The following is a 56,003-nucleotide window of genomic DNA, read 5'->3' on the forward strand; positions in this document are numbered from 1 at the left end:
GTCGCGGACAACGAGGCCGCGCTCTTCGCCGGGCCGTTGCGGGAGGTGGTCGGCGGGGCCCGGGACCGGGACGAGGAGGCCGTGGGACGGGCCGTCGAGGCCGCCGCAGCCAAGGACGTCGTGCGCGGGGCGCCCGGCGGGCTCGACGCGTGGATCGAGGCGGAGGGCCGCAACCTCTCCGGCGGTCAGCGCCAGCGCGTCCGGCTGGTCCGGGCCCTGCTGGCCGACCCCGAGGTACTGCTGGCGGTCGAACCGACCTCGGCGCTCGACGCCCATACGGAGGCGGCCGTCGCCGACCGGCTGCGGACCGCGCGCAGGGGCCGCACCACGCTCGTCACCAGCACGTCGCCGCTGCTCCTGGAACGGGCGGACACCGTGCACTACCTGGTCGACGGTGTCGTGGCGGCGACCGGGAGCCACCGCGAGCTCCTCGCCGCCGAGCCCGGCTACCGCGCGCTGGTGGCCCGGGGAGGCACCGGCGACACACCCGGCGGCTCCGGGCCCGAATCCGTTCCGCCGTCGAGGGAGACCGTGCGATGACGGCGTACCGGAAGGCGGCGGAGCCCGGTGTGTCCGACGCTCACGCGCTGCCGGTCGCCGGCCCCGCGCGGATCCGCCGGGCCGCCCTGCGGCTGATCCGGCTGGACGCGCGCGCCTTCACCGGCATGCTCGTCCTCAACGCGCTCGCCGCCGCTGCCGGTCTGGTCGGCCCGTGGCTGCTCGGCCGGATCGTCGACGAGGTCGCGTCCGGCGGCACGGTCGCCGCGGTGGACCGCCTCGCGCTCCTCATCCTGGTCCTCGCCGTCGTGCAGCTGCTGCTGGCGCGGTACGCCGGATACGTCGGGCACCGCTTCGGCGAACGGACCCTGGCGCGCATCCGGGAGGAGTTCGCCGAACGGGCCCTCGCGCTGCCCGCTTCGGTCGTCGAGCGGGCCGGGACGGGGGATCTGATGGCCCGGGGCACCGCCGACGTGGCGTCGGTCGGCACCACGCTGCGGGACGCCGGGCCGGACCTCCTCATCGCCGCCGTCCAGGCGCTGTTCATCCTGGGCGCGGTGTTCGTCGTCGATCCGCTGCTGGGTGTGTGCGGGGTGCTGGGGCTGCTCGGGATCCGGTTCGCCGCGCGCTGGTACCTGCGCCGGGCCCTCGGGGCGTACCTCGACGAGGGCGCGGCGAACTCGGCGCTCGCGGAGCAGCTCGCGGCGACCGCCGTCGGGGCCCGCACGGTGGAGGCGCTGGGGCTCCAGGAGCGCCGGATCGCGGCCTGCGAGCGGGCGATCGGTCGGGCCGGGGCCACGCGGAACCGGACGCTCTTCCTGCGCAGCGTGCTCTTCCCCGCGGTCGACGTCTCCTATGCCGTCCCGGTGGTGGCCGTGCTGCTGATCGGCGGTGCGCTGCACGAGCGCGGTGCGGTCGGCCTGGGGGCCGTCGTCGCCTGCGCGCTGTACCTTCGGCAGCTGTCCCAGCCGTTGGACAGGATCCTCCAGCGCATGGAGCAACTGCAGAGCAGCGGTGCGGCCTTCGCCCGGGTCGAGGGCCTGGCGGAGACCGCACCGGCCCCGCGCGAGGACACGGCCGCGCCCGACGGCGATCTGATCGAGGTGACGGGGGTGCGGTACGCGTACGACGGCGGGGACGACGTCCTGCACGGGGTCGATCTGACCGTCCGCCCCGGCGAGCGGCTGGTGATCGTCGGTCCCTCGGGAGCGGGGAAGACGACGCTCGGCCGGCTGCTCGCGGGCATCGACGCGCCGCACACGGGCTCGGTGACGGTGGGCGGCGTCCCGGTCTCGGGGCTGGGCCCGGACCGGCTGGGGCGGCACGTCGTCCTCGTCACCCAGGAGCACCACGTCTTCCACGGCACGGTCCGGGACAATCTGCGGATCGCGTCGGAGTCGGCCGGCGACGTCGAACTCCGCGCCGCTCTGGCGGCCGTCGGCGCCTCCTGGGTGGACGAGCTGCCGAACGGGCTGGACACGGATCTGGGTCCCGGGGGCCACCGCCCCGACGGCGCCGCGGCCCAGCAGCTCGCCCTGGCCCGTGTGGTCCTCGCCGATCCGCACACCCTGATCCTCGACGAGGCCACCGCCCTCCTCGACCCGGCGACCGCCCGGCGCACCGAACGGGCCCTGGCCGCCGTCCTGGAGGGCCGCACCGTGGTGGCCGTGGCCCACCGCCTCCAGACGGCCCACGACGCGGACCGGGTCGCGGTGATGGAGGACGGCCGGATCACCGAACTCGGCAGCCATGACGCGCTCGTGGCGGCGGACGGGTCGTACGCGGCGCTGTGGCGGTCCTGGCAGGGGGAGCGCGGACGGGATGAGTGAGTACTCACCCACCCGACGCGGGGTGGGGTGAGCACTCACTCACCCCACCCCGCCCCGTCAGATGTACCCCATCGCGGCCGCGCCGCCCACTCCCCCGAGCACCATGAACGCCGGCATGAGGACCTTGATCTCCACCCAGCTGCCGGCCGTGAAACGCATGGCCTTCGGCGGGCCGAGCGGGTACCAGCGCTTGCGGCCCACGGGGATCGGCCACAGGATCGGGCAGCCGGAGACGGTCAGCGCGTCACCGATGTCGTGGACGAGGGCGCCCAGGACGATCGGCAGACCGAGCCACAGGTACTCCTGCCCGGGGGCGTCGAAGAGCCAGTCCGAGCCGTTGCCGGGCTTGTCGAGGACCCCGGCGAGGATCCACGCGCTGGTGGCCCCGAGGAGCCACACCAGGACGTCGCTGGACATCCGGGCGGCCCGCCAGAGCAGCCCTTCGACGGCGAGGACCAGGTGGACGAAGAGGATCCCGAGGACGGCCCAGCGCCCGCCGGTGTACGCGGCAGCGGAGGCGCCCGCGCCGATCAGGACCGCCCAGAGCCAGGTGTGCGTCAGGGTCCGGTGGCCGCCGTTGCGCCGCGAGTCCCCCCGCATCCGGGTGGCCTTGTAGACGGCGTGGGAGAGCTTGTCGACGATCTCGCACAGGCCCCGGGATACCGGCCCGAAGGCGCGTGAGATGGTCGCGGACTTGTGGTCGAGGTCCGGAGCGAGGGCCGCCCCCGCGCTGATCAGCGCCCCGACGACCAGGACGGGCCAGGGCATCGCGTGGTCCGCCGCGGCGGCCGCCGCGCCCACCCCCAGCCAGGCCGCCGCCCCGGACAGAGAGTGTGCCGGTCCCATCATGGCTGTTTCCGCCCCCGTAGGTGTGCCGGGTGCGGCCGCCGCCGCCCCCCGTGTGCGTTTCCGGCCACCGCCGTTGCGGTGCCGTCGAGTTGAGAGGGCAGCGTATCGTCCGTGATCTTCGCACGGTCGTCCGGTTCCCTCATCCGGGCGGAAGGCAGGCAAGATGGGGGCGTGACCCTTATCGATCAGCTGCCCCCGACCGACGACCCCGACGCCCTCTTCGAGGCCTTCTCGGCCTGGACCGAGACGCAGGGGATCACCCTCTACCCCGCTCAGGAGGAGGCGCTGATCGAGGTGGTCTCCGGGGCCAACGTGATCCTTTCCACCCCCACCGGGTCCGGAAAGAGCCTGGTCGCCGCCGGTGCGCACTTCACGGCACTGGCCCAGGACAAGGTCACCTTCTACACCGCTCCGATCAAGGCGCTGGTCTCGGAGAAGTTCTTCGACCTGTGCAAGCTGTTCGGCACGGAGAACGTCGGGATGCTCACCGGCGACGCCTCGGTCAACGCCGACGCCCCGGTGATCTGCTGCACGGCCGAGGTGCTGGCCTCCATCGCGCTGCGTGACGGGAAGTACGCGGACATCGGCCAGGTCGTCATGGACGAGTTCCACTTCTACGCCGAGCCGGACCGGGGCTGGGCCTGGCAGATCCCGCTCCTGGAACTGCCGCAGGCGCAGTTCGTCCTGATGTCGGCCACCCTCGGCGACGTCCGGATGTTCGAGGAGGACCTGACGCGTCGCACGGGCCGGCCCACCTCCGTGATCCGTTCGGCGACGCGTCCGGTGCCGCTCAGCTACGAGTACCGGCTGACCCCGATCACCGAGACGCTCACCGAATTGCTGGAGACCCGGCAGTCACCGGTCTACATCGTGCACTTCACGCAGGCCGCGGCCGTGGAACGGGCGCAGTCGCTGATGAGCATCAACATGTGCTCCAAGGAGGAGAAGGAGAAGATCGCCGATCTCATCGGCAACTTCCGCTTCACCACCAAGTTCGGCCAGAACCTCTCGCGGTACGTGCGGCACGGCATCGGGGTGCACCACGCGGGGATGCTCCCGAAGTACCGCCGTCTGGTGGAGAAGCTGGCGCAGGCGGGTCTGCTGAAGGTGATCTGCGGGACGGACACGCTGGGCGTCGGGGTCAACGTACCGATCCGCACGGTGCTGTTCACCGCCCTCACCAAGTACGACGGCACCCGGGTGCGCACGCTGCGGGCCCGTGAGTTCCACCAGATCGCGGGACGGGCCGGGCGGGCCGGGTTCGACACGGCCGGCTTCGTCGTGGCACAGGCCCCCGAGCACGTCATCGAGAACGAGAAGGCGGTCAAGAAGGCCGGCGACGACCCCAAGAAGAAGCGCAAGGTCGTCCGCAAGAAGGCGCCCGAGGGCTTCGTCGCCTGGTCGGAGACCACGTTCGACAAGCTGATCCAGTCCGACCCCGAGCCGCTGACCTCCCGTTTCCGGGTCACGCACACCATGCTGCTGTCCGTCATCGCCCGTCCGGGCAACGCCTTCGAGGCGATGCGGCACCTGCTGGAGGACAACCACGAGCCGCGACGCGCCCAGCTGCGCCACATCCGGCGCGCGATCGCGATCTACCGCTCGCTGCTGGACGGCGGGGTGGTGGAGCAGCTGGACACCCCGGACGCGGAGGGCCGCATCGTCCGGCTCACCGTCGATCTGCAGCAGGACTTCGCGCTGAACCAGCCGCTGTCCACGTTCGCGCTCGCGGCGTTCGACCTGCTGGACCCGGACTCGCCGTCGTACGCGCTGGACATGGTCTCCGTCGTGGAGTCGACGCTCGACGACCCGCGTCAGATCCTCGCCGCGCAGCAGAACAAGGCGCGCGGCGAGGCGGTCGGGCAGATGAAGGCCGACGGCATCGAGTACGAGGAGCGGATGGAACTGCTCCAGGAGGTCACGTACCCGAAGCCGTTGAGCGAGCTGCTGTGGCACGCGTACGACGTCTACCGGCGCAGCCACCCGTGGGTGGGCGACCACCCGGTGTCGCCGAAGTCGGTGATCCGGGACATGTACGAACGGGCGATGACGTTCACCGAGTTCACGTCGAACTACGAGCTGGCGCGTACCGAGGGCATCGTGCTGCGGTATCTGGCGAGCGCGTACAAGGCGCTGGAGCACACCATCCCGGACGATCTGAAGTCCGAGGACCTGGAGGATCTGATCGCCTGGCTGGGCGAGATGGTGCGTCAGGTCGACTCCAGTCTGCTGGACGAGTGGGAGCAGCTCGCCAACCCCGAGGTGGAGACGGCCGAGCAGGCCCAGGAGCGGGCGGACGAGGTCAAGCCGGTCACGGCGAACGCCCGTGCCTTCCGGGTGCTGGTGCGCAACGCGATGTTCCGCCGGGTGGAGCTGGCCGCGCTGGACCGGGTCCGGGACCTGGGCGAGCTGGACGGCGAGTCGGGCTGGGACGAGGACGCGTGGGCCGAGGCGATGGACGCGTACTGGGACGAGTACGAGGAGCTGGGCACCGGTCCGGACGCGCGCGGGCCGAAGCTGCTGAAGATCGACGAGGACAAGGAGCACGGGGTGTGGCGGGTCCGGCAGACCTTCGCCGACCCGAACGGCGACCACGACTGGGGCATCAGCGCCGAGGTCGATCTGGCCGCGTCCGACGAGGAGGGCCGGGCGGTCGTCCGGGTCACCTCCGTGGGCCAGTTGTGAGCGCGACCGTACCGACGGCGCCGCTGCGAGAGTGGAGAAGAACCGTATGACGAACCCCGCCGAGCGCCTGGTCGATCTGCTCGACCTGGAGCGGATCGAGGTCAACATCTTCCGCGGCCGGAGCCCCGAGGAGTCCCTCCAGCGGGTCTTCGGCGGGCAGGTGGCGGGCCAGGCGCTGGTGGCGGCGGGCCGGACCACGGACGGGGAGCGGCCGGTGCACTCGCTGCACGCCTACTTCCTGCGTCCCGGCCGCCCCGGTGTGCCCATCGTCTACGAGGTCGAGCGGGTCAGGGACGGCCGCTCGTTCACCACCCGCCGGGTGACGGCGGTCCAGCAGGGCCGGACGATCTTCAACCTGACGGCGTCGTTCCACCGCCCCGAGGAGGCCGGTTTCGAGCACCAGCTGCCGCCGGCCCGGGAGGTGCCCGATCCGGAGACGCTGCCGACGGTCGCCGACGAGGTGCGGGAGCATCTGGGCGGGCTGCCGGAGGCGCTGGAGCGGATGGCGCGGCGCCAGCCCTTCGACATCCGGTACGCCGACCGGCTGCGCTGGACGCGCGAGGAGGTCGAGGGCGCCGATCCGCGCAGTGCCGTGTGGATGCGCGCGGTGGGTCCGCTCGGTGACGATCCGCTGGTGCACACCTGCGCGTTGACGTACGCGAGCGACATGACGCTGCTGGACGCGGTGCGCATTCCGGTGGAGCCGCTGTGGGGACCGCGCGGGTTCGACATGGCCTCCCTGGATCACGCGATGTGGTTCCACCGGCCGTTCCGGGCCGACGAGTGGTTCCTGTACGACCAGGAGTCGCCGGTGGCGACGGGCGGGCGGGGACTGGCACGCGGCCGGATCTACGACCGCGAGGGGCGTCTGCTGGTGTCCGTGGTGCAGGAGGGGCTGTTCAGGAAGCTGGATCCGCGGGCTTCCTGAGAGGGCGTCCGGCACGGTTCAGACGCCCGGCAGCGGGTCCTGTTCGACCTCGTGGCGGCGGGTGCGGATATCGGGCGGCGAGGGGTGCAGTTTGGCGTCGCAGGACGGCCCGAGGCCGGTGCGGCGGGAGGTGGTGCCGGTGAGCGGGCGGCCGCAGAGGCGGCAGCGCACGGTGCGGCGGCCGGACACGGTGGCCGTTCCGGGCAGCCGCCCGCTCTCGGCGGCGTCCTGGAGGACGGGTTCGGGGGACTCCACGCGCCGATCCTTCCAGGCCACGCCTTAGGATGCGACCTCCCGAACCCGCACGACCGAGGAGCCTTCGTGGCGCACACCCTGAAAGTGATGGTCCTGCCCCGGCCCGCCAAGCGGCGGCCCGAGGTGCTGCCCGGGGTGGCCGAGGGTTTCGTCCACGTCGTGGTCGACCCGTCCCAGGGCCTCTCCCACGTGGTCGCGTACCTGGAACGCGAACTGCCCGCCGACGGCATACCGGGGTATCTGAAGGCGCGCAAGGAGGGTGCCCGTTCCTTCGTGCTGTGGGCGGAGCCGGAGCGGCGCACCCGGCTGGCCACGGTCGTGACCACGGCCGCGCGGGGCGGGGTGGCGGAGTATCAGGTGTGGGGCGGGCAGGGCGAACTGCTCGGCACCGTCGTCCGGGAGAAGGCGCTCTCCGGCAAGGGGCTGCGCACGCGCTGGACGGTCACCGGGGCCGGCTGCCCGGAGGCGGTCGGGTACAAGGGGCGGATCTTCTGGTGGTGGATGTGGTGGCCGCTGTTCCCGCTGTGGGTGCTCATCGCGGTGGGGAGCCTGTTCAACGGCGGCGGTGACGTGCCGCGCGGGCCGCGGCGCATCATCTGGCGGGCGGGCGGCGGGACGCCGCTGGAGTACCACTCGGACGACACGGTGGTCGTCCACTCCCCCGCGGTCGACCGGCGGCTCGCGGCGGCGCTCTCGGCCCTGGTCCGGTCCTTCGACAGCTGGCTGGGCACGCCCTGGGACGACAAGAAGGAGTGACGCCGCGCCCTCCCTCGCCGTGGCGCCGCCCGCCCCGCCGTTAGCCCATGGGAGGGATACCGCGGTCCGCGGTCCCCGGTGGGCGCGTGCCTGACCGGCGTCGCCGTGCGCCGCCGCGGAAGGTGGTCCCGCGCGGTGATCCGGGGGCCGCGACCCCGCCCCCGGCGCCGGAGGACCATCGGCGAAGGAGGCACGGTCATGACGGCCGATCAGATGCTCGTGGGGCTGGGGCTGATCGTGGTGCTCGCGGTCGGCTCGCAGGTGCTGGCGAACCGGTTGCGCGTTCCGGCGCTGCTCGTGCTGCTGCCGGTCGGTTTCGCCGCCGGGGCGCTCACCGACACCGTGGACCCGGACCGGCTGCTCGGCGGCGCGTTCTCCCCGCTGGTCTCCCTGGCGGTGGCGGTGATCCTCTACGACGCCGGGCTCGGTCTGGACCTGGAGCGGCTGAAGGGGCACACCCGCCGCGTCGTGATCCGGCTGCTGTGGATCGGGACGGTGCTCACCATGGTCTCGGCCGCGCTGGCGGCCGCACCGCTCCTGGACATGTCGCCGGGGGCCGCGGTGATGCTCGCGACGATCCTGGTGGTGTCCGGACCGACCGTCGTGGGACCGCTGCTCGGCTTCGTCCGTCCCACCGAACGGCTCCAGCGCGTCCTGATCTGGGAGGGCTCGCTGATCGACCCGGTGGGCGGCATCCTGGGGGCGCTGGTCTTCCACGGCGTCCTGGCGGGCGAGCGGCCGGGGTTCGGGCGCCAGATCGGCGAGTTCGCAGCGAGTACGGCGGTGGGCGCGGCCGGCGGGGCGGTCGGCGCCGCCGTGCTGTGGCTGATGCTGCGCCGCGTCCGGCTGAGCGAGGAGCTGGCCACGTCCCTGCAGTTCGCCGCGGTGATCGGCATGGCGACGCTCTGCGACGCGCTGCGCGACGACACGGGGCTGATCTCCGCCGTCGTGATGGGGGTCGCCATGGCCAATCTGCCGGGGCTGGACCTCCCCGCGCGGCGGCCGTTCTTCGACACCCTGGTCTCGCTGATCATCGGGTTGCTGTTCATCTCCATCTCGGCCACCGTCACCCCGGCGTCGCTGCGGCACGTGGTGCTGCCGACGCTCGCCCTGGTCGCGCTGCTGGTCCTGGTGACGCGACCGCTGGTGGCGCAGCTGGCCACGCTGGGGACCGACGTGCGGCGCGGCGAGCGGTGGTTCATCGGCTGGATGGCCCCGCGCGGCATCGTCGCGGCGGCGACGGCGTCCACGTTCTCGGCCGAACTGGTCGACAAGGGCGTCGGCGGCGCACACCGGATCCTGCCCGCCACCTTCGTCGTCATCGTCGCCACGGTCACGCTGTACGGCCTTACGGCGTTCCCGGTGGCCCGGCGGCTCGGGGTGCTGCGCCCGGCCAGGTCCCGGCCGCTGCTGGTGGGCGGGGCGCCCTGGGTGGTGGACCTGGCGTGCGCGCTGCGCACGGCGGGGCTGGACGTGCTGATGTGGGCGGGGGCCGCCGCCGAACGGGCCCGCATCGAGCAGGCCGGGCTGACGCTGGCCCCCGGTGAGCTGCTGGCCTCGGCCACCGGGGCGGGTGCGGAGCTGGAGGGGATCACCGGGGTCCTGCTGCTGACCGACGAGGACGATTTCAACGCGCTGGCCGCGATGACGCTGCGCGAGAGCGTGGACGGTCCGGTGCACCGGGTCGCGGCGCCGGCCCGGGGACACGGGGTGATCGCCCCGTACACGGGCGGGGAGGCCCTGTTCGGCGGGGGGCTCAGCGGCCCGGAGCTGGCGCGCGGGCACGCGGCGGGCGCCCGGGTGGAGGTCCGTCCGGCCGGCGTCCTCCCGGACGGCCACCGGCTGCTCTTCGTGGTGCGGCCGGACGGGCGGCTGCTTCCGGTGACGGACGCGGGGACCCCGGACGTGGGCGCCGACGACCAGGTGGTGGTGCTGAGCCCGCCCGCCGCTGTGCACGCGGGCTGAGCGGGGCGGCCCGGCTGCCGGAATCGCTCCGAGCCGCGATGATCGGAAGGGGCCGGCCCACGCCGTCCCCCGTGCGCCCGCTCAGCGGTCCAGGAGGGTTTGATGCCGAACGCCATGACTCCCGTGCCCTACGGCGCCCATCCGACGCCGGACGAGCGGGCGGCCCGGGGCAAGGCCGCGCGCCGGGCGGTGCCCCGGTCGAGCCACGCCGAGTTCGCCCCGGCCGCGGACCGGCCCGATCCGCTGGAGATCCTGCGCGGCCAGTCGGACGCCCGGGTGCCCGAACTCGTGCCCGTCCGCTACGGCCGCATGACCGAGTCGCCGTTCCGCTTCTACCGGGGCGCGGCGGCGGTCATGGCGGCGGATCTGGCCGGTACCCCGGTCTCCGGAATCACCGCCCAGCTGTGCGGCGACGCGCATCTGCTGAACTTCCGGCTGCTGGCCTCGCCGGAGCGCCGGCTGCTCTTCGACATCAACGACTTCGACGAGACCCTGCCCGGTCCGTGGGAGTGGGACGTCAAGCGGCTCGCGGCCAGCCTCGCCATCGCGGGCCGGGCGAACGGTTTCGACGACCGGGAGCGCGCCGCGATCGTCCGGGCGACGGTGCGCTCGTACCGGGAGTCCATGATCCGGTTCGCGGGGATGCGGAATCTCGACGTCTGGTACGCGCACACCGACGCGGAGCGGCTGCGTACGGTGGCGGCCGAGCAGTTGCGCAAGCGGGGCCGCAAGGAGCTGTCGCGGGCCATGGCCAAGGCCCGTGGCCGGGACAGTCTGCAGGCGTTCGACAAGCTCACCGAGGTGGTCGACGGGCGGCGGCGGATCGCCGCGGACCCGCCGCTGCTCGTCCCGGCGGCCGATCTGATGCCGGAGCTGGAGCGCGCGGCGTTCGAGGAGCGGTTCCGGCGGATGCTCGACGGCTACGCGCAGAGCCTGGCCTCCGACCGCCGGACCCTGCTGTCCGGCTTCCGGCTCGTCGACGTGGCCCGCAAGGTGGTCGGGGTGGGCAGCGTCGGGACGCGGTGCTGGATCATCCTGATGCTGGGGCGGGACAACGGCGATCCGCTGTTCCTCCAGGCCAAGGAGGCCGATGCCTCGGTGCTGGCCCCGTACACGGGCGCGAGCCGCTACCGGAACCAGGGCCGCCGGGTGGTCGCGGGGCAGCGGCTGATGCAGGCGGCGAGCGACATCTTCCTGGGGTGGGAGCGGGTGGACGGTTTCGACGGCCGGCGCCGGGACTTCTACATCCGCCAGCTGCGGGACTGGAAGGGGATCGCCCAGCCGGAACTCATGGTGCCCAAGGGGCTGGCGGTCTTCGGGGAGGTCTGCGGGGCGACCCTCGCGCGGGCGCACGCCCGCTCGGGCGACCGGATCGCGATCGCCTCGTACCTGGGCCGGGGCGAGGTCTTCGACCGGGCGCTCCAGCGGTTCGCGGAGCTGTACGCCGACCGCACCGAGCGGGACCACCGGGCTTTGGTGGACGCGGTCCGGTCGGGGCGGCTGCCCTCGGCGGATCCGGCGGGCGCGCCGGTGTGAGCCGGGCGCGCCCGGGGCGGGTCAGACGGTCCGCTTCTTCCACGGGTCGGCGCAGAGCGCCCAGATGATGAAGACGTCCAGGGCGATGAGCACGAGGGACCACAAGGGGTAGTAGGGCAGCCACAGGAAGTTGGCCAGTGCTCCGAGTCCGGCGAGGACGATGCCGGTGACCCGTGCCCAGACCGCCCCGGTGAACAGGGCGCAGCCGGCGAGCACAATGACGATGCCGAGCACGAGGTGGATCCAGCCCCAGCCGGTCAGGTTGAACTGGAAGACGTAGTTGCGGGTGGCGACGAAGACGTCGTCCTTGGCGATGGCGGAGATCCCCTGGAGGAGCGCCATCGCGCCGCCGAAGATCATCAGGACGGCGGCGAGGACGGTCCAGCCCGTGCGGAACGGGTGGGAGCCGTCGGGTTCGGGGTCGTACGACGCACGTGGTGCGGTGCTGCTGCCGGCCATGTCGGCCTCCTCGGGTCGCGGAGGCGTCCGGCGGACCGGGAGGACCCGCCGGGTGTCTCCGTCTCCAGCGTGGCACGGCGGACCGGACCCGGCAGTGCGGGCGGGGGGTGCCTCACGTGCCCGTCCGCACGGGGATAGGGTCCCGGATGTGCGGACGCGGCCGGGTCCGGCGGGCGGGCCCGGATCCCCGCGCCGGTGACCGTCCGCGCCCCGATGAACGCCGCAGGTGAAAGGAGTCCGCCCATGACCGAGATCGTCCCGGTCTCCGGACCGGAACTGGTCACGTACGCCGACGAGCTCGCGGCCCTCCTCGTGGAGACGGTCGACGGCGGTTCCTCCGTGGGCTTCCTGGCCCCGCTGGAGCGGGAGGCGGCCGCGCACTGGTGGCGGGAGCGCGCCGGTGCGGTGGAGTCCGGGGAGCAGCGGGTCTGGATCGCCCGTGACGGCGAGCGGGTCGCGGGAACGGTGAGCCTGGTGCCGGCGCGGATGCCCAACGGCCGCCACCGGGCGGAGATCGGCAAGCTGATGGTGCGCCCGTCGGCGCGGGGGCGGGGGCTGGGCCGGGCGCTGCTGGACACGGTGGAGCGGGCGGCGGCCGACGACGGCAGGACGCTGCTGGTGCTGGACACCGAGAGCGGCTCCCCCGCCGAGCGGCTGTACCGCGCGGCGGGCTGGACGGAGTGCGGTTCCGTCCCCGGTTACGCCGCCGACACCTCGGGCGTTCCGAAACCGACGACGCTCTATTTCAAGGAGATCGGCCGAAACGGCACGGCGGCCCGGTAGCCGGCTCCGAGGGTTCCCGGCCGGGCGCGACAATGGCGGGGAAGACTCCGACGAGGAGAGATCCATGACGCTGCACGACATCCCGCTCCACACCCTCACGGGCGAGCCGACGACGCTGGGCGCCTACCGCGGCCGGGCCGTCCTGCTGGTGAACGTCGCCTCCAAGTGCGGGCTGACCCCGCAGTACGCCGGTCTCGAACGGCTTCAGAAGGCGTACGCGGACCGGGGCTTCACGGTGCTCGGCGTGCCGTGCAACCAGTTCGCGGGCCAGGAGCCGGGAAGTTCGGAGGAGATCCGGACATTCTGCTCGACCACGTACGGAGTGACCTTCCCCCTGCTGGCGAAGACCGAGGTCAACGGCGCGGGGCGTCATCCGCTGTATACGGAGCTCACCCGTCTGGAGGATGCGGACGGACAGGCCGGTGACGTCCAGTGGAACTTCGAGAAGTTCCTGATCTCGCCCGAGGGCGAGGCGGTCGCCCGGCTCCGTCCGCGCACGGAGCCCGAGGACCCGGAGCTGGTCGCGGCCATCGAGGCCCTGCTGCCCGCCTGAGGACGGCGACGGCCCCCGTCCGCTGCGGACGGGGGCCGTGCCGTGCGCTCGGCGCCGGTCAGCGGATCGGCATCCCCGACAGGGTGCGGGCGATCACCAGGCGCTGGATCTCGCTGGTGCCCTCGAAGATCGTGTAGATCGCGGCGTCCCGGTGCATCCGCTCCACCGGGTACTCACGGGTGAAGCCGTTGCCGCCGAGGATCTGGACGGCCTGGGCGGTGACCTTCTTGGCGGTCTCGCTGGCGAAGAGCTTCGACATGGAGCCCTCGGCGGACTCGAAGGGCTTGCCGGTGGTCGCCATCCAGGAGGCGCGCCAGACCAGCAGCCGGGCCGCGTCGATCTGCGTGCGCATGTCGGCGAGCTGGAACGCGACGCCCTGGTTGTCGATGATCGGGCGGCCGAACTGGGTCCGCGTCTTCGCGTAGTCCAGCGCGACCTCGTACGCGGCGCGGGCGGTGCCCACGGCCATGGCGCCGACGGCCGGGCGGGAGGCCTCGAAGGTGGCCATGGCGGCGTTCTTCACGCGCTCGCCGCCGGTGGCGGCGCGCTCGCGGGCGCGGGCGAGGCGCTGGTCCAGCTTCTCCTTGCCGCCGAGGAGGCAGTGGCCCGGCACGCGCACGTCCTCCAGGACGACCTCGGCGGTGTGCGAGGCGCGGATGCCGTGCTTCTTGAACTTCTGGCCCTGGGAGAGGCCGGGGGTGTCCGGCGGCACGATGAACGAGGCGTGCCCCTTGGACCCCAGCTCGGGGTCGACGACCGCGACCACCACATGGACGTTGGCGATGCCGCCGTTGGTCGCCCAGGTCTTGGTGCCGTTGAGGACCCACTCGTCCTTGGCCTGGTCGTAGACCGCGCGAGTGCGCATCGAGGCGACGTCCGAGCCGGCGTCGGGCTCGGAGGAGCAGAAGGCGGCGACCTTCACGTCGTCGGCGTCGCCGTACATCTGCGGGATCCAGGTGCCGATCTGCTCCTCGGTGCCGTTGGCGAGGACGCCGACGGCCGCCAGGCCCGTACCGACGATGGAGAGGGCGATTCCGGCGTCGCCCCAGAACAGCTCCTCCATGGCCATGGGGATGCCGAGACCCGTCGGGTCGAAGAACTGCTGGGCGTAGAAGTCGAGGGAGTAGATGCCGACCTTGGCCGCCTCCTGGATGACCGGCCAGGGCGTTTCCTCACGCTCGTCCCACTCCGAGGCCGCCGGACGGATCACATCCGCGGCGAAGCCGTGCAGCCAGTCGCGGACCTCCTTCTGGTCGTCGTTGAGTTCGAGCGTGAACTCGGCCATGTTCCCCTCCACGTACTGCTGTGAAAAACCGTTCGTTACTTGCGGTAACAACAGTCTGTTACCGGCAAGTAGCCTCTGTCAACCGCCCGGCCCGCGATCCGTGCACCGCTGGGCAGGGTGTTACGTTGCGCAGGCACGACGAACAGCACGGCCAGGGGTGGGAGAGACGACATGGAGACCACACGACAGGCCGAGCGACAGCGGACCGCGGCCGAGCGCCGTCGCCGCGAGCTGCTCGAAGCCGCCGACCGCGTGGTGCTCAGGGACGGCCCCGGCGCCTCGATGAACGCCATCGCCGCCGAGGCGGGCATCACCAAGCCCATCCTCTACCGGCACTTCGGCGACAAGGGCGGCCTCTACCGCGCCCTGGCCAAGCGGCACACCGACGGACTGCTCATCGCGCTGCGCGCCGCGCTCGACGCCCCGGCCTCCCGCCGCGAGCGGGTCGAGTCGACGCTGGACACCTACCTCGCGGCGATTGAGGCCAGACCGCAGGTCTACCGGTTCCTGATGCACCCCTCGGACGACGCGGCACCGGCCTCGGAGCAGGGCTTCGACGTGGGACGGCATTCGGCGCCGCTGCTGCGGCGGCTGGGCGAGGAACTGGCCCTGGTCATCGCGGAGCGTGTGGACCTCGGCCCGGACAGCCAGGCGATGGCCCGGATCTGGGGCCACGGCATCGTCGGCATGATGCACGCGGCGGGCGACTGGTGGCTCGGCGAACGCCCCTGCTCCCGCGAGCAGTTGGTCCGCAGTCTGGCCGATCTGCTCTGGGGCAGGCTGGCCGCGGCGGGCGACCGCCCCGGCGGCCCCGGGTTCTGAACCCCGCGCCGTACCCGCTCAGCGGGCGCGGCCCCACGGTGCCCGGCGCGCCGCGCGCAGGGCCCACGCCCGGCGAAGACCGGTGAGCCGGTCGGTGTAGACGGTGCCGTCGAGATGGTCGCACTCGTGCTGGAGGCAGCGGGCGAAGAACCCGGTCCCGGCGATCCGCACCGGCTCCCCCCGGACGTCCACCCCCTCCACGACCGCGTGGTCGAAGCGCGGGGTGCCCGCCTCGATGCCCGGAAGCGACAGACAGCCCTCCGCCCCCCGCACGGTCACCCCGTTCGCCTCGACCAGCACCGGATTGACCACGTGTCCCAGATGGCGCACGTCCTCGTCGTCGGGGCAGTCGAAGACGAAGACCCGGAGCCCGGCGCCGACCTGGTTGGCGGCGAGGCCCACACCCCGTGCCGCGTACATGGTCGCGAACATGTCCTCGACCAGCCGGGCGAGTTCGGGGCCGAAGTCCGTCACCGGCTCGCAGGCGGCGTGGAGCACCGGGTCGCCGAACAGGCTCATGGCCCGGACGGCACCGGAGCTGCCGGGGATGGGGCGCTTGCGCATGCCCGTCATCGTACGTTCCGCGGCCGGGGCGGCCCGCGGGGGTCCGGGGGCCCGGTTCCCCCCTGCCGGGGGCGGCCACCGCACACCGCGCCGGGCCCCGGGCCGGGCGCGCGCCGGAGCGCTCGGTCCGGTGGCGGCCGCACGGGTTCCCGGGCGCGCATGCGGCCGGATGGGACCTGTCGTCACTTACCCTGCTCTGACCTGGGTCTTTACCGGATGAGGGAGTTCAGAGCCGGGCGTGGGCCGGGCGGCGCGCGGGATTGCGGAATTCGGTGCGGTGCCGCCGTGCCGCGCTCGCACTGGACATCGATAGGCTGGACGCGGACCGATGCAAGGAGGATCTAGGACGATGGCAGGCAACACGGAGCCGTTGTCGCCGCGGGCCAAGCTGGCCGTGACGGCGGGCAAGGCCGCTGCGGCGGTGTCGCGGGCGGCCGGGCGGGGCAGCGGATCGGTGATCGGCGGCCGGGTGGCGCTCAAGCTCGACCCCGACCTGCTCGGGCGGCTGGCGCAGCACCTGGATGTGGTCCTCGTGTCGGCGACGAACGGCAAGACGACGACCACCCGGCTGATCGCCGAGGCGCTCAGGGCCGCGGGCCCGGTGGTGTCCAACGCGCTGGGCGCGAACATGCCGGCGGGCATCACCTCGGCCCTGGCCGGTGGTTCGGACGCGCAGTACGGCGTGATCGAGGTCGACGAGAAGTACCTGGCCGGTGTGGCCCGGGACACGACCCCCAAGGTGATCGCACTGCTCAATCTCTCCCGCGACCAGCTGGACCGGGCCGCGGAGACCCGGATGCTGGCCGAGAAGTGGCGGGAGGGGCTGTCCGGTTCCAAGGCGGTGATCGTCGCCAACGCGGACGACCCGCTGATCGTCTGGGCGGCGTCCTCCTCGCCCAACGTGGTGTGGGTCGCGGCCGGCCAGGCGTGGAAGGACGACGCCTGGTCCTGCCCCTCGTGCGGCGGTGTGATGCAGCGTCCCGGCGACGACTGGTTCTGCGGCGAGTGCGGATTCCGCCGGCCGCCGCCGAGCTGGGTGCTGCACGGCGACCACGTCCTGGACCCGCACGGTTCGGCGTGGCCGATCCATCTGCAGCTGCCCGGCCGGGCGAACAAGGCGAACGCCACCAGTTCCGCCGCCGTGGCCGCCGTCTTCGGTGTGCCGCCGCAGGTCGCCCTGGAGCGGATGTACCAGGTGCAGGCCGTCGCCGGCCGCTACGACGTGGTGAACTTCCTCGGCCGTGACCTGCGGCTGCTGCTGGCGAAGAACCCGGCCGGCTGGCTGGAGACCTTCTCCCTGATCGATCCGCCGCCCACCCCGGTGATCCTCTCCGTCAACGCGCGCGGCGCCGACGGCACGGACACCTCGTGGCTGTGGGACGTGGACTACACCCAGCTCGCGGGCCACCCGATCTTCGTGCTGGGCGACCGCAAGCTGGACCTGGCGGTCCGGCTGGAGGTCGCGAACCTGAACTTCCGGGTCTGCGAGAACCTCGACGAGGCGGTCCAGCAGGCACCTCCGGGACGTATCGAGGTCATCGCCAACTACACCGCCTTCCAGGATCTGCGCCGTCGTGTCGGCAACTGACCCCGGCCCCGCGCGGAGAGGACGAAGCATGAGCAACAACAGTCTGCGCCTGGTGTGGGTCTACCCGGACCTGCTGAGCACCTACGGCGACCAGGGCAACGCCCTCGTGGTGGAGCGCCGCGCCCGGCAGCGCGGTCTCGACGTGTCGCGCGTCGACGTGCGCAGCGACCAGCCGGTCCCCACGTCCGGCGACATCTATCTGATCGGCGGCGGCGAGGACCGTCCGCAGCGGCTGGCCGCGGAGCGGCTGCGCCGCGACGGCGGTCTCAGCCGGGCCGCGGCCAACGGCGCGATCATCTTCTCGGTCTGCGCCGGGTACCAGATCCTGGGCCACGAGTTCATCAACGACCTCGGTGAGCGCGAGCAGGGACTGGGGCTCCTCGACGTCGTCTCCACCCGGGGCGAGGGCGCGCGGTGCGTCGGCGACGTCCTCGCGGACATCGACCCGCACCTCGGGCTGCCGCCGCTGACCGGGTTCGAGAACCATCAGGGCGTCACCCATCTCGGGCCGACGGCACGGCCGTTCGCGCAGGTCCGGTTCGGCCGGGGCAACGGCACGGGCGACGGCACCGAGGGCGCGTACAACGACACCGTCTTCGGCACGTACATGCACGGTCCGGTGATGGCGCGCAACCCGCTCATCGCGGATCTGCTGCTGAAGCTGGCCCTCGATGTGAACGCGCTCCCGCCCACCGACGACCGGTGGTACGAGGCGCTGCGCGCCGAGCGGATCGCCGCCGCCACACAGCCCGCCTGATGAGGCACTTTTCGCTCAGCTGAGCGGAGTCCAGCAGGCGGACGCCCGGTTCGGTCCCGCCACCCTGCGCCGGTAGGGTGGCGGGGATCCAACCGGACGACGTGGTCCGGTCGTCGGCCCACGTTGCAAAGGTTTCCCGGGCAATGCGAATTGGTGTGCTCACCTCCGGCGGCGACTGCCCCGGCCTCAATGCCGTCATCCGTTCCGTCGTCCACCGCGCTGTGGTCGACCACGGCGACGAGGTCATCGGCTTCCACGACGGGTGGCGGGGCCTCCTCGAATGCGACTACCGCAAGCTCGACCTGGACGCGGTCGGCGGCATCCTGGCCCGCGGCGGCACGATCCTCGGCTCCTCCCGGGTCCAGCCCGCGCATCTGCGCGGCGGCGTCGAGACGGCCCGGGGCCACGTCGCCGACCTGGGGCTCGACGCGATCATCCCGATCGGCGGCGAGGGCACGCTGAAGGCGGCCAACCTGCTGTCCGAGGCGGGCCTGCCGATCGTCGGCGTACCGAAGACGATCGACAACGACATCGCGTCCACGGACGTGACCTTCGGTTTCGACACCGCGGTGGGCGTGGCCACCGAGGCGCTGGACCGGCTGAAGACCACCGCCGAATCGCACCAGCGCGTCATGATCGTCGAGGTCATGGGCCGCCACACCGGCTGGATAGCACTGCACTCGGGCATGGCGGCCGGCGCGCACGCCATCGTCGTCCCCGAGCGCCCCTTCGACATCGACGAGCTGACCGAGCTGGTCGGCCGGCGCTTCTCGGCCGGCAAGAAGTTCGCCATCGTCGTGGTCGCGGAGGGCGCCAAGCCCCGCGAGGGCTCCATGGAGTTCCAGGCCGGTGTGACGGACGTCTACGGGCACGAGCGGTTCGCCGGGGTGGCGACCCAGCTCTCCGTGGAGCTGGAGCAGCGTCTCGGCAAGGAGGCGCGTCCGGTGATCCTCGGCCATGTGCAGCGCGGCGGCACCCCCACCGCGTACGACCGGGTCCTCGCGACCCGCTTCGGCTGGCACGCGGTGGAGGCGGCGCACCGCGGCGAGTTCGGCATGATGACGGCGCTGCGCGGCACGGACATCACGATGGTGCCGCTCGCCACGGCCGTGGAGACCCTGAAGACGGTCCCCGCCGCCCGCTACTCCGAGGCCGAGTGCGTGCTCTGAGCGACGCCACGCCCCGAGACCGCCCCCGGCCGCGAACGCGGCCGGGGGCGGTTCTACTCTGGTCGGGACAACCGGCACGAAACGGGGACGTCCGGACGCCCCCATCGGGAGTGAACAGATGGATCACAGCGGGCACGGCATGAACATGGATCTGCCGCCGTTCACGCTGGGACGCGGACTCCAGTTCTCCGCGGACCCGTTCTTCCTGATCGGCTGCGTCCTCGCGGTGGCCCTGTACGGCTACGCGGTGGTGCGGCTGCGCAGGCGCGGGGACGCGTGGCCGGTCAACCGGACCGTGTTCTTCGTCATCGGGGTGCTGACCGTCGCGCTGGTGACCTGCACCGGGCTGAACGACTACGGCATGGTCATGTTTAGCGTGCACATGGTCCAGCACATGGTGATCAGCATGCTGTCGCCGATCCTGCTGCTGCTGGGCGCGCCCGTGACGCTCGCGCTGCGCGCGCTGCCGGTCGCGGGGCGCCGCGGGGGCACGGGTCCGCGCGAGCTGCTCCTGAAGCTGCTGCACAGCCGGTACATGAAGGTGATCACGCATCCGGTGTTCACCATCCCGCTCTTCATCGCCAGCCTGTACGCGCTGTACTTCACCCCGCTCTTCGACTACCTGATGGGGTCGACGGCCGGGCACATCGCGATGATGGTGCACTTCCTGGCGGTGGGGCTGGTCTTCTTCTGGCCGATCATGGGCATCGACCCGGGTCCGCACCGGCCGGGCTATCTGATGCGGATGCTGGAGCTGTTCGCCGGCATGCCGTTCCACGCCTTCTTCGGGATCGCGCTGATGATGGCGAGCGAGCCCATGGTGGAGGCGTACGAGAACCCCCCGGCCTCGCTGGGCATCGACGTCCTGTCCGACCAGAACGCGGCGGGCGGCATCGCCTGGGCGTTCAGCGAGATCCCTTCGGTGCTGGTCCTGGTGGCCCTGGTGTTCCAGTGGTACCGCTCGGAACAGCGGACGGCGAAGCGTTCGGACCGTGCCGCGGACCGGGACGGCGACCAGGAGCTCCAGGCCTACAACGCGTATCTCGCCTCCTTGCAGGCCCGCGGACGGTAGCGGCCGGGGCACCTTCGGGGTGACGATGGCATCCACGGCCGCGCAGGACCGAGGAGGGTGCGCGCATGTCGGGATCCACGAAGACAATGGGAGTGCTCACGGTGGGTGCCCTGGTGGCGGTCACCGCGTACACGGTCGCCCTGGGCAGCAACGGCTGGCTGTGGTTCGGCTGGGTGGTGCTCGGGCTGATCACCATGGGAATGGCCGCGACCCGCGAGACGTAGGCGGACGGGGCGAGGACGGCCCCCGTGACGCGTCCGGACGGTGACGACCCGGGACACGCGCCGGGCGCCTGCCCGGCCGCGGACGCGCCCGCGGCTACTGTTCGGGCCACAGCGCCGCCATCGGGGCGGACCGGGCCGACCTGGGAGTCCACGGTGGCCGACCGACGACGACGGGCCGCGGCAACGACGGCGGTAGTGCTTTCCGTCGCACTCGCGGGATGTTCCGGCAACAACGACAGCGGCGGTCCGCCCACGCAGGCGCCCTCGTCCGGGGCGACGGTCACGACGGCCTCCGGTCCGCTCGGCACCATCCTGGTCGACGGGCAGGGGCGGACGCTCTACCTCTGGGAGGCGGACACCTCCGCCCGCTCGACGTGCACCGGCGACTGCGCGAAGGCGTGGCCGCCGCTGACCGTCTCGGGGAAGCCCACGGCGGGCGCGGGCGTCGACGCCGCCCTGCTGGGCACCACGAAGCGCGCGGACGGCAGCACCCAGATCACCTTTCACCGCCATCCGCTGTACCGCTTCGGGGGCGACGCAGGCGCCGGCGAGACCAACGGGCAGGGCTCGACGGCGTTCGGCGCCGCCTGGTACGTGCTCGACGCGTCGGGGAACCGGATCACGACGCCCGCCCCGTCCGCCTCCTCCTCGGTGCCGGGCGGGGGGTACTGACCGATGCGGTGGTCCCCGTTCCCCCCGCGGGTCCGTCTCGCCGTGGCCGTCGTGGCGGGCTGTGCGACCCTCCTCGCGGGCTGTTCGGGCGGCGGGGGCGGCTCCTCCCCCTCCCCCACGTCGTCGGCCACGCCCCCGGCGGGCGGCGCGCCGTGATCACGATCGAGGACTTCGCGTTCCGTCCGGCCGCGACGAGCGTCGCACCGGGCTCGCGGGTGACCGTGATCAACAAGGACGCGACCGTCCACACGGTGACGGCGACGGACGGAACCTCCTTCGATACGGGCGAGGTGAAGTCGGGACAAAAGGTCACCTTCACCGCGCCGTCGCGGCCGGGCGCGTATCCGTACATCTGCACCATCCATCCGACGATGCACGGCACCCTCACGGTCCGCTGAGACCGTCCGGGGAGCGCTTTCCCGAACCGGGCCGCCGCACCGGGGCAAGCGCTGCCCCCGCCGCCCGCGCGGGCTCCGGGCCCGGGGGCGGGGCCCCGCGCGGGGGTCACCCTCCGTCGACAGGTGTACACCACGTGGAACACATCGGGGCGCCTCCGCCGCGCGGCGGCCGCAGCACACCCCCGGTGCGCACCCAGCGGATTTCGCGGTGCGGAGCGAAGGCCGACCGGCCGGAGGGCGGCGCGCGCCCGGCCGTCGCATCGCGGGCAGGGCGTCACGGAGGGTAGGCGGCCACGCTCCCGCGCCGACGCGGCCGAGGGGGTCCCGGGCGGGCTCCGGCGGGCGCCGGACCGCCCGCCGGACCACGGTCCGCACCTCTCGTCCCGGAGCGCCGCGCGGCCGGTTCCGGGAGCCGGCTCCTCCGACGGATCACGTCCGCGCGACGACCCCCGGACGCCGGACCGTTCGAGGTGTGGCCGAGTTAACGCGCCCGTAAGGCAGTTGTGATTTAAGTCTTGACAGGTGCCCATCACCACGCCACCTTGGGAGCGCTCCCACAATCAAGACTTGCACACTTCACTCCCCTCCCTTCTCCCCCAACACCGGGCGGCGAAAGGGGCGTTACGGGGCGCTGCCGCGCTCCCCGTGATGCTCCGTGCTGCCCGGCCGAGGAAGGCGTTTGTCATGAGCTTGGTGAACCGCCGCAGACGCAGCCGCGCCGTGGGGCTCCCGGCCCTCCTGGCCGGGGCCCTGGCCCTCGCCACCACCCTGGCGGGCGGACCCGCGACCGCCGCGCAGCAGAGCACACTGCATGAACTCGCCGCCGCCCAGGGCAAGTACTTCGGCTCCGCCACCGACAATCCGGAGCTGCCCGACGCCGCCTACGCGGCCACCCTGGGATCCGAGTTCGGCCAGATCACCCCCGGCAACTCCATGAAGTGGGACACCACCGAACCGGCCCGGGGCCAGTTCAACTTCGCCAAGGGCGATGTGATCACCGACTTCGCGCAGCAGCACGGCCAGACCGTGCGCGGGCACACCCTCGTCTGGCACAGCCAGCTGCCCGGCTGGGTCGGCGCGCTGCCGTCGGACCAGGTGGAGACGGCGATGACGGACCACATCACCGCCGAGGCGACGCACTACCGGGGCGCGGTCGCGGCCTGGGACGTGGTGAACGAGATGTTCAACGAGGACGGCACGTACCGCACGAGCCCGTTCTACACGGCCATGGGCAAGGACTACATCGCCACCGCCCTGCGGGCCGCGCACGCGGCGGACCCGGACGCCAAGCTCTACCTGAACGACTACAACGTCGAGGGGCTCGGCGCGAAGAGCGACGCCCTGTACGCCCTGGCCAAGGAGCTGCTGGCCGACGGCGTGCCGCTCGACGGGATCGGGATGCAGGCGCACCTGGCCGTGCAGTACGGCTTCCCGTACCAGATGCAGGCCAACATGGAGCGGTTCGCCGCCCTGGGTCTCGATGTGGCCGTGACCGAGCTCGACGTCCGGATGCAGCTGCCGGCCGATGCCGCGAAGCTGGCCTCGCAGTCCTCGTACTACACCCAGGTCGTCGACGCCTGTCTGGCCGTCCGGCGCTGTGTCGGCATCACCGTCTGGGACTACACCGACAAGTACTCCTGGGTCCCGAACACGTTCCCCGGTGAGGGCGCGGCCAACCTGTACGACGAGAACCTCCGGCCGAAGCCCGCGCTCGCCGCGGTGCGCGCCGCGCTCGGCGCGGAGGACGGCGGCGGGGACCCCGGTGAGCCCGGTGAGCCCGGCACGCTGAAGGCGCTGTACCGCAGCAGCGACTCCTCGGCGACGGACAACCAGATCAAGCCCGGTCTCCAAGTCGTGAACACCGGCGGCACCGCGGTCGCCCTCTCCGATGTGACCGTCCGGTACTGGTTCAGCTCCGAGAGCGGCGCCGCCACGTACAGCACCTGGTGCGACTGGTCGCCCCTCGGCTGCGGCACCGTGACCCACCGGGTCGCCTCCGCGGGCACCCCGGCGCCCGGCGCGGACCACTACCTGGAGGTGGGCTTCGGCAGCGGATCGCTCGCGCCCGGCGCCTCGACCGGTGAGATCCAGCTGCGTCTCAACAAGACGGACTGGTCGAACTTCGACGAGAGCGACGACTACAGCCACTCCACGGGCACCACCTACGCGGACGCCGACAGGATCGCCGTCTACGTCGGCGGCGAGCTGGTCTGGGGCATCGAGCCCTGACCGCCGGCCGCTCCGGCCCGCACCGCTTCCCTCCGCACGACTTCCCCGCTCCTTCCGCCGCGCGTCGCGCGCAGCCCCCGTCCCCTTCTCACACCCTCCCTCCCCCACCGACACCCGCCACTGGAGGATTTGTGTCGATATCACGTAGAACGTTCAGCAGTGCACTGGGCGGCAGTCTGCTCGCCATGGGCATGGTCCAGGGCACCGCCGTCGCCGAACCGGCGTCCGGGGCCGCGGCCGGCACCGGCGCCCGTGCGGCCGCCGCGGACGACCCGTACACCCAGGCGTTCCTCACCCAGTACGCCAAGATCAAGGCGCCCGCCAACGGCTACTTCAGCCCGGACGGACTGCCCTACCACTCGGTCGAGACCCTGATGGTGGAGGCGCCCGACCACGGCCACCAGACCACCTCGGAGGCGGTCAGCTTCTGGATGTGGCTGGAGGCGGCGTACGGCAGGGTGACCGGCGACTGGGCCCCGTTCAACGCGGCCTGGGCGGTCGCCGAGAAGACGATCATCCCCCAGCACGTGGACCAGTCGACCGCCGACTCCTACAACCCCTCCTCGCCGGCGACCTACGCACCCGAGCATCCGCTGCCCAGCGGCTACCCCGCCGCCCTGGACGGCACGGTCGCGGTCGGCTCCGACCCGCTCGCCACCGAACTCGCCGCGTCCTACGGGACGATGGACGTGTACGGCATGCACTGGCTGATGGACCTGGACAACGTCTACGGGTACGGCAACAAGCCGGGCACCGGTGACGAGGCCGGACCGGGCGCGGGCGCCTCGTACATCAACACCTACCAGCGCGGTTCGCAGGAATCGGTGTGGGAGACGGTCCCGCAGCCCACCACCGACCTCTTCAAGTACGGCGGCACCAACGGCTATCTGGACCTGTTCGTCGGGGACAAGAGCTACGCCAAGCAGTGGAAGTACACCAACGCGCCGGACGCCGACGCCCGCGCGGTGCAGGCTGCCTACTGGGCGTACCGCTGGGCCACGGCCCAGGGCAAGGCGGGCGATGTCGCGGCCTCGGTGGCGAAGGCCGCCAAGATGGGCGACTACCTGCGCTACGCGATGTTCGACAAGTACTTCAAGCGGATCGGCGACTGCACCGACCCGGCGTCCTGCCCGGCGGCCTCGGGCCGCGACTCCCAGCACTACCTGCTGTCCTGGTACTACGCGTGGGGCGGGGCCGCGGGCGGCAGCGGCGGCGGCTGGGCCTGGCGCATCGGCGACGGCGCCTCGCACCAGGGCTACCAGAACCCGCTGGCCGCGTGGGCGCTGGCCAATGTGCCCTCGCTGACCCCCAAGTCCGCCACGGCCCGGGGCGACTGGTCCAAGAGCCTGACCCGGCAGCTGGAGTTCCTGACCTGGCTCCAGTCGAGCGAGGGCGCCTTCGCGGGCGGCTGCACCAACAGCTGGGAGGGCAGCTACTCCGAGCCCCCGGCCGGCACCCCCACCTTCTACGGGATGGCGTACGACTGGCAGCCGGTCTACCACGACCCGCCGAGCAACAACTGGTTCGGCTTCCAGGCCTGGGGCATGGAGCGGCTCGCGGCCTACTACCACGAGACCGGCAACGCCAGTGCCGAGGCCATCCTGTCCAAGTGGGTCGCCTGGGCCTCGTCCGAGACGACGGTGGGCTCCGACGGCAGCTTCCGCTTCCCGTCGACCCTCAACTGGACCGGTCAGCCCGACACCTGGAACGCGGCCAGCCCCGGGAAGAACGCCGGACTGCACGTCTCGGTCGTGGACTACGCCAACGACGTCGGTGTGGGCGCGGCGTACGTCAAGACGCTGACGTACTACGCCGCGAAGTCCGGTGACGCGGACGCCGCCGCGCTGGCCAAGGCGCTGCTGGACGCGATGGCGCTCAACGCCACCGACAAGGGCATCTCGGTGCCGGAGACCCGCAAGGACTACAACCGGTTCGAGGACGAGGTCTACATCCCGGCCGGCTGGTCCGGGAAGATGCCCAACGGCGACCCGATCGCGCCCGGCGCGACCTTCATCGGCATCCGCAGCTGGTACAAGGACGACCCGGACTGGCCGAAGGTGCAGGCCTATCTGGACGGCGGCGCCGCCCCCACGTTCACGTACCACCGCTTCTGGGCCCAGGCGGCGCTCGCGCTGGCCTTCGCGATCTACGCGGAGCTGCTGGTCGACGGCGGCGGGGAGCCGGGCGGGGACACCGAGCCGCCGACGGCCCCGGCCGGGCTGTCGGTGACCGGGACGACGAGCGACAGCGTCTCGCTGTCCTGGTCGGCGTCGACGGACAACGTCGCGGTCACCGGCTACGACGTCTACCGCAACGGGGTGCTGGCCGGGAACGCCACCGGACGCACGTTCACCGACTCCGGGCTCGCCGCGTCGACCGAGTACAGCTACGCGGTGGCGGCGCGGGACGCGGGCGGCAACACCTCCGCGCTGTCGGACGCGGTCACGGCCACCACGAAGTCCGGGGGTTCGACCGGCACCGGCGCGGTGAAGGTCCAGTACAAGAACACGGACTCCTCCGCGACGGACAACCAGATCCGGCTCGGTCTCCAGCTCCTGAACACGGGCAGCGCCCCGATCGACCTGTCGACGGTCAAGCTGCGCTACTGGTTCAGCTCGGACGGCGGCGCGAGCAGCTTCGGGACCTACTGCGACTACGCGGTGCTCGGTTCGTCCACCATCACCCACACGGTGGTCGCGGCGTCGGGCGGAAAGGCGGGCGCGGACCGCTATCTGGAGGTCGGCTTCACCGGAGGGGCCGGCTCGCTGGCCGCCGGAGCCTCCACGGGCGAGATCCAGCTGCGGCTCAGCAAGAGCGACTGGTCGAACTTCAACGAGGCCGACGACTACAGCCGGGCCACCAACACGGCCTACGCGGACGCCTCCAAGGTCGGTGCCTATGTCGCCGGATCCCTGGCGTGGGGCGTCGAGCCGTGACCGGCCGAAGACTGCCGGCCCTGGCCGGGGCGGCCGCCGCCCTGGTCCTGGCCGCCGCGTCGATGCTCACCGGGGCCCCGGCGGCCTCCGCGGCGCCGGTCACCGACTGCACCCCCTGGGGCACCACCGAACTGCAGGGCGGGGAGTACCTCTACCAGCAGAACGAGTGGAACTCCGACGCCCGGCAGTGTGTGAGCGTCGACCCGCAGACCGGCGCCTGGTCCGTCACCGAATCGTCGTTCTCGCTGCCGACGAACGGCGCGCCCGCCACGTACCCGTCCAGCTACAAGGGCTGTCACTGGGGGCTGTGCACGACGGACAGCGGTCTGCCGCTCCGTGTCGACGAGCTGGGCCGTGTGCGGACCGACTGGTCGACGACCCAGGTGGCGTCCGGCGCGTACAACGTCTCGATGGACATCTGGTTCAACTCGGCGCCGGTCACCGACGACCAGCCGGACGGCACCGAGGTGATGATCTGGATGAACCACCGGGGCGGGGTGCAGCCGATCGGTTCGCGCACCGCGACGGTCCGGCTCGACGGCCGGAACTGGGACGTGTGGACCGGTCCGGGCGCCTCCGGGTGGAAGGTCATCTCGTACGTCCTCCAGGGCGGTGCCACCGAGCTGAACGACTTCGACGTCAAGGGTCTGATCGACGACGGTGTCGGCCGGGGGCAGATCGATCCGGCGCACTATCTGATCGACGCCGAGGCCGGGTTCGAGATCTGGCAGGGCGGTCAGGGCCTCGGGATGAACCGGTTCGCCTTCGAGGCGAGCACGGAGTCCGGCGGGGGCGGCGGTGACACCACCGCGCCGTCGGTGCCGGCGGGCGTGGCCGTGTCCGGCACGACCGGCAGCTCCGTCGCGCTGTCCTGGACGGCGTCGACGGACGACACGGGGGTCACCGCGTACGACGTGTACCGCGACGGTGTCAGGGCCGGATCCTCGGCCACGACCTCGTACACCGACTCGGGGCTGAACGCCTCGACCGCCTACCGCTACACGGTCAGGGCGCGGGACGCGGCCGGGAACGCCTCGGCGGACTCGGCGGCGGTCACCGCGACCACCTCGGCCGGCGGCGGCGGACCGGCCGGGACGCTCAAGGCGCAGTACAAGAACAACGACGCCTCCCCGGGCGACAACCAGATCAGGCCGGGCCTCCAGCTGGTGAACACCGGCACCGCGCCCGTCGACCTGAGCAAGGTCACCCTGCGCTACTGGTTCTCGGGCGAGTCCGGCTCGGCCTCGTACGGCACCGCGTGCGACTACGCGGTCGTCGGCTGCGGCACCGTCACGCACCGGGTGGTGCAGGCCGGTTCCGCCGCACCGGGCGCCGACCACTACCTGGAGGTCGGTTTCACCGGGGGCACGCTGGCCCCGGGGGCCTCCACCGGGGAGCTGCAGCTCCGGTTGAACAAGTCGGACTGGTCGGCCTTCGACGAGACCGACGACTACAGCCGGGGCGCCAACACGGCCTTCGCGGACGCCGCGAGGACCGGGGTGTACGTCAACGGCACCCTGGCCTCCGGCACCGCTCCCTGACCGGCTGCCGCACGGCAGTCCCGATGAACTCCCGGTGGCGGGCCTTTCACTCACCCCGCTGTGCCCGCCATCGGGGAACCACCGCCGTCCTCACGGCCGCACCACGGACCGCCGTCGCCGCTGACGGCGATCCGGGGGCCGTTCCGCCGGCCGGGCCGCGACCACGGCCCCGGCCGGCAGGACGCCCCGAGGGGCCCCCGCCCCCTGGTTTCACCCCCACGACCCGTCTGCGGGGATCTTCCGCAGGCGTACGAGAGGAGCACGGACCCGCAATGAGTACCAGAAGCACGATCAGGCACGGGCTGCGACGGAGGCTCGCCGCTGTCTCCGCCCTGGCCATGGGCGCGGCGATGGCCGTGGCCCTGCCCGCCACCAGCGCTTCGGCGGCCGCACGGGTCGACAACCCCTACGTGGGCGCCAAGGCATATGTGAACCCGGACTGGTCCGCGAAGGCGAAGGCCGAGCCGGGCGGCTCCGCGATCGCCGACACGCCGGCCTTCGTCTGGATGGACCGCATCGCCGCCATCAGCGGTTCCTCCGAGGCGAAGAGCCTGCGTCAGCACCTCGACACCGCTCTGGACCAGGGTGCGAACCTGTTCCAGGTCGTCATCTACGACCTGCCGGGCCGTGACTGCGCCGCCCTGGCGTCCAACGGTGAGCTGGGTCCGACCGAGATCGACCGCTACAAGAACGACTACATCGACCCGATCGCGGAGATCCTGGCCGATCCGGCGTACGCGAACCTGCGCATCGTCACCATCATCGAGCCCGACTCGCTGCCCAACCTCGTGACCAACGCGGGCGGTACGGCCGGTTCGACGGACGCCTGCGCGACGATGAAGGCGAACGGCAACTACGAGAAGGGTGTGGGCTACGCCCTGCACACCCTGGGTGCCATTCCCAACGTGTACAACTACATCGACGCCGCGCACCACGGCTGGCTGGGCTGGGACAGCAACATGGCCCCGGCCGCCCAGATGTTCAAGAAGGCCGCCACGTCCGAGGGCGCCACGGTCAACGACGTCACCGGGTTCATCGTGAACACGGCCAACTACTCGGCTCTCAAGGAGCCGAACTTCAAGGTCACCGACTCGGTCAACGGCACCACGGTGCGCCAGTCGAAGTGGGTCGACTGGAACTACTACGTCGACGAGCTGTCGTTCGCCCAGGCGCTGCGCACCATGCTGGTGGGCCAGGGCTTCAACTCCGACATCGGCATGCTGATCGACACGGCCCGCAACGGCTGGGGCGGTTCCCAGCGGCCCACCTCCGCGGGCCCGCTGACCAGCGTGGACGACTACGTCAACGGCGGCCGGGTCGACCGGCGCATCCACGCCGGCAACTGGTGCAACCAGACCGGTGCCGGCATCGGTGAGCGTCCCACCACCGCCCCCGAGCCCGGGATCGACGCCTACGTGTGGGCGAAGCCCCCGGGGGAGTCGGACGGCAACAGCGCCCCCATCGACAACGATGAGGGCAAGGGCTTCGACCGGATGTGCGACCCGACCTACGAGGGCAACGGCCGCAACGGCAACAGCATGTCGGGCGCGCTGCCGAACTCCCCGCTCGCCGGTCACTGGTTCTCCGCGCAGTTCCAGGAGCTCGTGAAGAACGCCTACCCGCCGATCGACGGCAGCGGCAACCCGGGCGGCGGTGACGACGACACCCAGGCGCCGACCGCGCCGGCCGGTGTGACCGCGACCGCCAAGACCAGCGGCAGCGTCTCGCTCTCCTGGACGGCGTCGACCGACGACACCGGGGTGACCGGGTACGACGTCTACCGCGACGGCGTCAAGGTCGGTTCCTCGGCCACGACCTCCTACACCGACTCGGGCCTGAGCGCCTCGACCGCGTACAGCTACACGGTCAAGGCGAAGGACGCGGCCGGGAACGTCTCGGCGGCCTCCGCCGCGCTGTCCGTCACCACCTCCGCGGGCGGCGGCACCGGCACGGGCGCGCTGAAGGTCCAGTACAAGAACACCGACTCCTCGGCGACCGACAATCAGATCCGGATGGGTCTCCAGCTGGTCAACACCGGGTCGTCCCCGGTGGACCTGTCCACGGTGAAGGTGCGCTACTGGTTCACCCCCGAGGCCGGCGCCTCCACCTTCGGCACCGCGTGCGACTACGCGGTGATCGGCTGCGGCAACGTGACGCTCGGCGTCAAGTCCAACGGCTCGGCGGCCGGTGCCAGCCACTACCTGGAGGTCGGCTTCGGCAGCGGCACCCTGGCGGCCGGTGCCTCGACGGGTGAGATCCAGCTGCGGATGAACAAGAGCGACTGGTCGAACTTCAACGAGGCCGACGACTACAGCCGGGCCACCAACACCGGCTACGCGGACGCGGCGAAGATCGGTCTGTACACCGCGGGCGCCCTCTCCTGGGGCACCGCTCCCTGATCCCGCGGTCCGGCCCCCGTCACCGTCCTGACGCGGTGAGGGGGCCGGCCCCGGAACCGTCGAACGGGACCGCCCCCTGCCGGACTCCGGCAGGGGGCGGTCCCGTGTGCGGAGTGCGGTCAGGCGGTCCGGCCCGGGTCCTCCCAGGGCCAGACGGCGTCGCGCCCGGCCTCGACCATCGGGATCATCCGGAAGGCCTGGTCGGTGAGGCCGCCGAAGGTGTGCCGCCGGTCCTGTCCGGACGGGGCGTGGCCGGCCGCGTACCCGGCGAGGTTCCAGGTGTACATCGGGGTCCGCGCCGGGACGGCGTCGGTGACCTCCCGCGCGTCGTGCCCGGCCTGCTCGTCGGTGACGACGACGACGCGGTCGTGGCCCCGGAACGTCGCCCGGAGCGCGGGAGCCGTGTCGGTGCCGCCGCCGAGGAACCAGCCGCCCTCACGCCATCTGCGGACGTCCGCGAGGAGCGAACCGCCGGGGGCCGGGACGAACGGCTTGACCAGCTCGCGCGGCGGGTCGTTCCAGGTGCGGCGGGCGGACGAGAACGAGACCACGTCGGCCCGCTCGCACCGGCGGCCGAGCGCGATGCCGAAGAGGGCGGCGGCGTCCCAGCGCATCAGGGTGCCGTCGCGGCTGAAGCCCTCGTTCATCGAGGACGACGTGTCGACCAGGACCAGGGTGCGGCCGGGCAGGCGCGGCACCGCGGCGAGCGAGGCGCCGAGCGCCTTCTCCAGGGCGTGGCCCCAGCGCAGCGAGGGGGCCGCGTTGAAGGCGGAGTAGAAGCGCAGGGGCAGCTGACGGGAGCGGGCGACCCGGTCCGGGTCGGCGATCCGCTCGGCGACGCGCGCGGCCACCTCGTCGTCGACCCCGGCCTCGTCGAAGTTCCGCAGATTGCGCAGCAGCGCCATGTACCCCATGGACGGGATGACCGCTTCCCAGGCGCGGGCGTCCATCGGTCCCTGGAGCCACCCGGCCAGCGCCTCCCAGGTCATGCCGGCGGCGCGCAGCCGCTCCGCCGCGCCGGGGGCGGTCAGCAGGGCCCTGCGCTCGGCGACGGGGACGCGCATCAGGGCGTCGCGGGCCCGCAGCATGCCGAGCCGCTCGGGGATCGCGGTGTCCCGCTTCCCGCGCCGGTCGAGGGCGTGCCGGAACAGCTCGCCCTGCCAGGGACGGTCGGCGGCCGGGGACGGGTGGACGAGGTTGAGGACGTCGCCGAAGCGGAAGGCGTGGGCGGGGGTGTCGTAGGCGAGGAGGGCCCGCTCGTCGTAGAGGCGGCACACCGCGTCCGCGACACCGCGCTTCACGGGCTTGGGAAGGGCGCGGCCGTGGACGGACGTCCAGTAGCCCAGCATCTCGCCGGGCTCGTCGGCGCGCCGGAGCACCGCGTCGACGACCTGGCGGGAGTGGCCGGGGGCCTGTCGCTCCAGGCGGGCGGCGGTGAACTCGGCGGCGCCCACCAGGGCGGCGGTGCGCAGATGTGCCTCGCCGCGCAGCCAGGCGAGCAGCCGGCCCGTCCAGACCGGGTCCTCGACGGCGAGGGTGCGGACGAGCCGCGCGTAGCGGTCGTCGCGGCGTTCGGCCCGCTCGTAGAAGGTGTCCTCTCCGGCGATGTGCGTCACCGCGAGGAGGAACAGCTCGGACCGGGGGTCGCGGAGGTGGCCGTCGCCGCCCTGCGCGGTCCGGGTGCGCGCGCCGGTCGAGCGCACGGGTGAGGTGGGCACGCGCGGGCGCGCCCGGTTGAAGCGGGACATGGTGAGGAACCCCTCGCACGGAGGGAAAGCCCAGCATCCGGGGTGCCCGAGATCAAGGTCGGTGACGGAGACGAAGTGCTCTGGGCCGCTGAGCTACCGCCGGCCCGGGGGCCGGTGGCCGGGATTCGAACCCGGGTCTTTCTCTTGACAGGAGAAGTATCCGTCGCCTGCGCACCGGGCACCCCGGCGCTGTGCCTCCCGAGATCAGGTGGGATCCGCCGGTCTTTTGCGAGAAGGAGGCGGGTCCCGTGCACCGGGAGGTGCCGTACACGCGGCGCCGCTCCCGCCGGTCGTACGGACCCCGGTGGCGCGGCGGCGGCCGCGACGCCAACTCTAGGCAGCGGCGTTAGACTTGTGCACGCCAATTTCGCCGGGGTACCGACGGGACGGAGGGGACGGGGGCGTCACGGCGGACCGGTGGGGTCCGTTTCGCGTACTTCGGCCGTCCAGGGGGAACAACACCTCTACGAGGACAGCGCGCCCTCAGGAGCGCCCGCGCGCTGGGCCGCCTTCCGTACCGCCGCTCCTCGGAGGAGTACTCCGATGACCACCACCCTCACGGCCCTTCCGGTCACGCACCGCGACCATCTGCTGAGCCTCGCCGCGGATGTCCGGTTCCCCGCGGCGCAGCGCCTCTTCGAGGAGGGCGCGGTCGCCGACCGCTTCTGGATCCTCAGGACGGGGACGGTGACGCTGGACGCCCGGCTGCCGCACCGCCGCAACGCCGAGATCGCGACGCTTCAGCCGGGTGATCTGGTCGGCCTGTCCTGGCTCTTCCCTCCGTACGCGTGGGAGCTGGGCGCGGAGACGCTGAGTCCGGTGCGCGCCCATGCCTTCGACGCGGCGCGGGTGCGCGAGGCGTGCACGGCGGACCCCGCGTTCGGCTACGCGATCAGCCAGTGGGTGGGCGGGATTCTGGCCGGCCGGCTGCAGGCGACCAGGAGCAGGTTGCTGGAACTGTACGAATCGGCGGTACACGCCTGACCGGCCGCCGATCCGTGCACCTACACTGAGCGCCCTGAAAACCAGCGGTGACGAGCACGAACGCGCTCCGCGGGACGGTTCGCCGCACGAGGGAGAAACCGGGTGTTCTACAACCTGTTCAAGTACGTCGTCATCGGCCCGCTGCTGCGGCTGCTCTTCCGCCCCGTCATCGAGGGCGCCGAGCATCTTCCGGAGGAGGGCGCGGCGATCGTCGCCGGCAACCATCTGTCGTTCTCGGACCACTTCCTGATGCCGGCGATCCTCAAGCGGAGGATCACCTTCCTGGCGAAGGCGGAGTACTTCACCGGCCCGGGGGTGAAGGGCAGGCTCACCGCGGCGTTCTTCCGCTCCATCGGCCAGATCCCGGTGGACCGTTCGGGCAAGGAGGCCGGGCAGGCCGCCATCGACGCGGGCCTGGCCGTGCTCGGGCGGGGCGAGCTGCTGGGCATCTACCCGGAGGGCACCCGCTCGCACGACGGGCGGCTCTACAAGGGCAAGGTGGGGGTCGCGGTGATGGCGATCAGGGCCGGGGTGCCGGTGGTGCCGTGCGCGATGGTCGGCACCTTCGAGATCCAGCCGCCCGGCAAGGTCCTCCCCCGGATCAAGCAGGTCACCATCCGCTTCGGCGAGCCCCTGGACTTCAGCCGCTACGCCGGTCTGGAAAACCAGAAGGCGGCGATCCGCGCGGTCACCGACGAGATCATGTACGCCATCCTGAACCTGTCCGGCCAGGAGTACGTCGACGACTACGCGGCCAAGGTGAAGGCGGCCGGACAGCAGGCGTCCGGAGGGAAGTTCCCCGGCCGCCGAAGCTGACAGCGGAATCGCGGAGGGCGGAAGGGGCTGGTCCCGCCCGGTCGCCGCCGCCTAGCGTGCGGTCCATGAGCAAGGGACACGCATGGGTGCTGGGAGCGACGGGCCAGGTCGGCCGTGTGGCGGTGCGCGCGCTCGCCGAGGACGGCTGGGAGGTGACGGCTGCCTCGCGCGGCGGTGGCCGTGACGAGGGCTGGGACGCGGGGGTGCGGACCGTCGCGCTGGACCGGGACGAGGAGGGCGCGCTCGCCGCGGCCCTCGGCGACGGCTGCGACGTGCTGGTGGACATGGTCGCCTACGGCGGACCGCACGCCCGTCAGCTGACCGGGCTGTCGGACCGGATCGGCTCGGCGGTCGTCGTCTCCAGCGGCGCGGTGTACGTGGACGACCGGGGCAAGGGCTTCGACACGCAGGGCGAGCCGGACGGCGCGGCCCGCTACCCGGTGCCGATACCGGAGAGCCAGGACACGGTCGCGCCGGGCGACACCACGTACGCGACGCGGAAGATCCGCCTGGAGCGGGACCTGTCGGCGGCGGGCGCGTCCCTGCCGGTGACGCTGCTGCGGGCGGGCGCGATCCACGGCCCGCACTGCCGCAGCCCACGTGAGCTGTACTTCGTCAAGCGGGCGCTGGACGGCCGCACGCGCCGGGTGCTGGCGTACGGCGGGACCTCGCGGTTCCACCCGGTGCACTCCGCCAACATGGCGGAGCTGATCCGGCTGGCCGCGCTGAGACCGGGTTCCCGCGTGCTCAACGCCGCCGATCCGCAGGCACCCACGGTCGCGGAGATCGGGGACGCGGTGGACCGGGTGCTGGGCAGGACCCCGGAGACCGTGCTGATGCCGGGGGCGGTCACCCCGGAGGGCGTGGGCGCCACTCCGTGGACCGCGCCGCACCCGATCGTCTACGACATGACGGCCGCAGAACGGGAGCTGGGGTACCGCCCGGTGACCGGGTACGAGGAGTCGCTTCCGGAGACCGTCGCGTGGATCGTCGAGCGGCTGGCGGGGCGGACGTGGCAGGAGGCGTATCCCGCGATGGTCCGCGCCTACGGCGACGCGCTCTTCCGGTACGCGGCGGAGGACGCCTGGCTGGAGGCCCACGACCGGGGCGGGCACGCCGCGGTCTGAGCCCGGGGACGGGGACGGGCGGCCGGTGGACCACCGGCCGCCCGTCCCGTTCGGTGCTCCGTTACGGCTTCGGCGTGGCGTGCGGGGTGCACGTCACGTCGCTGCGGTCGGTCCGCCCGGTGAGCAGATAGGTGTCCACCCGCTCGTTGATGCACGGGTTGACCAGGTTGGTGACGCCGTGCGAACCGGCGCCGTCCTCGGTGATGAGACGCGAGCCCCTGAAGCGCTTGTGCAGTTCGACGGCTCCCTCGTACGGGGTGGCGGCGTCCCGCGTGGACTGGACGATCAGCACGGGCGGCAGACCCCTGCCGGTGCGGACGTCCAGCGGGTTCTGCTGCTTGGCGGACCAGGTCGCGCAGGGCAGGTTCATCCAGGCGTTGGCCCAGGTCATGAACGGGTAGTCGCGGTGCAGCCGGGTGTTGTCCCGGTCCCAGGTCCGCCAGTTGGTGGGCCACTTGGCGTCCGCGCACTCGACCGCCGTGTACACGGCGTTGCTGTTCTCGGCGCGGATGTTGCCCGCGGTGTCCGCGAGGTCGGGCGCGGCGGCGTCGACGAGCGCCTGGGTGTCACCGGCCCGGTAGGCGCTCCAGGTCCGGGCGATGGGCACCCAGGTGGAGTCGTAGTACGGGGCGCTCTGGAAGAAGCCGATGAGCTCGGCCGGGCCGAGGACCCCGCCGATCGGGTTCTTCTTGGCCGAGGCGCGCAGCTTCAGCCACTCCTGCTCGACCTTCTGCGCGGTGTCGCCGATGTGGAAAGTGGCGTCGTTGGCGGCGACCCAGGTCTTCCAGTCGCCCCAGCGCTTCTCGAAGGCGATGTCCTGGTTGAGGTTGGCCCGGTACCAGATGTTGTCCCGCGCCGGATTGACGACGCTGTCCACCACCATGCGGCGGACGTGGGACGGGAAGAGCGTGCCGTACACCGCGCCGAGGTAGGTGCCGTAGGAGACGCCCAGGTAGTTGAGCTTCTTCTCGCCCAGCGCGGCGCGGATGACGTCCAGGTCGCGCGCGGTGTTGGGGGTCGTCATGTGCGGCAGCATCGCGCCGCTGCGCTCGGCGCAGCCGTCCGCGTAGGCGGCGGCGAGCGTGCGCTGGGCGCGCTTGTCGGCCTCGGAGTCGGGGACCGGGTCGGCCTTGGGCGCCTTCACGAACTCCTGCGGGTCGATGCAGGAGATGGGCGCGGAGTGGCCGACACCACGGGGGTCGAAGCCCACGAAGTCGTAGGCCTTCGCGGTCTTGGCCCAGAGCGGGCTGCTGGTCGCGACGCGCTTGGGGAACGCCATGCCGGAGCCGCCGGGGCCGCCGGGGTTGTAGATCAGGGCGCCCTGGCGTTCGGCGGCGGTGCCGGTGGAGCGGTGGCGATCGACGGCGAGCTTGATCTGCTTGCCGTGGGGCTTGGCGTAGTCGAGCGGGACGGTGACCCATCCGCACTGGATCGGTGCGGCGATGGCCCAGTCGGCCGGGCAGTCCGTCCAGTCGATGCCCGCCCTGGCCGCGCGTGCCGCGGCGAGTTGGACGCCGCGGGCCTCTGCGTTGTTGCCCGGGTGTCCTTCGGCCGTGGCCGCCGGCGCGGATATCGCGCCCGCTATGAGCATCCCCGCGATCAGAGCGCCGGCCGAGCCGAGCGCTGCAGTGCGTCTCACGTGGAACCTCCCCCCATCTGAAGCGCCTTCGGGTGCGGCGCTGTTCGGTTGGTGCCTCTCGCGGATCCTGTCGTCTGCGGGGCCGCCGGGAACAGATCGCCGACCCTCTTCTTTACCGAATCGATAACCGGACACCCGTGTCCCTTCAGCGGTGCTCAGCCGCTCCCGGGACCCGCGATGTCCTGTGCGGCGCGGCCCAGCACGGCGCGCAGTTCCCGGGCGTCCGGGGCGACCGCGGTGACGAGCACCGCGGGACCGTTCAGCCGGGCGCGTACGGCGGTGGGACCCAGCATCCCGGTCGCCGGGCCCTTCTCCTCGAAGGAGGGTTCCACGACGAGGAGTTGTCCGGCGGCGCGGTGGCCGCCGAGGACGGCGGGGCCGTCCCAGCCGCCCGGTGCGCCGGGTCCGTACGCCGTCTCCTGGTCGAGGAGCGGGCGTCCGCCGCGGGTGACGGTGAGCCGGCTGCGGAGGGTGCCGGTGGTCTCCCCGTGGCGGCCGAGGACGAGTTCCTCACGCAGCGTCAGCCGGGCGGTGGCGGCCAGGTGGACGGCGGTGGTGAGAACGAGATCGCTGCCGTGGGCCGAGACCAGCGGTTCGGGGGACCAGTCGAGTACGGCTTCCTCCTCCACGTGCAGGGTGACGGTGTAGTGCGCCGGGTCCCCGCCGGGCCGGGGGCCGGGCAGGGCGACGGTGGCCGCCGCCGCGTCCACGGTGAGCCGGGCGCCCCGGGCGGCCCGCGCCTCGACGGCGAGGCGGTCACCGCCGAGCGGGGCGCTCATGGCGCCGACGACGGTGACCCGCGCGGTCCCGGGGAGGGCGGCCCGGGTGCGCCGGAGGGCGAGCGGGCCCTCGCCCCGCAGGACGGGCAGCGCGGTGCCGCCCCGTCCGTCGGGCACGGCGAGGATCCGGGCGGTGGCCCGGACGCTCACGCGGTCCAGGAGGCGACGCGCCCCCGTACCCAGTCCGCGACGGGTGCGACGCCCTCGGCGGAGGTGAGCGAGGTGAGGACCACGGGCAGGGCGCCGCGCTGCTGCGCGGCGTCGCGCGCCATCCGGTCCAGGTCGGAGCCGACGTACGGCGCGAGATCGGTCTTGTTGATGACGAGCAGGTCGGAGGTGGTGACCCCGGGGCCGCCCTTGCGCGGGATGTCGTCGCCGCCCGCGACGTCGATGATGAAGATCTGTGCGTCGACCAGGCCCCTGGAGAAGGTCGCCGTGAGGTTGTCGCCGCCGGACTCCACCAGGATCAGGTCCAGCGGACCGACGCTCTCCTCCAGGTCCTCGACGGCTTCGAGGTTGGCGGAGATGTCGTCGCGGATGGCGGTGTGCGGGCACGCGCCGGTCTCGACGGCCGTGATCCGCTCGGGCGGGAGCACCGCGTTGCGCAGCAGGAAGGCGGCGTCCTCGCGGGTGTAGATGTCGTTGGTGACGACGGCCAGGGAGAGCCGGTCGCGCAGCGTCCGGCAGAGGGCGGCCACGGTGGCCGTCTTGCCCGAGCCGACCGGCCCGCCGAGCCCGATGCGCAGGGCGCGCCGGGTGCCGTCGGGACGTGCGGCGTCGGCGCCGACGGCCGCCTCCCCGAAGTGGGTGTGGTCGAGGTGCATGGTGCGGCTCCTGTGGGATGAGGGGCGGGGGTCCGGGGGTCCCGGGGGTTACGAGGCGAAGAGCCGGACCGGCCATCCGGCGTGGCCCTCGGCGGTGATGTCGAGCAACGGCGCCGAGGCGGCGGGCAGTTCGTCCACGGGACCGAGGGCGGCGGCCGCCGCGCGCGCGGCGACCCGGTCGACCTCGGGGGCGAGCCGGGCGAGGACGGCGGTGGCCTCGAACGGGTCGAGCGAGAGCAGCCGGACCACGGCGGTCGCCGGTCCGCCGATCGCCTCGTACGCGGCGCAGTGGGCGGCGTCCACGGGCGCGAGCCCGGCCGACCGGGCCGTCAGACCGAGGACGACGGGCTGGTGGGCGCCGCGCGGCCGGGCCTCGGCGAGGGCGTCCAGCGCGGCGCTCGGCCAGGTCGCGCGGGCCGCCCGCATGAGCTGCCGGCCGAGTCTGCGGGCGACCGCGCGCAGCGCGGGTGAGGGGGTGCGGGCGTCGGCGGCCTCGTCCAGGGCGAGGGGGTCGTGCCCTCCGGCGGCCGCCGCGGCGAGCGCGGCCGAGGTGAGGCCGGTGGTGTGCAGCCGGCCCCGGCAGAAGGCGGCGAGCCCTTCGGCGTCGCGGACGCGTCCGGCGGCGACGGCCGCCTCGGCACCGCCGGAGTGGGCGTGGCCCCCGGCGGGGAAGCGGCCGTCCGCCAGGACGAGCAGGGCTGCGCGGCTCATCGTCGGTCCGCTCTCAGAAGAGGAAGTAGCGCTGGGCCATGGGGAGTTCGGCGGCGGGTTCCGGTTCGACCGGATCGCCGTCGATGGTGACGGCGAAGCTGTCCGGGTCGACCTCCACCCGGGGCAGCGCGTCGTTCTCCCGCATGTCCGCCTTGGTGACGCCCCGGGTGGAGGTGATCGGCACGAAGCGCTTGCCGAGGCCGAGGCGTTCGGGCAGTCCGTCCTCGATCGCCGCGGCCGACACGAAGGTGAGGGAGTTGGCAGCCGGGGCCCGGCCGATGGCGCCGAACATGGGGCGCGGCAGGACGGGTTGCGGGGTGGGGACGGAGGCGTTGGCGTCGCCCATCTGCGCGTACGCGATCTGGCCGCCCTTGATGACCGTCTGCGGCCGGACGCCGAAGAAGGCGGGCTCCCAGAGCACCAGGTCGGCGAGTTTGCCGGGCTCCACGGAGCCGATCTCCCGGTCGAGGCCCTGCGCCACCGCCGGGTTGATGGTGTATTTGGCGACATAGCGACGGACCCGGTGGTTGTCGGCCCGGCCGTCGCCCGGCAGCGCGCCCCGGCGGCGCTTCATCACATGGGCGGTCTGCCAGGTCCGCAGCACGACCTCGCCGATCCGGCCCATGGCCTGCGAGTCCGAGGAGATGATCGAGATCGCGCCGAGGTCGTGCAGGATGTCCTCGGCCGCGATCGTCGAGGGCCGGATCCGCGATTCGGCGAACGCCAGGTCCTCCGGTACGGCGGGGTTGAGGTGGTGGCAGACCATCAGCATGTCGAGGTGTTCCTCGATGGTGTTGACGGTGTGCGGCCGGGTGGGGTTGGTGGAGCTGGGCAGGACGTGGGGCTCCGAGACGACGCGGATGATGTCGGGGGCGTGCCCGCCGCCCGCGCCCTCGGTGTGGTACGCGTGGACGGTCCGGCCCGCGATCGCGGCGAGGGTGTCCGAGACGAACCCGGCCTCGTTGAGGGTGTCGGTGTGCAGGGCGAGCTGGGCCCCGCTCTCCTCGCAGACGCCGAGGCAGGTGTCGATCACGGCGGGCGTCGCGCCCCAGTCCTCGTGGATCTTGAATCCGAGCGCCCCGGCGCGGAGTTGGGAGCGCATCGCCTCCCGGGACATCGTGTTGCCCTTGCCGAGCAGGCCGATGTTCACGGGGCAGCCGTCGAGCGCCTCGAACATCCGGGCGAGATGCCAGGGGCCGGGGGTGATCGTGGTGGCCCTGGTCCCCTCGGCCGGGCCGGTCCCGCCGCCGACGAGCGTGGTGATCCCACTGGCCAGCGCCTCGTCGACGAGGGTCGGGGAGATGAAGTGCACATGCGCGTCGATGGCCCCGGCGGTGAGCAGTTTGCCGTTGCCGGCGATGATCTCGGTCTCCGGTCCGATCACCAGGCCGGGGTGGACGCCGTTCATGGTGTCGGGGTTCCCGGCCTTGCCGAGGGCGGTGATCCGGCCGTCGCGTATGCCGATGTCGGCCTTGACCACGCCCCAGTGGTCGATGACGACGGCGCCGGTGACGACGGTGTCCGGGGCGCCCTCGGCGCGGGTGGTGCGCGCCTGTCCCATGGATTCGCGGATCACCTTGCCGCCGCCGAACACGGCCTCGTCCCCGGCGCGGCCGGGTCCGCCGCAGCGGTCCTCCTCGATCTCGACGAGCAGAGCGGTGTCGGCCAGCCGGATGCGGTCGCCGGTGGTGGGTCCGAAGAGATCGGCGTACACGGGGCGCGGGAGTTCAGCCATCGAGGGGTCCTCCGGTCTCGCCGCGCAGGCCGGGGACGACGCGGCGTCCGGCCAGGGGGACGAGTTCGATGTCGACGGGGATGCCGGGCTCGAAGCGGACGGCGGTGCCGGCGGCGATGTTCAGCCGCAGTCCGCGGGCGGCCGCCCGGTCGAAGTCGAGGCCGGGGTTGGCCTCGGCGAAGTGGTAGTGCGAGCCGACCTGGACGGGCCGGTCGGCGGCGTTGAGAACGGTGAGCCGGGTGACCGGCAGTCCCTCGTTGAGGGGCACGTCGCCGTCCGCGTGGAGGATCTCTCCGGGGATCATCGGCCGCGCCCCGTCAGACGATGGGGTCGTGGACGGTGACGAGCTTGGTGCCGTCGGGGAAGGTCGCCTCGACCTGCACGTCGTGGATCATCTCGGCGATGCCGTCCATGACGTCGTCACGGGTGAGCACGGTGCGGCCGGACGCCATCAGCTCCGAGACCGTGCGCCCGTCGCGGGCGCCCTCCAGCAGATGCGCCGTGATGAGGGCGACGGCCTCGGGGTGGTTGAGCCGCAGTCCGCGCGCGCGGCGCCGGTCCGCCACGTCGGCGGCCACGTGGATGAGCAGTCGTTCCTGTTCGTGCGGGGTCAGTCGCATGCGTCCACCTCACAGTCGTCCGCCCGGTGCCGTCCCCGGGCACGGCGCGGCCCCGGCCGCCCCCGACAGGTCGGTCGGGACGTCCGGTCGCCGCGTGGCGAGGTAGTGCACGCTAGAGCCGAAGTTTTTCCGGCGCGTTAACGGGCGCGGGGCAGATCCATGGACATCAGTCCGCGCAGACCGTTCTCCAGGGCCTCGGGGGTGGTGTCGCCGAACATCGCGAGCTGGGTGATGAATCCCTGGGCGGTGGCGATCAGCGTCCGGGCGACGTGCTCGTCGGGCACGCCGGCGTCGAGCATCCCGTTCGCCCGGTAGACCGCGACCAGGTCCGCCCACGACGCCCGCAGTCCGTCGAATCCCTCGCGGAGCGTGGCCGCCAGCCGCTCGCTGCGCAGCACCTCGGACCACACCTGCACGATCAGTCCGGCGAACGCCCGGTGGTCCAGCCCGGCGCGCTCCTCCTCCGCCCCCTCGCCGAACAGGGTGCGGACCACGCGGCCGATCAGCACATCGGGGGTGGGCGGCGGCGAGGCGTCCGCGGCCCGCTCGAAGGCGTCCCGGACACCGCTCAGCGCCTGCCCGGCGATGGCGGCGATCAGGTCCTCCTTGCCGGTGAAGTAGCGGTAGACGGCACCGGCCGACAGCCCGACCTCCTTGAGGACGTCCTGCATGGAGGTCCCGTGGAACCCGTCCCGGGCGAAGCAGCGCGCGGCGCCTTCGAGGATCTGCCGGCGACGGGCGTCGAGGTGCGCCTGGGATACACGAGCCATGCCCTCAATCTAAAACGAACATTCATTCTTGACAACCGGACGCACCGGCGGGACAGTGGCGTCAGCAAGTAAAACGAATAATCATTCTCTTTGAATCGAGGCACCCGTCATGACCGCCTCCCCGAACCGCCGTCTGGTGGCGGTCGTCCTCCTCGTCCCCGTGCTGGTGGCGCTCGCCCTCTGGGCGTTCACGTGGCCCGCGGCGCGGACGGCCCCGAGGGACCTCCCCCTCGGCGTCGCCGGATCCGCTCCGGCCGCCGCACAGCTGGAGGCACGTCTCGCCCAGCACGACGGCGCCTTCGAGATCCACCGGTACGGCTCCGCGGCCGAGGCCCGGGACGCCGTCGAGCACCGGGCCGTATACGGTGCGGTGGTCGCCACGGAGCACGGTCCCGAGCTGCTGACCGCCTCCGCCGCGAGCCCCGTGGTGGCCCAGCTGCTGCGCGAGGCGGTGACCGCGTCCGCGCCCGGGGGTACCGAGGTGCCGGTCACCGATGTGGTCGCCGCCCCGGCCGCCGACCCGCGCGGCAGCGTGCTGGGCTCCGGCATCCTCCCGCTGGCGATCGCCGGCGTGGCCGCGGGGGCCGTGGTGACCCTGCTGGGCCTGCGCGGCGGACGGGCGGCCACCGCCCTGCTCGGCGTGGCCGCACTCGTGGGCGTCGTGGCCGCCGCGGTCACCGACAGCTGGCTCGGGGCACTGACCGGGAACTGGTGGGCGGAGGCCGGGGCACTCGGCCTGACCGTGCTCGCCATCGGGGCGGCGGTGGCGGGGTTCGCCGCGCTGATCGGCCCGGCGGGCATCGGCATCGGGGCGCTGCTGATGGTGCTCCTGGGCAATCCGTTCTCGGGCGTGACGAGCGCCCCCGAACTGCTCCCCCGGCCGGTCGGCATGATCGGCCAGTGGCTGCCCCCGGGCGCGGGCGGTTCACTGCTGCGCTCGGTCGCCTACTTCGACGGGCACGCCGCGTCGGGTGCGGTCCTGACCCTGGCCCTGTGGTCGGTGTGCGGACTGGCCGCGGTGCTCATCGGCGGCCGGCTGCGCCGCCCGACCGCACCGGCGCCGGACGCGGCACCCGCGCGCGAGGCCGCGCTCGCCGGCTGACCCCCGCACCGCCCCGGAGGCCGTGCCCCGCCGTCACGGCGGGGCACGGCCTCCTCGGCGTGACGGCTCACTCCCCCGGGTGCTGGTGCCCCCGGTGCTCCGCCGCGATCCCGAAGCGCCGCCGTTCGCCCGGGGCGGACGCGGCGGAGCCGATCGAGGAGACCGAGCTGATCACCTGCTCCCGCTCGGCCGCCTCCTCGTTCTCCAGTCGCTCCAGGTCAGCGGCCGACACCAGGGCCACGAGCGGCTTGCCGTGCCGGGTCACGACCACGCGCTCACCGCCGTAGACGACTCGGTTGATCAGTTCGGCGAGTTCAGCCCGTGCTTGCGTCACCGGAATCTCGTAGGCCATGTTCCTAGCTTAAGCAACGCCCCGGCGCGGGTCAGTGGCCCGAGGTGATCACGAACGACCTGGTCGGAGAGTGCCGTTCGCTCCCGTGTCCGCCCGACCGGGACGGTGCGGTGCCGTGCCGGTCCGGGCCGCCGTCATCCGCCGGCGTCGAGCAGCACCGCCGCCAGGTCCTTGCGCGACGCGCAGCCCAGCTTGCGCAGGGCGCTCGACACATGGCTCTCCACCGTGCTGCGGGACAGGAAGAGTTCGGTCGCGATCTCCTGGTTGGTCCGGCCCGAGGCCGCGAGGGCGGCGACCCGGTGCTCCTTCGAGGACAGCGTGCGGCCGAGGGACGGCCGTCCGCTCCGCCAGGGATACGGGATCGGCACGCCGAACCGCCGCATGGTGCGGCAGACGCGGGCGATGTCGCGCGAGGCGGCCATGGCGCCGTACAGCCGCAGGGCGGCCTCCAGTCCGGTGCCGCCCCCGGGGGCGTCGCGCTCGCAGCGGATCCGGCCGAGCCGTTCGGCGGCCTGCGCCTCGTCGCAGCGCAGCCCCGCGTCCGCGAGGACCCGGTGCGCGGCGTCGAACAGGCCCTCCGCCTCGTCGGCACGACCGTGGGCACGGGCGAGCAGGCCCCGGACGGTCATCAGGGCGGCGCGGGCGCGCGGCGCGGGCGTCCCGTCGAGCCCGGCGGCGAACTCGTCGGCCAGCGCGGCCGCCTCGCCGTCCGGGCCCCGCGCGGTCACCGCCTCCACCAGGCATTCCACCGGCCCGGCGCCCCAGACCCAGTTGCCCTTGGCGCGGACGCCGGCGACGGCGGCGCGGGCGTACCCGGCGGCGCCCTCCGGGTCGTCGCCGGTCAGCAGCAGCCGGGCCATGGCCGTCCGCGCCGCGATGAGCGGCCAGACGGCACCGACCCGTTCGGCGACGGCGATGACCTCGTGGAAGCGGGCGGCGGCCTCCTCGGCCGGACCGATGGCCGCGAGCAGCGAACCGTGCAGCAGCCGCGCGTCGAGCGACGCCGCGCCGAACGTCGCGTCGTCCCCGCCCATCCGGCGGACCCGGCCCATCAGCCCGTCCCACCGGCCGGCCGCGTGGTCGACCGTGACGGCGACGAGATCGACCACCTCGGCCAGGCGCAGGTAGTCCGCCTGCTCGGACACCCGGCGCCCCTCGGCCAGCAGTGTCTCGGCGCGGTCGAGCCGGCCGGTGCGCAGGGCGGCCTGGGCCCAGTTGAGACAGGCACGCGCCCGCTCCCGGGACGAGGTGCGCAGATCGTCCCCGCTCAACAGGTCCTCGATCAGCGAGGTGCTCTCGGGCAGGCCCTGTTCCAGGACGAGCCCGGCCCGGGTGATGCGCACGGCGACCCCGACACCGCGGTCGCCGCTGCGCCGCGCGGCGGCCGCCGCCTCGTCGCAGCGGGCGAGGTGCTCGCGCATGTTCCGGTCCGGGACCGTCTCCGGCGCGGCCAGGACGGCGAGCGCGCGGCCGAGGACGGCAGGCTCCCCGGTGAGATCCGGCAGGGCGTTCTCGATCTCCAGATGGCCGGCGCGGGCCTCGCCCGTCTGACGGAGAAGACGCCCGTGGGCGAAGCGCAGTTCGCCCCGCGCGGCGGCCGGAAGCCGCTCGGTCTCCAGCAGTCCGGCGACGATCGGCAGCGCCTCGGCATGGGCCAGTCCGTCGACGGCGGCCCTGCCCAGTGCGAGCGCGAGGCGGACCCGGTCGGCCGGCGGAACGCCTTCCCCGCCGAGGGCCTGGAGCAGGAGGCGGGCGGCCGTCGCGTCGTCGCCGTGCGCGAGCGCCGCCCCGGCCGCCGCCTCGGCGTGCGCGACGAACTCCCGGTGCCGGCCGGCGCGTCGGTAGTGGTGGGCGAGCCGGGCCGCCGTGGCCGCTCCCGCCCCCTCCTCCAGGGCGAGGGCGGCACGCAGGTGCAGCCAGCGGAGCTCGGCCGCCGGCACCGACTCGTACACCGCCTGCTGGGCCAGGGCGTGCCGGAAGCAGGTGCGCCCGCCCCGCTCGTGGAGGAGTCCGAGGGTCTGCCCGCCCGTGAGCGCCCGCGCGATCTCGCCCGCGCCGCGCTCGGTCACCTGGGCCAGCAGCCGGTCGTCGACGACCGGGCCCAGGACCGCGGCCGCGTTCAGGACCTGCCGGGCGTCGTCGCCGAGGGTGTGGAGGCGCTGCACGACCACGTCGCGGAGCACCGCCGGGACTCCGACGTCGTCCAGCGCCTCGGGGCGCACCGGGACGGCGCGGGGTGCCGGGCCGTCGGCCAGCGTGCGCAGGACCTCCTCGACGATGAACGGGATTCCGCCGGTCCTCTCGTGGAGGCGGTCGGTGACCTCGGCCGAGGGGTCGGTGCGCAGGATCCGGCCGGCGAGCCGGCCGACCTCCGTCCGGTTCAGCGGCCCCAGGCCGACGATGCGGGCCGCGCCGGAGGGGGCCCGCGCCAGGGCCTCCCGGACCGGGAGGCGCCCGCTCTCCGTGCGCGCGGTGAGGACCACCGCCAGTCGGGGCGGCAGGTGCGCGGCGAGGAAGGCGAGGAAGTCGAAGGTGACCGGGTCCGCCCAGTGCACGTCCTCCAGCACGAGCGTCAGGGGGCCGAGTCCGTCGAGGAGCGCGGCGGCGGCGCGGAACACCCGGTGGCGCTCGGCCCCCCGGTCGGCGAGCGGCGGCAGGGGTGGTGGCAGCCGGTCGGCGATCTCGGGGACCAGCGGTGCGAGGGCGCCGAGCACCGGGTTGGGCGCGCCGGGGCCCGCCGGTACCGCTCCTACCTGGCGGAACGCGTCGAGCAACGGGGAGAGCGGCAGGGGCTCCCGGAGCTGCTCGCACTGGCCGACGAGGCGGCCGCGGCCTTCGAGTCCGGGGGCGGCCAGCAGTTCCCGTACCAGCCGGCTCTTTCCGATGCCGGCCTCGCCCTCGACGAGGGTGATCGACGGCGGGGCGGTGACGGCCGCCCGGAGCAGGGCGAGTTCGCCCTGCCGTCCGACGAGGGTGTCCGCCGGGTCGTCGGGACGGCCGACCCGCGGCTCCAAGGGCATGTTTCGACCCTCTCGCCGGCCCGGTCTCTCAACGTCGCGATCAGACTACCCGCCAATATTCCGTGTGCCCTACGGAGGCCGCCGGGCGTCCCGCGTCGCTAGCGTCGGCGCGCACTCTCGGAGCTCCATGCGGAAGGCGAACAATGAGACGGACCAACTCCTCCCGGTCCCGGCGGTGGTGGCCGGGGACCGGGGCGCTGACAGCGATCGCGCTGACGGCCGCCGCGGTCACCCCCGGCCAGACGGCCTCGGCCGCGACGGATGCCGGCACGGCGCAGACCTACATCGTCCAGATGGCGCTCGCCCCCGTCGCCACCTACGACGGCGGCGCGTCCGGGCTGACGGCGACCAAGCCGGCCCGGGGCAAGAAGATCGATCCCCGGTCGGCCGACGTCGAGCGGTACGTGGGCCACCTCCGCGACCGGCAGCAGCAGGCCGTACGGGCCGTGGGGGCGAAAAAAACGTACAGCTACACCTACTCGTTCGACGGCTTCACGGCGGACCTGACGCCGCGCCAGGCCGAGCGGCTGCGCGCGATGCCCGACGTCGTCGCCGTGACCGAGGACAGGAAGGTGACGACGCAGACGTCGTCGACGGCCTCCTTCCTCGGCCTCGACAAGCCGGGCGGCCTCTGGGACCAGCTCGACGGCCATGAGAGCGCCGGCGAGGGGATGGTCATCGGGGTGATCGACACCGGTGTCTGGCCGGACAGCGGGAGTTTCGCCGACCCGGACTCCGCAGGAAAGGCGTACGCGCCTCTCTCCGGATTCCACGGGACCTGCGAGGCGGCCACCGACGGTTCGTGGGACGAGGACGACTGCACCGGCAAGATAGTCGCCGCGCGCCACTTCGACGCGGCGTGGGGCGGCGACGCGGGCATCAGCAGCCAGATGCCGTGGGAGTACCTCTCCGCCCGCGACTACAACGGGCACGGCACCCACACCGCCTCCACCTCCGGCGGTGACCACGGGGTCGCCACCACCGGACCGGCCTCCGTGTTCGGCGCGATCACGGGCATGGCGCCGCGCGCCCGTATCGCCTCCTACAAGGCGCTGTGGTCGACCGAGGACGGTTCCACCGCGTCGGGGGCCAACTCCGACATCGTGGCCGCCATCGACCGGGCGGTCGCCGACGGCGTCGACGTCATCAACTTCTCGGTGTCGGGGACCGCCACCGATCTGCTCGACCCGGCCGAACTGTCCTTCCTCGCCGCGGCCGAGGCGGGCATCTTCGTCTCCGCCTCCGCCGGCAACAGCGGACCCGCCGCCACCACGGTCGCGCACCCGTCGCCCTGGGTGACGACGGTCGCCGCCGACACGCACAACCGGACGACGACCGGCACGGTCACCCTGGGCAACGGGCGGACCTACACCGGGGCCTCGCTCGCGGCCGCCCCGGTCGGCCCGGCCCCGCTGGTCCGCGCGGACAAGGAGTCGGCCGGCCTCCCGGGCGTGAGCGACACGCTCGCGAGCCTGTGCTACGCAGCCGCGGACAACGGCGGCAAGCCCGTGCTCGACCCGGCCAAAATGACCGGCAAGGTCGTCGTCTGCGAACGCGGCACCACCCCGCGCGTCAACAAGAGCCTCGCGGTGAAGCAGGCCGGCGGCGTCGGCATGATCATGGTCAACACCAGCGGCGACTCCGACGACACCGACTCCGACTTCCACTCCGTGCCGTCGGTGCACCTGCCGCTCGCCGACCGCGCCGCGATCGAGGAGTACGCCGGCACCGACGGCGCCACCGCGACGATCTCCACGGCCGAGATCGGCCACGACGCCCCGGCGCCCCACATCGCTGCCTTCTCCTCGCGCGGACCGACGACGGCGGCCGGCGGGGACCTGCTGAAGCCGGATCTCGCGGCGCCCGGCCAGGACATCCTCGCGGCCGTCGCCCCTCCGGGGCAGGGCGGGCTGGACTTCAACCTCATGAGCGGCACCTCGATGGCGGCCCCGCACGTCGCCGGCCTCGCGGCCCTGCTCATGCAGCGCCACCCCGACTGGTCGCCGATGGCCGTCAAGTCGGCCCTGATGACGACCGGGACGGATCTCCTGGACGGCTCGGCCGACAAGCCGGAGACCGCCTTCGCGCAGGGCGCCGGACACGTCCGTCCGAACAGCGCCTCGGACCCCGGTCTCGTCTACGACAGCGGCACCGACGACTGGTTCGCGTTCCTGTGCGGCACGACGAAGGGCGTCCGGCAGGACATCTGCGACGCCGAGGCCAAGAAGGGCAAGTCCTTCGACGCCAGCGCGCTCAACACCCCGTCGATCTCGCTCGGCCGGCTCGCTCCGGGGACCCGCACGGTGACGCGCGAGGTCACCAACGTCGGCTCCGCCAAGGCGACCTACACCCCCTCGGTCAGCGGCCTTCGCGGCGTGACCGTGCGGGTGACGCCGAAGCGGCTCACGCTGCGCCCCGGTGAGACGGGCTCCTTCCAGGTGCGTTTCACCCCGACGACCGCGGCCGTCAACACCTATGTGTCCGGCTCCCTCACCTGGTCCGACGGCAGGCACCGCGTGCGGATCCCGATGGTCGTGCGTCCCGTGGCGGAGGCCTGGACCGCCGTCACCGGCGTGGCGGGCGTGCGGGACTCCGGCCAGCACGTCGTCGCCGCCCCGGACGGCAGGCGCGTCTACGTCACCTCCCTCAACTACGGTTCGGCGCCGGGCCAGGAGAGCCTGAGCATCGTCACCACCGCCCACGACTCCAAGACCGGCGCCGTGGTGTGGACATCGCGCTACGCGGGCCCGACGGACGCCTACGCCGAGCCCCTCGACGCCCATGTCAGCCCGGACGGACGCACGCTCTACGTCAGCGGTGAGACCAACGGCACCGACACCGGCACCGACGCGGTGACCGTCGCGTACGACACCGCGACGGGTGCCCGCAAGTGGGACGCGCGCTACACCGGCCCCGGCGCGCTCACGGCCTCGGCCTGGGCGAACGTGGTCAGCCCCGACGGCAGGCGCGTCTACATGACCGGTATGACGACGCTCGCCGAGGGCGGTGTCGACGACTACTTCACGGCGGCGTACGACGCGGCGACCGGCCGGCAGGTCTGGGCGAAGACGTACGACGGGCCGGGGCACAAGACCGACGACTCGCGGATGATCGCGATCACCCCCGACGGCAGGACGCTGATCGTCAGCGGCCAGAGCCCGGGGAACGGGACCGGCTTCTCCGACTGGGGCACGGTCGCCTACGACGCCGCCACCGGCGCGCAGAAGTGGACGGCCCGCCACGACGGCCCCTCCCACGGACTCGACGTCCCGTCGGCGATGGCCGTCTCCGAGGACGGCAGGTCGGTCGTCGTGACGGGTGCCAGCAGCACGGCCACGACCTCGACCGACCTCGTCACCGAGGCGTACAGCACCGCCACCGGCAAGCGGCTGTGGAGCGACCGCTACGACGGACCGGGGCACGCCTCGGACAACCCGTACGCCGTCGCGGTGTCCCGCGGCAAGGTCTTCGTCACCGGCAACACCGAGGGCGAGGGGACCCGGTTCGACATGACGACGGTGGCCTACGACCAGGCGACCGGGCGGCGGCTGTGGGTCCAGCGCCACGACGGCGGGGCGCACCGCGACGACACCTCGTGGGGCATCGCCGTCACCCCGGACGGCGGCAAGGTCGTCATCACCGGAACGAGCAGCGACAGCGACGCCGCCGGCGGCGACTACGTGACCATCGCGTACGACGCCGCGCGCGGCCGCCGGATCTGGCTCGGCCGGTACGACGGCCTCCTCGGGTCCCAGGACAGCGGCCACGGGATCGCGATGAGCGCGAGCAGGAACGGAGTGGGCATCTTCGTGACCGGCCAGAGCACGACGGCCGGAAGCTTCGACACCGGCGTCGAGATCGACACCGCAACCGTCGCCTACTTCGACCCCTGGACCCGGCGCTAGCCCGGATTCCGGCCGCAGTGCCGCCCGCCGCGCCAGGCGGGCGGGACACCTGAGCGGCCGGAATCCGTATGAATCGACGGCGGTGACCGGAATCGTCACCGCCGTCGATTCGCTGCCCCCTCACCCATAACTCTGTACGTCCTGTACATTTTTGACGGAAGCCCACGCGGGCCGCCCCCGGGCGTCCCGCACACCGGAGGAGAGGCCCGTCATGCACCGCCCGACCGCCCGCTACGTCCTTCCCGAGTTCACCGAGCGCACCTCGCAGGGGACGCGCACCCTCGATCCGTACTCCAAGCTGCTGTCCGAACGGATCGTCTTCCTGGGCACCCCCGTCGACGACACGGCGGCCAACGACCTGGTGGCGCAGTTCATGTATCTGGAGCACGACGCGCCGGACCGGCCGATCTCGCTCTACATCAACTCCCCGGGCGGCTCGTTCTGGGCGATGACGGCGATCTACGACACGATGGCGTACCTGACCTGCGAGGTGGAGACCTACTGCCTCGGCCGGGCCGAGGCCGGCGCGGCGGTGCTGCTCGCGGCCGGGGCCCCGGGGCGGCGTTACGCACTGCCGGGCGCGCGCGTGGTGGTGCGTCAGCCCGAACTGCCCGAGCCCCTGCGGGGACAGCCCTCGGACCTGGAGATCGAGGCGCGCGAGCTGGACCGGATGCGCGGGCTGACGACCGATCTGCTGGCCCGTCACACGGGGCGCGAGGCCGCGCGGATCACCGAGGACACCGAGCGGGATCTCGTGCTGGACGCCACGGCGGCCAGGGAGTACGGGATCGTCGACCACCTCGTGGAGAACCGCGGCCTGCCGGGGGCCCGGCGCACCGGGTGGTGAAGGGCCGATGCAGCCACCGGAGTTCACGCCGCTGCCCGCCCTGACCCGGGCCGAGGGCGAGTTCCTGGACCGCTATCTGCAGGTGCTCGACCAGGTCGGCCGGATCAATCCGGTCCACGGGCACGACACCTACGGGGCCCTGCGCGCCGCCCAGGCGCTCGCCTCCCACGCGGTCGCGCTGCGGGACGCCCTGACGCTCATGCACGAGCGCGGCGAGACGCTGATCCATACCGGCACCCTCACCCGCGCCCTGCGCGTCCTGGACGGCGAGCGACGCGCCGCACGCGTCACCATGCCCCCGGCCCCGCCGAGTTGACCGGCTTTCCGGCGGCGACACGCCCGACGGCGTGAGCGAATTTCCTCGCTCGTTCGGCGTAGGCGTTCCCTCGCGGGAGGGACAGGCCGATTTGCGCTTTCGCGACGACCCATGGGTGGGATACGCCCTTTTGTCGCTGGTGCGCCCTCGGTCGGCGACGGTCCGCGGTTCCCTGAATCACCCTCTGTCCACCCGAACGGGTCAGTGGTGATGAGCCTCACATATGACCGTTTCACCGCGGAAAACCGGCGCGAGGTGAGTCAAGATCCCTGGGACGACAAGCCCCCGCCACCGCGGCGGGGCGGTCCGGGCGGACGCCGAGTCCTGCCGCCGCCCGGATGCCTGGTCGACAGGAGTGGATCGGCAGGAGTGGAGGACCCGAGCACAACGGGTCGGCCGGGAGTCCCGGCCGACCCTCGGGGTGAAGCCGCAGCCGCGGCCGGGCGACTTCGCCAGCCCGAACCCGACAGGTCATCCTTCACAGGCGGCTGACGAAGGGTTGCGCATGACTGCGCAGGTTCATGTCCCGTCTCTGCTCGTCCGGGCCACCACGGCCTCGGCCCTCACGCTCGCCGCCGTCGGCGGCACCCTGATCGTTCCGGGCGCCGCGGGCGACGCCCAGGCCGCCACCCACTCGGTGAAGGCGCTGAACGTCGCCGCGTCGAAGAAGGGCGCCCCCTACCGCTGGGGCGCCACCGGACCGAGCCGCTTCGACTGCTCCGGGCTGACGCTCTACTCGTTCAAGAAGGCCGGCAAGAAGCTCCCGCGCACGGCCCAGCAGCAGTACAACTCGACCCGGCGCATCTCGTCCTCCCAGCGGCAACGCGGTGACCTGGTCTTCTTCCACGCCGGCCGCAGCGTCTACCACGTGGGCATCTACGCGGGCAGCGGAAAGATCTGGCATTCGCCCAAGACCGGTGCCGTGGTCCGGCTGGAGAAGATCTGGACGAGGAACGTCTCCTACGGACGGGTCCGCTGAGCCCGGCCCGCCGCCCGGGACCGCCTCCCCGGTTCAGCGCAGCAACGGCCCGGTCACCAGGACCAGCCCGAGGGCGGTGAGGGCCGCCCCGCTGCCGCCCTCGATGGCACGGGCGGTGCGCGGCCTGCGCAGCCACCGCCCGAGTCGGTCGACCAGCAGCGCCACGGCCGGGAACCAGACCAGCGCCAGCAGTACGACGATCGCGGCGAGGAGCAGCGTCCTGGGCAGGGGCGCGGCCCCCGCCGGGACGAACTGCGGCAGCAGGCTCAGGAAGAGCACGGGCGCCTTGGGGTTGAGCGCGTTGGTGAGGAAGCCCTGCCGCAGGGCGCGTCCGGCCCCCCGGGCCGCGGCCTCCTCCGGTGCCGTCGCCGCGTCCCGGACCGGGCGCCGCAGGATCGCGTACAGGGCGCTCACGCCCAGCCAGAGCACGTACGCGCCCCCGACGAGCTGGACGGTGCGGAAGAGGACCGGCACCGCCACCAGCACGGCGGCCAGCCCGGCGACGGCCAGCGCGGTGTGGACGAGCAGGCCCCCGGCGACCCCGAGCGCGGAGGCCACCCCGGCCGTCCGGGAGGCGAGCGCGTTGCGCACGACGACGGTGAAGTCGGCGCCGGGGAGCGCGACCATGGCGGCGGCCACGCCGATGAAGGCGGTCAGTTGTGCGTCCATGACCCCCACCCTGGCCCCCGGGAGCCTTTAGCGTGTACTAGCAATCTTCTGGGTCTGCCATAAGGAATGCTTCATGTACGACCCGACGCGGCTCGCGGCGCTCGTGGCGGTGGCCGAGGCCGGTTCGATCACGCGCGCCGCCGCCCGGCTGGGGTACACCCCGCCCGCGCTCTCCCAGCAGCTGGCCAAGCTGGAGCGGGAGGCCGGGGCGGTCCTGCTGGTGCGCCACCACCGGGGTGCCCGGCTGACGGCGGCGGGCGAACTGCTGGCGGGGCGCGCACGCCGGGTCCTGGACGAGATGGACCAGGCCCGTCACGAACTGGCGCGGCTGGCCGGGCTCTCCGGCGGGCGGCTGCGGGTCGGAACGTTCACGACGGCGGGCATCCATCTGCTGCCGCCGGTCCTGAGCGCCTTCCGGCGGGCCCATCCGGACGTCGAGCTGGTGGTGACCGACTACGAGCCGCCGGACGGGGTGGCCGCGGTGGCGGCGGGCGAGGTGGACCTGGCGCTGACCCATGCGTACGAACCGGCCGCGACGCCGGTGCCGGCCCCGTCGGGGGTGCTGACGGAACCGCTGCTGGTCGAGGAGCTGGTCCTGGTCACGGCGGTCGGGCAGGCCCTGGCCGGCGGCAGCGGGCGGCTCCCGGTGACGGAGCTGGCGGGCCGGCCGCTGATCAGCAGCGCCCCGGAGCATCCGCCGCGCCGCGGGGTGGAGAGCGCGCTCGCCGAGGCGGGGGCGCTGCCCGCGGTGGTCTGCGAGTCTCCGGGCTACGCCCTGGTCTGCGCCCTGGTCAGCGCGGGCATCGGCATGGCGGTCGTCCCCGAGATGGTCGCCGCGATGTCCCCGGCGCCGCTGTCCGTGCGGCGGCTGGAGCCGGCCGCGTACCGCAGGACGATCTCGGTGGCGCACCGCGGCGAGCGTTCCAGCGCGGCCGCGGCGACGTTGCGGGCCCTGCTGCGCAGCGGCTTCGGGCGCGGGGCCCCCGCGCCCTGACGGCCGGACGCGTCCCGTCCGGTCTCACAGCCGGACGGCGGGAACCTCCCAGGGCAGCGCGACCCAGACGGTCTTGCCGCCCTCGGGGGTCGGGGTGACCGTCAGCCGGCCCCCGTACTCCTTGGCCAGTGCGCGGATGATCACCATGCCGCGGCCGTTGTCCTGGCGGACGGCGGCGGGAAGGCGCTGGGGCCAGCGTGGGTGACTGTCCGTCACACCGAGGCGGAGTTCCTCCTCGCGCTCCAGCCGGATGTCGACGGTGAACGTGGGCGACTGGCCGAAGGTGTGCTGGACGGCGTTGGTGGTGAGCTCCGAGACGATCAACCGGACCGTCTCGGCGGTGTCGGTGCCGTCGGGCAGTCCCCATTCCGCCAGCACCCGGGCCACATACCTCCGGGCGGCCGAGACCGAGACCGGCTCGCTCGGGAGGGTGACGCTTGCTTCCTGATGATCTGCCATGGCGAGCCCGCCCCTTTCCACCCGGCAGCGACCCCGCGATCGATGAACCGGGTTGTGCTTCGCGCCAGAGTGCCACTGATGCTGCCCTCTGTAACGGCGATCCACCAAGATATGCATATATCTGTCGCTCGAAGCGGTGAAATCTGCCCCGGATGCCCCGAACCCGCGCCACACTGTCCGCTCGGCAGCCAGTGGGAGGGAGAGCCGGATGCAGCACGGCCCCGCGGTGCGACGCCGCAAACTCGGGGAGGAGTTGCGGAGTCTGCGCCACGCGTCGGGACTCACCAGCCGGGACGCGGCGCGGCTGCTCGGCTGGCACCAGTCGAAGATCAGCCGCATCGAGACGGGCGTCAGCGGGGTGCGGCCCGCCGATGTGTCCCGGCTGCTGGACGCCTACGGCACGGACGACCCCAAGTTGCGGGAGGTGCTGAAGGCGCTCGCCGGATCGGCCGGGGGCGGGGGCGCCGGCTGGTGGCACGCGTACCGCGGGCTGATCCCGCCGCAGTACCGCGACTTCATCAGCCTGGAGTCGCAGGCGCGGACGGCCCGCACGCTGGAGACCTCGGTGGTGCCGGGGCTGCTGCAGACCGCCGACTACGCCCGCGCGGTCACCCGCGCCTCCCTCGACGGGATACCGGCCGGCCATGTCGACTCGCTGGTGGAGGTGCGGCTGGCCCGTCAGGGGGTGCTGCGCAGCGATCCGCCGCTGCGGCTGAGCGCGGTGCTCGACGAGGCGGTGCTGCGGCGGGAGGTGGGCGGACCCCGGGTGATGAGGGAGCAATTGCGCCATCTCGCGCGCGTCGCCCAACTCCCGCACGTACAGCTCCAATTGCTTCCGTTCGCGGTCGGAGGCTA

General features: G+C 72.9%; 49 protein-coding genes and 1 tRNA gene (2 of these 50 cut by a window edge). 31 read left to right on the forward strand and 19 right to left on the reverse strand.

Annotation, left to right across the window (positions count from 1 at the left end):
* Window positions 1–540, forward strand: the end of a protein-coding gene (locus ACZ4FH_RS24690) for an ABC transporter transmembrane domain-containing protein (protein WP_467307426.1). 1,221 nt of this gene lie to the left of the window's left edge; only the last 540 of its 1,761 coding nucleotides appear in the window; its start codon lies beyond the left edge, outside the window; it ends in the stop codon at window positions 538–540.
* Window positions 537–2,327, forward strand: coding sequence for an ABC transporter ATP-binding protein (locus ACZ4FH_RS24695; protein WP_467307427.1), 1,791 nt, complete (start codon window positions 537–539; stop codon window positions 2,325–2,327). Before ACZ4FH_RS24690 ends, ACZ4FH_RS24695 begins: the two co-directional genes overlap by 4 nt.
* Before the next feature lie 57 nt (window positions 2,328–2,384).
* Here the strand turns inward: ACZ4FH_RS24695 and ACZ4FH_RS24700 are convergent, their stop codons facing one another.
* Window positions 2,385–3,176: a metal-dependent hydrolase gene (locus ACZ4FH_RS24700; RefSeq protein WP_467307428.1), complete on the reverse strand. Its 792-nt coding sequence runs from the start codon at window positions 3,174–3,176 to the stop codon at window positions 2,385–2,387.
* Window positions 3,177–3,347: 171 nt separating this feature from the next.
* Between ACZ4FH_RS24700 and ACZ4FH_RS24705 the strand changes: the two genes are divergently transcribed.
* Both ACZ4FH_RS24705 and ACZ4FH_RS24710 read left to right on the forward strand, forming a co-directional pair.
* A complete protein-coding gene (locus tag ACZ4FH_RS24705) occupies window positions 3,348–5,861 on the forward strand; it encodes a DEAD/DEAH box helicase (RefSeq protein WP_383637265.1) in 2,514 nt (837 codons plus the stop codon).
* A gap of 46 nt (window positions 5,862–5,907) precedes the next feature.
* Window positions 5,908–6,789: an acyl-CoA thioesterase gene (locus tag ACZ4FH_RS24710; protein WP_467307429.1), complete on the forward strand. Its 882-nt coding sequence runs from the start codon at window positions 5,908–5,910 to the stop codon at window positions 6,787–6,789.
* 18 nt (window positions 6,790–6,807) lie between these two features.
* On the opposite strand, the gene ACZ4FH_RS24715 is transcribed toward ACZ4FH_RS24710, so the two are convergent.
* Complete coding sequence (locus tag ACZ4FH_RS24715; protein WP_467307576.1) at window positions 6,808–6,996, reverse strand: DUF6011 domain-containing protein; 189 nt, start codon at window positions 6,994–6,996, stop codon at window positions 6,808–6,810.
* Window positions 6,997–7,110: 114 nt separating this feature from the next.
* Here ACZ4FH_RS24715 and ACZ4FH_RS24720 point away from each other — a divergent pair, with 114 nt between their 5' ends.
* The 3 genes from ACZ4FH_RS24720 (at window position 7,111) to ACZ4FH_RS24730 (ending at window position 11,301) form a co-directional block, all read left to right on the forward strand.
* Complete coding sequence (locus tag ACZ4FH_RS24720) at window positions 7,111–7,800, forward strand: hypothetical protein (protein ID WP_467307430.1); 690 nt, start codon at window positions 7,111–7,113, stop codon at window positions 7,798–7,800.
* A 198-nt stretch (window positions 7,801–7,998) separates the two neighbouring features.
* Window positions 7,999–9,765: a cation:proton antiporter gene (locus ACZ4FH_RS24725; RefSeq protein ID WP_467307431.1), complete on the forward strand. Its 1,767-nt coding sequence runs from the start codon at window positions 7,999–8,001 to the stop codon at window positions 9,763–9,765.
* Between the two features lie 102 nt (window positions 9,766–9,867).
* A complete protein-coding gene (locus ACZ4FH_RS24730; protein ID WP_467307433.1) occupies window positions 9,868–11,301 on the forward strand; it encodes a DUF2252 domain-containing protein in 1,434 nt (477 codons plus the stop codon).
* Between the two features lie 21 nt (window positions 11,302–11,322).
* Here ACZ4FH_RS24730 and ACZ4FH_RS24735 read toward each other — a convergent pair whose 3' ends face one another.
* Window positions 11,323–11,760: a DUF7144 family membrane protein gene (locus tag ACZ4FH_RS24735; protein WP_383637282.1), complete on the reverse strand. Its 438-nt coding sequence runs from the start codon at window positions 11,758–11,760 to the stop codon at window positions 11,323–11,325.
* Window positions 11,761–12,003: 243 nt separating this feature from the next.
* Here ACZ4FH_RS24735 and ACZ4FH_RS24740 point away from each other — a divergent pair, with 243 nt between their 5' ends.
* Window positions 12,004–12,543 carry a GNAT family N-acetyltransferase gene (locus tag ACZ4FH_RS24740; RefSeq protein ID WP_385114056.1) on the forward strand — a complete coding sequence of 180 codons (540 nt, stop codon included), beginning with the start codon at window positions 12,004–12,006 and terminating at the stop codon, window positions 12,541–12,543.
* Window positions 12,544–12,607: 64 nt separating this feature from the next.
* The gene (locus ACZ4FH_RS24745; RefSeq protein WP_383637288.1) at window positions 12,608–13,096 is read left to right on the forward strand and encodes a glutathione peroxidase; all 489 of its coding nucleotides are present in this window, start codon (window positions 12,608–12,610) and stop codon (window positions 13,094–13,096) included.
* A 58-nt stretch (window positions 13,097–13,154) separates the two neighbouring features.
* On the opposite strand, the gene ACZ4FH_RS24750 is transcribed toward ACZ4FH_RS24745, so the two are convergent.
* A complete protein-coding gene (locus ACZ4FH_RS24750; protein WP_383637291.1) occupies window positions 13,155–14,381 on the reverse strand; it encodes an acyl-CoA dehydrogenase family protein in 1,227 nt (408 codons plus the stop codon).
* A gap of 171 nt (window positions 14,382–14,552) precedes the next feature.
* Between ACZ4FH_RS24750 and ACZ4FH_RS24755 the strand changes: the two genes are divergently transcribed.
* Window positions 14,553–15,203, forward strand: a complete 651-nt coding sequence (locus tag ACZ4FH_RS24755; RefSeq protein WP_383637294.1) for a TetR/AcrR family transcriptional regulator — start codon at window positions 14,553–14,555, stop codon at window positions 15,201–15,203.
* 18 nt (window positions 15,204–15,221) lie between these two features.
* On the opposite strand, the gene def is transcribed toward ACZ4FH_RS24755, so the two are convergent.
* Window positions 15,222–15,776 carry a peptide deformylase gene (def, locus tag ACZ4FH_RS24760; protein WP_467307437.1) on the reverse strand — a complete coding sequence of 185 codons (555 nt, stop codon included), beginning with the start codon at window positions 15,774–15,776 and terminating at the stop codon, window positions 15,222–15,224.
* 340 nt (window positions 15,777–16,116) lie between these two features.
* On the opposite strand from def, the gene ACZ4FH_RS24765 reads away from it, so the two are divergent.
* The 11 genes from ACZ4FH_RS24765 to ACZ4FH_RS24815 all read left to right on the forward strand — a co-directional run bounded on the left by ACZ4FH_RS24765 (window position 16,117) and on the right by ACZ4FH_RS24815 (window position 30,752).
* Window positions 16,117–17,355, forward strand: coding sequence for a MurT ligase domain-containing protein (locus ACZ4FH_RS24765; protein WP_383637300.1), 1,239 nt, complete (start codon window positions 16,117–16,119; stop codon window positions 17,353–17,355).
* Between the two features lie 28 nt (window positions 17,356–17,383).
* Window positions 17,384–18,112 (forward strand): type 1 glutamine amidotransferase, encoded by a 729-nt coding sequence (locus tag ACZ4FH_RS24770; protein ID WP_450680087.1) that lies wholly within the window; start codon window positions 17,384–17,386, stop codon window positions 18,110–18,112.
* Between the two features lie 143 nt (window positions 18,113–18,255).
* A complete protein-coding gene (locus ACZ4FH_RS24775) occupies window positions 18,256–19,281 on the forward strand; it encodes a 6-phosphofructokinase (RefSeq protein ID WP_467307440.1) in 1,026 nt (341 codons plus the stop codon).
* Between the two features lie 118 nt (window positions 19,282–19,399).
* Entirely contained in the window at window positions 19,400–20,353 is a 954-nt protein-coding gene (locus ACZ4FH_RS24780) for a cytochrome c oxidase assembly protein (RefSeq protein WP_467307441.1), read from the forward strand.
* A gap of 65 nt (window positions 20,354–20,418) precedes the next feature.
* Window positions 20,419–20,577 (forward strand): hypothetical protein, encoded by a 159-nt coding sequence (locus ACZ4FH_RS24785; RefSeq protein ID WP_383637312.1) that lies wholly within the window; start codon window positions 20,419–20,421, stop codon window positions 20,575–20,577.
* A gap of 195 nt (window positions 20,578–20,772) precedes the next feature.
* Window positions 20,773–21,249 carry a COG4315 family predicted lipoprotein gene (locus ACZ4FH_RS24790; protein ID WP_467307443.1) on the forward strand — a complete coding sequence of 159 codons (477 nt, stop codon included), beginning with the start codon at window positions 20,773–20,775 and terminating at the stop codon, window positions 21,247–21,249.
* A gap of 152 nt (window positions 21,250–21,401) precedes the next feature.
* On the forward strand, window positions 21,402–21,647 hold the full coding sequence (locus tag ACZ4FH_RS24795; RefSeq protein WP_467307445.1) for a cupredoxin domain-containing protein: 246 nt from the start codon (window positions 21,402–21,404) through the stop codon (window positions 21,645–21,647).
* 684 nt (window positions 21,648–22,331) lie between these two features.
* On the forward strand, window positions 22,332–23,876 hold the full coding sequence (locus ACZ4FH_RS24800; protein WP_467307447.1) for a glycoside hydrolase family 10 protein: 1,545 nt from the start codon (window positions 22,332–22,334) through the stop codon (window positions 23,874–23,876).
* A gap of 176 nt (window positions 23,877–24,052) precedes the next feature.
* Window positions 24,053–26,812, forward strand: a complete 2,760-nt coding sequence (locus ACZ4FH_RS24805; protein WP_467307578.1) for a glycoside hydrolase family 48 protein — start codon at window positions 24,053–24,055, stop codon at window positions 26,810–26,812.
* The gene (locus ACZ4FH_RS24810) at window positions 26,809–28,353 is read left to right on the forward strand and encodes a GH12 family glycosyl hydrolase domain-containing protein (protein ID WP_467307449.1); all 1,545 of its coding nucleotides are present in this window, start codon (window positions 26,809–26,811) and stop codon (window positions 28,351–28,353) included. The genes ACZ4FH_RS24805 and ACZ4FH_RS24810 overlap by 4 nt, the downstream gene beginning before the upstream one ends.
* Before the next feature lie 272 nt (window positions 28,354–28,625).
* Window positions 28,626–30,752, forward strand: a complete 2,127-nt coding sequence (locus tag ACZ4FH_RS24815; RefSeq protein ID WP_467307451.1) for a glycoside hydrolase family 6 protein — start codon at window positions 28,626–28,628, stop codon at window positions 30,750–30,752.
* A gap of 119 nt (window positions 30,753–30,871) precedes the next feature.
* On the opposite strand, the gene ACZ4FH_RS24820 is transcribed toward ACZ4FH_RS24815, so the two are convergent.
* Together ACZ4FH_RS24820 and ACZ4FH_RS24825 are read right to left on the reverse strand one after the other, a co-directional pair.
* Complete coding sequence (locus ACZ4FH_RS24820) at window positions 30,872–32,500, reverse strand: TROVE domain-containing protein (protein WP_467307453.1); 1,629 nt, start codon at window positions 32,498–32,500, stop codon at window positions 30,872–30,874.
* A 109-nt stretch (window positions 32,501–32,609) separates the two neighbouring features.
* Window positions 32,610–32,688, reverse strand: a tRNA-Ser gene (locus ACZ4FH_RS24825).
* Between the two features lie 355 nt (window positions 32,689–33,043).
* Between ACZ4FH_RS24825 and ACZ4FH_RS24830 the strand changes: the two genes are divergently transcribed.
* The 3 genes from ACZ4FH_RS24830 (at window position 33,044) to ACZ4FH_RS24840 (ending at window position 35,427) form a co-directional block, all read left to right on the forward strand.
* Window positions 33,044–33,484 (forward strand): Crp/Fnr family transcriptional regulator, encoded by a 441-nt coding sequence (locus tag ACZ4FH_RS24830; protein ID WP_467307454.1) that lies wholly within the window; start codon window positions 33,044–33,046, stop codon window positions 33,482–33,484.
* A gap of 102 nt (window positions 33,485–33,586) precedes the next feature.
* Entirely contained in the window at window positions 33,587–34,300 is a 714-nt protein-coding gene (locus ACZ4FH_RS24835) for a lysophospholipid acyltransferase family protein (protein WP_467307456.1), read from the forward strand.
* A 65-nt stretch (window positions 34,301–34,365) separates the two neighbouring features.
* Window positions 34,366–35,427, forward strand: coding sequence for an NAD-dependent epimerase/dehydratase family protein (locus ACZ4FH_RS24840; protein WP_467307457.1), 1,062 nt, complete (start codon window positions 34,366–34,368; stop codon window positions 35,425–35,427).
* A gap of 61 nt (window positions 35,428–35,488) precedes the next feature.
* Here ACZ4FH_RS24840 and ACZ4FH_RS24845 read toward each other — a convergent pair whose 3' ends face one another.
* From ACZ4FH_RS24845 to ACZ4FH_RS24880, 8 genes are all read right to left on the reverse strand, one after another.
* Window positions 35,489–37,018 (reverse strand): alpha/beta hydrolase, encoded by a 1,530-nt coding sequence (locus tag ACZ4FH_RS24845; RefSeq protein WP_467307580.1) that lies wholly within the window; start codon window positions 37,016–37,018, stop codon window positions 35,489–35,491.
* A gap of 203 nt (window positions 37,019–37,221) precedes the next feature.
* Window positions 37,222–37,995 (reverse strand): urease accessory protein UreD, encoded by a 774-nt coding sequence (locus ACZ4FH_RS24850; RefSeq protein ID WP_467307458.1) that lies wholly within the window; start codon window positions 37,993–37,995, stop codon window positions 37,222–37,224.
* Window positions 37,992–38,669 (reverse strand): urease accessory protein UreG, encoded by a 678-nt coding sequence (gene ureG / locus ACZ4FH_RS24855; RefSeq protein WP_467307459.1) that lies wholly within the window; start codon window positions 38,667–38,669, stop codon window positions 37,992–37,994. The genes ACZ4FH_RS24850 and ureG overlap by 4 nt, the downstream gene beginning before the upstream one ends.
* Window positions 38,670–38,717: 48 nt before the next feature.
* Entirely contained in the window at window positions 38,718–39,380 is a 663-nt protein-coding gene (locus ACZ4FH_RS24860; protein ID WP_467307461.1) for an urease accessory protein UreF, read from the reverse strand.
* A 13-nt stretch (window positions 39,381–39,393) separates the two neighbouring features.
* Complete coding sequence (locus ACZ4FH_RS24865) at window positions 39,394–41,115, reverse strand: urease subunit alpha (protein ID WP_467307463.1); 1,722 nt, start codon at window positions 41,113–41,115, stop codon at window positions 39,394–39,396.
* Window positions 41,108–41,419 (reverse strand): urease subunit beta, encoded by a 312-nt coding sequence (locus ACZ4FH_RS24870; RefSeq protein ID WP_467307464.1) that lies wholly within the window; start codon window positions 41,417–41,419, stop codon window positions 41,108–41,110. Before ACZ4FH_RS24870 ends, ACZ4FH_RS24865 begins: the two co-directional genes overlap by 8 nt.
* A 13-nt stretch (window positions 41,420–41,432) precedes the next feature.
* Window positions 41,433–41,735, reverse strand: a complete 303-nt coding sequence (locus ACZ4FH_RS24875; RefSeq protein ID WP_383637355.1) for an urease subunit gamma — start codon at window positions 41,733–41,735, stop codon at window positions 41,433–41,435.
* Window positions 41,736–41,872: 137 nt separating this feature from the next.
* Window positions 41,873–42,505 (reverse strand): TetR/AcrR family transcriptional regulator, encoded by a 633-nt coding sequence (locus ACZ4FH_RS24880; RefSeq protein WP_467307466.1) that lies wholly within the window; start codon window positions 42,503–42,505, stop codon window positions 41,873–41,875.
* Window positions 42,506–42,614: 109 nt separating this feature from the next.
* Between ACZ4FH_RS24880 and ACZ4FH_RS24885 the strand changes: the two genes are divergently transcribed.
* The gene (locus tag ACZ4FH_RS24885) at window positions 42,615–43,607 is read left to right on the forward strand and encodes an ABC transporter permease (RefSeq protein ID WP_467307468.1); all 993 of its coding nucleotides are present in this window, start codon (window positions 42,615–42,617) and stop codon (window positions 43,605–43,607) included.
* Window positions 43,608–43,674: 67 nt separating this feature from the next.
* Here ACZ4FH_RS24885 and ACZ4FH_RS24890 read toward each other — a convergent pair whose 3' ends face one another.
* Together ACZ4FH_RS24890 and ACZ4FH_RS24895 are read right to left on the reverse strand one after the other, a co-directional pair.
* Complete coding sequence (locus ACZ4FH_RS24890; RefSeq protein ID WP_467307469.1) at window positions 43,675–43,959, reverse strand: type II toxin-antitoxin system Phd/YefM family antitoxin; 285 nt, start codon at window positions 43,957–43,959, stop codon at window positions 43,675–43,677.
* Window positions 43,960–44,093: 134 nt separating this feature from the next.
* Entirely contained in the window at window positions 44,094–46,979 is a 2,886-nt protein-coding gene (locus ACZ4FH_RS24895) for a helix-turn-helix transcriptional regulator (protein WP_467307470.1), read from the reverse strand.
* Between the two features lie 143 nt (window positions 46,980–47,122).
* Between ACZ4FH_RS24895 and ACZ4FH_RS24900 the strand changes: the two genes are divergently transcribed.
* The 4 genes from ACZ4FH_RS24900 (at window position 47,123) to ACZ4FH_RS24915 (ending at window position 53,026) form a co-directional block, all read left to right on the forward strand.
* Window positions 47,123–50,884 carry a S8 family serine peptidase gene (locus ACZ4FH_RS24900; protein ID WP_467307471.1) on the forward strand — a complete coding sequence of 1,254 codons (3,762 nt, stop codon included), beginning with the start codon at window positions 47,123–47,125 and terminating at the stop codon, window positions 50,882–50,884.
* 211 nt (window positions 50,885–51,095) lie between these two features.
* Window positions 51,096–51,731 carry an ATP-dependent Clp protease proteolytic subunit gene (locus ACZ4FH_RS24905; protein ID WP_467307472.1) on the forward strand — a complete coding sequence of 212 codons (636 nt, stop codon included), beginning with the start codon at window positions 51,096–51,098 and terminating at the stop codon, window positions 51,729–51,731.
* A 7-nt stretch (window positions 51,732–51,738) separates the two neighbouring features.
* The gene (locus ACZ4FH_RS24910) at window positions 51,739–52,047 is read left to right on the forward strand and encodes a hypothetical protein (RefSeq protein ID WP_383637372.1); all 309 of its coding nucleotides are present in this window, start codon (window positions 51,739–51,741) and stop codon (window positions 52,045–52,047) included.
* 505 nt (window positions 52,048–52,552) lie between these two features.
* Entirely contained in the window at window positions 52,553–53,026 is a 474-nt protein-coding gene (locus ACZ4FH_RS24915) for a C40 family peptidase (RefSeq protein WP_467307474.1), read from the forward strand.
* Between the two features lie 33 nt (window positions 53,027–53,059).
* On the opposite strand, the gene ACZ4FH_RS24920 is transcribed toward ACZ4FH_RS24915, so the two are convergent.
* A complete protein-coding gene (locus ACZ4FH_RS24920; RefSeq protein WP_467307476.1) occupies window positions 53,060–53,695 on the reverse strand; it encodes a LysE family translocator in 636 nt (211 codons plus the stop codon).
* A gap of 73 nt (window positions 53,696–53,768) precedes the next feature.
* On the opposite strand from ACZ4FH_RS24920, the gene ACZ4FH_RS24925 reads away from it, so the two are divergent.
* A complete protein-coding gene (locus ACZ4FH_RS24925; RefSeq protein WP_467307478.1) occupies window positions 53,769–54,689 on the forward strand; it encodes a LysR family transcriptional regulator in 921 nt (306 codons plus the stop codon).
* 24 nt (window positions 54,690–54,713) lie between these two features.
* Here the strand turns inward: ACZ4FH_RS24925 and ACZ4FH_RS24930 are convergent, their stop codons facing one another.
* Complete coding sequence (locus tag ACZ4FH_RS24930; RefSeq protein ID WP_383637383.1) at window positions 54,714–55,148, reverse strand: ATP-binding protein; 435 nt, start codon at window positions 55,146–55,148, stop codon at window positions 54,714–54,716.
* Window positions 55,149–55,356: 208 nt separating this feature from the next.
* On the opposite strand from ACZ4FH_RS24930, the gene ACZ4FH_RS24935 reads away from it, so the two are divergent.
* Window positions 55,357–56,003, forward strand: the 5' portion of a protein-coding gene (locus tag ACZ4FH_RS24935; RefSeq protein ID WP_467307480.1) for a helix-turn-helix domain-containing protein. It continues 214 nt past the right edge of the window; the window shows 647 of its 861 coding nt (coding positions 1–647); it begins with the start codon at window positions 55,357–55,359; the stop codon falls past the right edge of the window.

The sequence above is a fragment of the Streptomyces sp. NPDC024555 genome, from assembly GCF_055559335.1.

Coding starts and splice junctions, on each gene's coding strand:
- ACZ4FH_RS24695 (WP_467307427.1), top strand. CDS start 537: ATGACGGCGTACCGGAAGGCGGCGGAGCCCGGTGTGTCCGACGCTCAC.
- ACZ4FH_RS24700 (WP_467307428.1), bottom strand. CDS start 3,176: ATGATGGGACCGGCACACTCTCTGTCCGGGGCGGCGGCCTGGCTGGGG.
- ACZ4FH_RS24710 (WP_467307429.1), top strand. CDS start 5,908: ATGACGAACCCCGCCGAGCGCCTGGTCGATCTGCTCGACCTGGAGCGG.
- ACZ4FH_RS24725 (WP_467307431.1), top strand. CDS start 7,999: ATGACGGCCGATCAGATGCTCGTGGGGCTGGGGCTGATCGTGGTGCTC.
- ACZ4FH_RS24730 (WP_467307433.1), top strand. CDS start 9,868: ATGCCGAACGCCATGACTCCCGTGCCCTACGGCGCCCATCCGACGCCG.
- ACZ4FH_RS24735 (WP_383637282.1), bottom strand. CDS start 11,760: ATGGCCGGCAGCAGCACCGCACCACGTGCGTCGTACGACCCCGAACCC.
- ACZ4FH_RS24740 (WP_385114056.1), top strand. CDS start 12,004: ATGACCGAGATCGTCCCGGTCTCCGGACCGGAACTGGTCACGTACGCC.
- ACZ4FH_RS24745 (WP_383637288.1), top strand. CDS start 12,608: ATGACGCTGCACGACATCCCGCTCCACACCCTCACGGGCGAGCCGACG.
- ACZ4FH_RS24750 (WP_383637291.1), bottom strand. CDS start 14,381: ATGGCCGAGTTCACGCTCGAACTCAACGACGACCAGAAGGAGGTCCGC.
- ACZ4FH_RS24755 (WP_383637294.1), top strand. CDS start 14,553: ATGGAGACCACACGACAGGCCGAGCGACAGCGGACCGCGGCCGAGCGC.
- def (WP_467307437.1), bottom strand. CDS start 15,776: ATGACGGGCATGCGCAAGCGCCCCATCCCCGGCAGCTCCGGTGCCGTC.
- ACZ4FH_RS24765 (WP_383637300.1), top strand. CDS start 16,117: ATGGCAGGCAACACGGAGCCGTTGTCGCCGCGGGCCAAGCTGGCCGTG.
- ACZ4FH_RS24770 (WP_450680087.1), top strand. CDS start 17,384: ATGAGCAACAACAGTCTGCGCCTGGTGTGGGTCTACCCGGACCTGCTG.
- ACZ4FH_RS24775 (WP_467307440.1), top strand. CDS start 18,256: ATGCGAATTGGTGTGCTCACCTCCGGCGGCGACTGCCCCGGCCTCAAT.
- ACZ4FH_RS24780 (WP_467307441.1), top strand. CDS start 19,400: ATGGATCACAGCGGGCACGGCATGAACATGGATCTGCCGCCGTTCACG.
- ACZ4FH_RS24785 (WP_383637312.1), top strand. CDS start 20,419: ATGTCGGGATCCACGAAGACAATGGGAGTGCTCACGGTGGGTGCCCTG.
- ACZ4FH_RS24800 (WP_467307447.1), top strand. CDS start 22,332: ATGAGCTTGGTGAACCGCCGCAGACGCAGCCGCGCCGTGGGGCTCCCG.
- ACZ4FH_RS24815 (WP_467307451.1), top strand. CDS start 28,626: ATGAGTACCAGAAGCACGATCAGGCACGGGCTGCGACGGAGGCTCGCC.
- ACZ4FH_RS24820 (WP_467307453.1), bottom strand. CDS start 32,500: ATGTCCCGCTTCAACCGGGCGCGCCCGCGCGTGCCCACCTCACCCGTG.
- ACZ4FH_RS24830 (WP_467307454.1), top strand. CDS start 33,044: ATGACCACCACCCTCACGGCCCTTCCGGTCACGCACCGCGACCATCTG.
- ACZ4FH_RS24840 (WP_467307457.1), top strand. CDS start 34,366: ATGAGCAAGGGACACGCATGGGTGCTGGGAGCGACGGGCCAGGTCGGC.
- ACZ4FH_RS24845 (WP_467307580.1), bottom strand. CDS start 37,018: ATGCTCATAGCGGGCGCGATATCCGCGCCGGCGGCCACGGCCGAAGGA.
- ureG (WP_467307459.1), bottom strand. CDS start 38,669: ATGCACCTCGACCACACCCACTTCGGGGAGGCGGCCGTCGGCGCCGAC.
- ACZ4FH_RS24860 (WP_467307461.1), bottom strand. CDS start 39,380: ATGAGCCGCGCAGCCCTGCTCGTCCTGGCGGACGGCCGCTTCCCCGCC.
- ACZ4FH_RS24865 (WP_467307463.1), bottom strand. CDS start 41,115: ATGGCTGAACTCCCGCGCCCCGTGTACGCCGATCTCTTCGGACCCACC.
- ACZ4FH_RS24870 (WP_467307464.1), bottom strand. CDS start 41,419: ATGATCCCCGGAGAGATCCTCCACGCGGACGGCGACGTGCCCCTCAAC.
- ACZ4FH_RS24875 (WP_383637355.1), bottom strand. CDS start 41,735: ATGCGACTGACCCCGCACGAACAGGAACGACTGCTCATCCACGTGGCC.
- ACZ4FH_RS24880 (WP_467307466.1), bottom strand. CDS start 42,505: ATGGCTCGTGTATCCCAGGCGCACCTCGACGCCCGTCGCCGGCAGATC.
- ACZ4FH_RS24885 (WP_467307468.1), top strand. CDS start 42,615: ATGACCGCCTCCCCGAACCGCCGTCTGGTGGCGGTCGTCCTCCTCGTC.
- ACZ4FH_RS24890 (WP_467307469.1), bottom strand. CDS start 43,959: ATGGCCTACGAGATTCCGGTGACGCAAGCACGGGCTGAACTCGCCGAA.
- ACZ4FH_RS24895 (WP_467307470.1), bottom strand. CDS start 46,979: ATGCCCTTGGAGCCGCGGGTCGGCCGTCCCGACGACCCGGCGGACACC.
- ACZ4FH_RS24900 (WP_467307471.1), top strand. CDS start 47,123: ATGAGACGGACCAACTCCTCCCGGTCCCGGCGGTGGTGGCCGGGGACC.
- ACZ4FH_RS24905 (WP_467307472.1), top strand. CDS start 51,096: ATGCACCGCCCGACCGCCCGCTACGTCCTTCCCGAGTTCACCGAGCGC.
- ACZ4FH_RS24910 (WP_383637372.1), top strand. CDS start 51,739: ATGCAGCCACCGGAGTTCACGCCGCTGCCCGCCCTGACCCGGGCCGAG.
- ACZ4FH_RS24915 (WP_467307474.1), top strand. CDS start 52,553: ATGACTGCGCAGGTTCATGTCCCGTCTCTGCTCGTCCGGGCCACCACG.
- ACZ4FH_RS24920 (WP_467307476.1), bottom strand. CDS start 53,695: ATGGACGCACAACTGACCGCCTTCATCGGCGTGGCCGCCGCCATGGTC.
- ACZ4FH_RS24925 (WP_467307478.1), top strand. CDS start 53,769: ATGTACGACCCGACGCGGCTCGCGGCGCTCGTGGCGGTGGCCGAGGCC.
- ACZ4FH_RS24930 (WP_383637383.1), bottom strand. CDS start 55,148: ATGGCAGATCATCAGGAAGCAAGCGTCACCCTCCCGAGCGAGCCGGTC.